This is a genomic window from Ensifer sp. (genome assembly GCF_035999135.1).
In the GTDB taxonomy this organism is placed as follows: domain Bacteria; phylum Pseudomonadota; class Alphaproteobacteria; order Rhizobiales; family Rhizobiaceae; genus Ensifer.
Genome location: NZ_DASYGZ010000173.1, coordinates 1 through 56,509 on the forward strand (window position 1 = coordinate 1; position 56,509 = coordinate 56,509).

Genomic DNA, 56,509 nt, shown 5'->3' on the forward strand with positions numbered 1-56,509 from the left:
GGGATGAGACACAGGAATTTACCTTATTATATACAAAAACTTGCAATCCGAGCTGGAATGCGCACATCTTCGCAACCATTGTTAACAAACCTTTAACGGATGGTCTCGCGTGCGCCAATTTCAGACTGTTTTCGACGGTCAAAGCCTCATTACTCCCAAGGCAATGGCCGATGAGTTCGTTTCGCCCAGGGGCGAACGGCATGACGAACAGCTCTCGACCGGCAAGGCCGAGCTTGCATTGATACTCAGGGTTGCTCAGGAACAATTTCTTCAAGGCACGGAGCCGGCAAAAATCATCGACCGCCTTGCCGGTTCACTTCATCAGGTTCGTGCCAAGTACCACCCCACCGTGTGGCAAGAGCTAATCCCTATTGCGCAGGATCATCCGGTTTCGGAGTATTTCCTGCAGGATCCGTTCACGCGCTGGTCGTTCGAAAAGCCGCGGGGCTATTCGGGTGATGCGCAATTGCTCGACTTCATCTACGGCCACCCAAGCGTCGCTGCGGAAATCGAGCGGTCGTCGACCGTCGGGCATGCGCTTTACGACTACACCAAGGACGCATCCTCTTCGGTGGCGGTGCGCGAGCGTCGCGATATCCTCACCCGGCACGTCGATGACATTGCCGCGAGCCGTGGGGGACAGGCGGAAATCCTGACGATTGCCGCCGGCCATCTGCGCGAAGCCAACCGCTCGGTGGCATTGAACGAGGGACGCATCAAGCGCTGGGTGGCGCTCGATCAGGACCCGCTCAGCGTCGGATCGATCAGCCGCGATTTCTCGGGCACCGCGATCGAGGCGGTGGACGGTTCCGTCCGCAGCCTGCTCGGCCGCGACCAGAAGCTCGGCACGTTCGATTTCGTCTACGCCGCCGGCCTCTACGATTACCTTGCCGACAAGGTGGCCATCAAGCTGACGCATCGCTGCCTGCAGATGCTGAAGCCGAACGGCGTCTTCCTGTTTGCCAACTTCGCTACCGATATCGGCGTCGATGGTTACATGGAAACGTTCATGAACTGGGCGCTGTTGCTTCGCTCCGAGGCCGACATGTGGAACATCATCCACAAGAGCGCCGGAAAATCTGCGATCGACGCCCGCGTCTTCTTCGGCGCCAACAAGAACATCGTCTACGGCGTCATCCAGAAGCGTGGCTGAGGTCGGCGGTTTCCAGGCTCTCTCAGGTCGTGCCGGGAGAGCCTGAAGGACGAGGCCAGCAACAGATTTGCGCAGCGCGCTTCATGTGCGCTGCGCAGTTTTAAGGTCATCGGCCTCAGGAACAGAGAAAGCGGGTCAGCAGACGCCGCATCATTGCGCCTTCGTCCTTCGGGCTGAAACCGGGATCGACAGCAATCCGGCTGAAAATGCCGTCGATGATCGCGGCGATCCAGCGGGCAGCGCCGGGCGCATCGATGGCCGAATCGACCTGGTTTCGACTGGCCGCACCGCTGATCAGGGCCGCAAGCGCTGCCTGCAGTTCGGCATCGTTCGTCGCGGCAAGCGCGCCGATACGTTCGTCGCGCATGGCCTCGGCGGCGATTTCAAGCGCCAGGCTGGAATAGGCCGGGTCCCCGGCAAGGTCGAGAACAGTGTCCATAAAGCCCAGCAAAGCGGCCAACAGGTCCTTCTCTTCACCCAGCTTTCGAAAAATCTCCGCCGTTTCTTGACGCTCCTCCTCCACGATCGCAGCGATGATGGTGTGCTTGGTCGGAAAGTAATGGAAAAGATTGCCTGGGCTCATGCGTGCCTCGGCGCAGATTTCGGCCGTCGACGTTCCGTGGAAACCCTTGCGCGAAAAGCAGGCGATTGCGGCATCGAGGATCAGCCGACGTCTGGCGGCGTGCTTTTCGGGGTCGATCTTGCGCATCCCTGCTTCTCCTTGCGCGGCCGCCTAATTATTAGACCGAGTACTCGAATTTCGTTCGACGGTCGAGCGCTATCCAGGTCGCAGGCCGCAGGGGGAATCGCCATCTTCCCGCAATGCTAGTGTGTGATCTGCCTTGCAATTGGCGCGTTTGCTAAGTCATTTGATTAGATCGACTAATCTAATAATTATTAAGCGCGCTTTGTACGACCTCGAGGTCCGGTCGCATCGAGACGTTGCGATCCACAGACCCGCCATGGAAAGCCAATGAAATGAGATGCACTAATGAGTTGAACGTCGTGCTTGCGGCATGGCTTGTGTTTGCCATCACCGGTGGTGCGGCGAGGGCATCCGGGGAGGCTGCGGCGTCCGTTCCCAAGGATCCCGCTCCGATCACCCGCATGGTGTCGACGCTTGTGGCCGACAGCCGCCCGCAGCAATGGACCAGATCCTTTGCCGGCATCTTCGTCGCCCGTGAGGAGATCGCGGTCGGAACCACGCTGACCGACCAGCGCATCGCCGACGTCAAGGTCGAGATCGGTGACCGGGTGGCGGCCGGGCAGGTCATTGCACGGCTTGAAACCGAAATGCTGGAAAACCTTTTGCGCGAGGCCGAAGGACGCGTTGCGCGCGCCGGCGCCACCATGGCGCGGGAGGAGGAAACGGTCACGCAGGAGCAACGCAAGCTGGCCCGCGCCCGTCAGCTCAGCCATCTCCAGGCCGCGACCACGCTCGAGGAGCGCGTTTCGGCGCTCGCCATTGCCGAACAGGCGGTCAAGGTCGCACGCGCCGATTACGAGCAGGCCCAGGCGCTCGAAGCCGAGGCGCGGCGCAAGCTCGAGCGTGCGGTGATCGTGGCGCCGGCCGCCGGCATCGTCTCCGAGCGGCTCGCCCGGGCCGGGGCCCTTGCGGGTTCCGATCCGCTGGTCAAGCTGATCCGCGACGGCGAGATCGAGTTTGCCGCAGAAGTGCCGGAGACCGAGCTGCCGCTGCTTGCCGTTGGCCAGACGGTCCGGGTCAAGCTTTCCGGCCGAAGCGACTGGATCGACGGCCGGGTGCGGGTGATCAATCCGAAGATCGACCGCGAAACCCGCCTTGGAACCGCTCAGATCACGCTCAACACCGAAAAGCAGCCCTTTGCCGGAACCTTCGGCCGCGCTCAGATCGTCATCTCCGAACGCAATGCGATCATGGTCGACGATTCCGCACTGCTTTACGACGCACCTGATGGAGCGGTCTCGCTGTTCGTGGTCGAAAGCGGCCATGTGGTGCGCAAGGTGGTCAAGCCCGGCATGCGCCAGGATGGCAAGGTCGAGATCGTCTCCGGTCTCACTGACGGCGAACGTGTCGTGCTCAAGGCCGGTGTCTCGCTTCGCAGCGGCGAGGCTGTGGTGGTCAAGGACGTTCAGCCGGCGCAGACGGACAAGAAGCCATGACCAGCAACATTTCCGCCTGGGCGATCCGAAAGCCCGTTCCGACGATCGTCCTGTTCGTGGTGCTGACGCTTGTCGGCCTCGCCTCCTTCTTCAGGCTGCCCGTCAATGCCGATCCGAGCGTCTCCTTTCCGATCGTTACCGTAACCGTCGGCCAACCGAGCGCTCAGCCGACCGAGATGGAGACCCAGGTGACACGCCGGGTCGAAGGGGTTGTTGCCGGCCTTGTCGGCGTCAGTCACATCCGCTCGACCATCGGCAACGGCCTTTCGACGACCACGGTCGAGTTCAAGATCGGCACCGATCCGGATCGCGCCGCCAACGATGTCCGCGAGGCGGTGGCGCAGATCCGCTCCGACCTTCCGCAATCGATCCAGGAGCCGACCGTCTCGCGCCTCGATGTCGATGGCCTGCCCATCATTTATTACGCCGTCCGCGCGCCTGCGATGTCGGAGGTCGAGTTGTCGTGGTTCGTCGACGACACGGTCAATAGCGAGCTGCTGACCTTGCCGGGCGTGCAGAAGGTGCAGCGGCTCGGCGGCGTCAATCGCGAAGTCCGCGTCTCGCTCAACGCCGAACGGCTGCTGGCGCTCGGTGTCACCGCCGATCAGGTGAACACGGCGCTGAGAGAGATCAACACCAACGTGCCGAGCGGCCGCGGCGAAATCGGCGGTCGCGAACAGTCGATCCGCACCGTCGGCAGCGCAGCGTCTATCGACGAACTGTCGCAGCTCTCGATCCCGCTTCCGGGTGGCCGGTGGGTCAAGCTCTCCGACATCGCGACGATCGAAGACACGTCCTCGGAGCCGCGCAATTTTGCCCGGGTCGACGGCGCACCCGTCGTCAGCTTTGCGGTCTCGCGCAGCAAGGGGGCGAGCGACACCGTTGTCGCCAACGCCGTCGTTCAGCGGCTGGACGAGATCCGCGCGCGCATGCCCGGCGTCGAGTTCAAGGAAGAAATCTCCTATGTCGAATACACGCAGGAAAGTTACGACGCGGCCGTGACCGCGCTGATCGAAGGCGCGCTTTTGACGATCGTCGTGGTCTTCGCGTTTCTGCGCAACTGGCGCGCCACCCTGATCTCGGCGGTGGCAATGCCGCTTTCCATCCTGCCGACATTCGCGGTGATGGATCTGCTCGGCTTCACGCTGAACAGCATCAGCCTTCTCGCGCTGACGCTCGTCATCGGCATTCTCGTCGATGACGCGATCGTTGAGATTGAAAACATCGAGCGCCACGTCGACATGGGCAAGCGACCGTTCATCGCGGCGATTGACGCTGCGGACGCGATCGGGCTGGCGATCGTCGCGACGACCCTGACCATCGTCGCGGTTTTTGCTCCGGTCAGTTTCATTGGCGGTGCGGTCGGACAGTATTTCAAGCAGTTTGGTCTGACCGTCGCGTTCGCCGTCCTGTTCTCGCTCCTTGTCGCACGCCTGCTGACGCCGCTGATGGCGGCCTATCTGCTGCGACCGAGGGCCGGGCACGGACATTCCGCCAAACCCTCGCGGCTTGCGGATGCCTATTGCCGGCTGCTCGGCTGGACGCTCGACCACCGCAAGACCGCCTTGTCCCTGGTCGCCCTGATCTTCGTCGGGTCGATCGCACTTTTGACCATGCTGCCGACCGGCTTCACGCCGGAGCGCGAAAGCAACGTCTCGCAGCTCAAGGTGACGCTTCCCCCCGGCACGCGGCTCGCGGAAACCGCCCGCGTCTCCGACGAACTCGCCGACAGGATCAAGCAAAGGCCGGAGGTCGAGAGCATCTTTGCGACCGCCGACAGTCTCAACGAGGTGTCGCTGCGCATCAAGCTCACGCCGCGCGAGCAGCGCGAACTCGACCGCAAGTCCTTCGAGCTGTCGCTGCGGCCGTTGCTTTCGGAAATCCCGGATATCCAGGCGACCTTCGCCTCGGCGGAGGGTTCAAAGGATCTCTCGATCTATCTGACGGGCGACGATCCGGAGGCGCTGACGGCGTCGGTGCGCCGGCTTGAAACGGAAATGCAGGCGCTTCCGGGACTGGTCGGCGTCCGGTCGACGGAACCGCTGCTGTCGCCGGAACTCCTGGTCAAGCCGCGCCTTGAAGAGGCTGCAAGGCTTGGTGTTTCCGTGACGTCGATCGGAACCGTCGCCCGCATCGCGACCATGGGCGACAGTGAAAGCAATTCGGCGCGCTTCAATCTTGGAAACCGGCAGGTGCCGATCCGGGTGATGCTCGATCAAGCGACGCGGGGCGACCTCGATATCCTGCGCAACCTGCGGGTCGGCACCAATGCCGGCGCGGTCGTGCCGTTGACCTCGGTCGCCGACATTTCGTTCGGCGCCGAGGGAAGCAGCGTGGAGCGGCTTGATCGCAAGCGGCTGATCGCGGTCGAAGCCAATCTTGACGGCATCACGCTTGGCACCGCGTTCGAACGGATCGAAGCCCTGCCGGCCATGTCCGAACTGCCGGCGGGGGTGTCGCAGGCCAACTACGGCAACGCCGAGTACATGGCGGAGATGTTCCGGAACTTCGCCATCGCGCTGCTTGCCGGCATCCTGATGGTGGCCGCTGTGCTGGTGCTGCTGTTCAAGGATTTCCTGCAGCCTCTCACCATCCTGGTGGCGCTGCCTCTGTCGATCGGCGGCGCGGCCTTGGCCCTGATCCTGTTTGGCGCCGCCCTCGACGTTTCGTCGATGATCGGCATCCTCATGCTGATGGGCATCGTCTGCAAGAACTCGATCCTGCTCGTCGACTACGCGATCGAATGCCGCAACGAAGGTGCGGACCGGCGGAGCGCCCTGCTTGAGGCGGGCGCCACCCGTGCCCGGCCGATCATCATGACCACCATCGCCATGGTGGCCGGCATGGTTCCGGCCGTCATCGGCGTCGGCGCCGGCGCCGCATTCCGCGCGCCGATGGCGGCTGCGGTGATCGGCGGCCTCATCACCTCGACGGCACTCAGCCTCGTCTTCGTGCCGGTGATGTTCACCGTCATGGACGACATCAACAGGAGAGCCGGGCGATGCCTGAAGCGGTTCTCGTCCGTGACCGACGAGGATCATGCTGCCGACGCCGCCCGGGTCGGGCGCGAGGCTCAGCGCGGCTGACCATCGCGACGGATCGCAAGGGGTGCCGTGAGGTAGCCGTTTCGGGCTTTATCAGATTGGCAGGGCGCGCCGCGTGAACTGGCGCGCCCTTCGTCGTTTCCGGCCTATTCGAAGTAGCTGACGAGGCGCGTCTGGCCGATGGCGTGCACACGGCAATCAACATCGAAAATCGTCTGCAGCCGGGCCGGCACGATCATGTCCTCGGGCCTTCCCTCGAACGCCAGCCGCCCGCCCTGCATCGCCACGATGCGGTCGGAATAGGCCGAGGCAAAGTTGATGTCGTGGAGGACGACCACCACGGTCTTGGCGAAATCGTCGGCGAGCCGGCGCAACAGCTTCATCGTCTCGACCGCATGCTTGATGTCGAGATTGTTCAGCGGTTCATCGAACAGCATGTAGTCGGTGTCCTGGCACAGCACCATGGCGATGAAGGCGCGCTGTCGCTGGCCGCCAGAGAGCTCGTCGAGAAATCGGCCGGCAAAGGGTTCAAGCCCGAGATAGGCGATCGAGCGATCGATGTGCTCGGCATCATCCGCCGTCAGCCGGCCCTTGGAATAGGGGTAGCGACCGAAGGCCACGAGGTCGCGCACGCTGAGCCGGGCGGTGATGTGGTTGTCCTGCCGCATGATAGAGAGCCGGCGCGCGAGCACGTCGCCAGGGGCGCGGCTGACATCGAGGCCATCGACCAGCACCTTGCCGTCGTCCATCGGCATCAATCGGCTGACGATCGACAGAAGCGTCGACTTGCCGGCGCCGTTGGGGCCGATGATCGAGGTCAGACCGCCGGCCGGCAGCGTGAGCGACACCCGGTCGACGACCCTGTTGCCGCCATAGGCTTTCGACACCTCTTGGATTTCGATCATCGCTGAGATCCTCGGACAAGCAGGAAGATGAAGACAAGGCCACCGAAGAATTCGATGACGATGCTGAGCGCCGTGTTGAAGGCAAACAACCGCTCGAGAACGACCTGGCCGCCGACCAGGGTGGTGATCGCGATCGCGACGGCAACCGGCAGCACGAAACGATGGCTGGCGGTCGGCGTCAGCTGCCAGGCTAGGCTCGCGACCAAAAGGCCGAAGAACGTCACCGGTCCGACGAGCGCGGTCGAAACCGATACGAGCACGGCGATCAGCACCAGAAGCAGCGTGACGACGCGCTGGTGATCGACGCCGAGGCCGATTGCCGCTTCGCGCCCGAGGGAAAGAACGTCGAACGTCGGAGACAGACGCCAGAGCGCGAAGGTCACGGCGAGGGTTGCAACCGTTGCGATCCCGAGAAGGTCGGCGTTGATGCTGTTGAAGCTCGCAAACAGCCGGTCCTGAAGCACGATGAAATCGTTGGGGTCGAGAATGCGCTGGAGAAAGGACGAGAGGCTGCGGAAAAGACCGCCAAGGATGATGCCGACCAGCATCAGCAAGTGCAGGCTGCGGCTGGCGCCGGAAAACAGCGCGCGAAACAGGAGCAGCGAGAAGCCGACCATGGTGGCCGTTTCTATCGTGAACTGCAGCCGCGCGTCAGCGGCCGTAGCACCGGCCGCCCCGAGGAAAAACACCATGATCGTCTGCAGCAGCGCATACATGGCGTCAAAGCCGATGATGGAGGGTGTCAGGATGCGATTGCCGGAGATCGTCTGGAAAAGCACGGTGGAGACGGCGATCGCATATGCGACTAGCACCAGGCCGAGAAGTTTCGTGCCGCGGAAGGAGAGGAGGAAGGACCAGCTGCCCTTCGCGCCGACGGTCATGAAGGCGATCATCGAGGCGAGCGCCAGTGCGGCCGACACGATGAGCACGACGGACGGTGAGATCCGGTTGGCGTCAGCCTGCATGCGCGCGCCTCGAAATCAGCAGGTAGAGGAAGACCAGGCTGCCGATCACGCCCATGACGGTGCCGACCGGAACCTCGTAGGGCGCGATCACCACCCGGCCGACGATGTCGCAGGCCAGCACCAGCCCCGCGCCGGTCAAGGCAATGGCCGGCAGCGTACGCCGCAAATTGTCGCCGGCGATGAGGCTGATGACATTGGGAACCACCAGCCCGAGAAACGGGATCATGCCGACCGTGGCGACGACCGTTGCCGTGACCATGGAGACGATGACGAGCCCGAGCGTGACGACCTTGTCGTAGTCGAGCCCGACGTTGCGGGCGATTGCCTCGCCCATGCCGATGACGGTAAAGCGTGCCGCGGTTGCGTAGGCAACGAGCGTGAGCGCGAAGCCGATCCACAGCAGTTCATAGCGCCCTCGAAGCACGCCAGAGAAGTCGCCCGACATCCAGGCGCCCATCGATTGCATCAGGTCGTAGCGATAGGCGACGAAGGTGGTAATGGCGTTGAAGACACCGCCGAGCATGATGCCGACGAGTGGCACCATCAACTGCGAGCGCAAGGGAACCCGTCGCAGAATCTGTAGGAACAGGGCGGTTCCCATCAGTGCCGTCAGCGCCGCAAACACCATCTTTCCGGCGACCGGCAGGCTCGGCGCGACCAGCATGGCGACGAGCATGCCGAGGGCGGCCGATTCCGCGGTGCCGGCGGTCGATGGCTCGACGAAGCGGTTGCGCGCCAGCATCTGCATGATCGTGCCGGAAACGGCGAGACCAGCGCCCGCAAGCATCAGCGCCAGCGTGCGCGGCACGCGGCTTTCCACCACCAGCAGCCAGCCACGCTCCCCGCCTGTGGCGGCAAGGCTGCCGACGCCGGTAAAGACGCTGGCTGCGGCAAGCAGCAGAACGAGAAGGATGGCGATGACGGTTGGCCTCATCGTAAAGCCGCGCTCCGCACGTTCTCTGCTTTGACCATCGCTCTTTTGTATCCCGTGCCTGAGTTTGACGATCGACAGCCGCAGCGCCCTCGTTGCCGTCGCGGGCAGGGTGCCCGATCCAAGGCTCGCCTTAGTCATATATATGATCGCTCTCGTCAAGTTTTGTGCGCGCAGAAGATGCACGGATTGCGCACATTGCCCTTCCGCCAAAATCGCGCTACGAGGATTGGGTAAACATGAGGAAAAAAGTCATGAATATATCTCCATTGTCTAATGCTCTGCGTGGTCTCGTTCTCGCGGCTGCGGTGGCCGTTGGCGGTGCTTCGGCAGCCACGGCCGAAACGCTGAAGATCGAACACAGCAGCGGCGTGACCGAGGTGGAGAAGAATCCGAAGACGGTGCTGGTCTACGACTTCGGTATGCTGGAGACGCTGGAAATGCTCGGGGTTCCGGTCGCCGGTGTCCCGGGTTCGGCCATTCCGCCGTCGCTCGAAAAGTACAAGGCCGACAGCTATCCGAAGATCGGAACGCTATTTGAGCCGGACTATGAAGCCATCAACGCGGCCGAGCCGAACCTTGTCATCGTCGGCGGCCGGTCGCAGTCCAAATATGCCGACGTCGCCAAGCTCGCGCCGACGATCGACCTGACCTCCGACGACAAGGACCAGATCGGCAGCGTCAAGAAGAACGCGGCCATCCTCGGCCAGATCTTCGGCAAGGATGCCGAAATCACGGCGAGCATCGCCAAGCTCGACGCGTCGATTGAAGCCTTGCGCGCTCTTTCGGCCGACAAGGGCACCGGTCTTATCCTTTTGACGACCGGCGGCAAGATCAGCGCCTACGGCAAGGGATCGCGCTTCGGCGAACTGCACGACCGCTTCGGCATCAAGCCGGCGGACCCGAACCTTGAGGTCGCGACGCACGGGCAGGCCGTGTCCTACGAGTACATTCTGGAGACCAACCCGGACTGGATCTTTGTCGTCGACCGCGATGCTGCGATCGGCCAGCAGGCACAGCCGGCCGCGGCCCTTCTCGACAACGAACTGGTTCGCCAGACGAAGGCGTGGAAGGAGGGACAGGTGGTCTATCTCGATTCCGCCAAGCTGTACCTGACGGCTTCCGGATTGAAATCGCAGCAGGACATCGTCGACCAGATCACCCAGGCGCTCAGCAAGAAATGATCGCAGTTTCTGCATGGATTCCCCGGTCATTGCCGACCAGGGAATCCATGCAGCGCGCATACGCGAGAGCACGCCTGTCAGCACAAGGAACAAGACATGGGAAAAGCCGAAAGCGGTTTCACCACGGAACGCGCGTCACGATATCTTCAGCAGATGTCGAAGCATTTCGCGCACAAGGTGACGGTCGAATATAGCGAAACGGATTCCGTCATCGTGTTTTCCGGCGGCATCACGGCGCGGATGGCGGCGCGTGGCGATCGGCTGTCCTTCGTCGTCGAGGCGGCCGATGCCGAAGGGCTCGAAGAGGGCAAGGGGATCGTCGAAAGCCACATCATCCGCTTTGCCTTTCGCGAGGAGCTGCAGTCGCTCGACTGCACGGCGAGCGCGGCCTGATACCATCGTTTTGGTGGGTATGTGTTGCGTGTTGGTTTGAAGGAGCGTGCGCGCCACATCGTGGGGCGTCCGAAAATGAACCGCCGGGAGCTTCGGCGAGCCGATTTATTGGCGCGCAAAAAAAAGAAGCCAACACCAAATACCTTTAATTTTAACGGTATCTACTGGCGTTGGCTTCGGTGTGAGCGATGTTCAATATTCTACTGTCTGATCTATCGCTTTCTTAAAATAGATTCTTCGCTTCTATATTTTGCAAAATGTGCACGCGCGGATTGTGTACCGCAGGAAATATATCCTTTTCTTACGCTTACTCAGGGTTACGCTGACGCAACACTTCCGAGTTGAGTGACGATTTTTTTGTCGGGGCCCTGCGCGAAGCCGGCCTTGTTGCCCTTCAACATGCGGAACGAACGTCCAATGTGACTCCAAAACTGGCGGGGCGGAAGATACCAATTCTGGTTAGTGGTTTGTAATTACTCACTCTTTCCCATCTACCCAACGATCGCAAGCCCTTGTTGCGGAAAGCGAATTCAACTCTTTGCTGTGAGCCGCCACGCCCTCGGGCGACAAGCGACGCCGTTCGTTTGCGCGAGATGGTGGTGTTTCGCCGTTCCGAAGGGCTGGCTGGTTAACCCGGAGGAAGTATTGCTGCGTATAACGAGGCTGAAGGCAGGGTTAAATCCGACGCTGAGGGCCCGCGCGACTAACCCATTTAGTCGCTTGGGAGGGCCCGCACGCGGGGAAAATGAACAAATGCCGGAGGTGGCGGGGACACTCTATACCGTTGTTTTCGGTGGCTTTCCGCACCGAGGTAAACAAAACCTTTGCGATATAACCCAAAGATGGTTCGATTTATAACGATTTAAAAGCCCATATGATGCATCTCTAATCCTTTTGGGCGCTTTCGTTGCGCAGATCTTTACGTTACATTAGCTATCGCGAATTTTCCCGCGCAGGAAGATCGCGACATTTAGTGGTTCCGAATAAATTTTCTGAAATTGCGGGTGCTCTGCGGGCAATTCCGAGTACCCATAAAAATAAATGGAAAAATCCTAGGAGGGCGTAATGTATCCTGGAAGCTCCAACGTGGGTGATTTTGAAGATAACAACAAGGCTTTGTCACAAAAGAAAAAGATCGTCATGCTCGCCAAGATCGACCTGTTTGCCGAGTGCCTGATGCAGGCAGTCGGTTCCAGGTTTCAAGGGCACGACATGGTCAGTTTTTCTGACCCCGACAACCTGCTGGACGGCAATCTCGTCGATGTGACGTTGATCATGCTGTATCGGATGCCTCCCAAGTCCTTTCCAGCAATTCTGAGAACCATTCACGAGTTTCACCCCCGCGCTTCGATCGGCCTGGTGGTGGACAATGCGGACGAGCTTGACCCGTCGATCGCGGGTTTCGTCGAAGAACGACTGATCCACGGCGTTCTGCCGCTGAACCTCAATCTCGACGTCTGCCTCGCCGCCATCGATTTGCTGATGAAGGGTGGCGAGCATTTTCCTGCCGCCTTGCTCAGGCGGCTATCGCCCGAGCCTTTTGCGGCGACCGGTCTCTACGGCCGGCGCGTGGACCTGTCCGGTCCGGGTGCCGTCTCGGGAACGGGCCGGCGCAAGCGTGATGCTGGCCCTGACGGCCTGACGACACGTGAGGTCCAGATCCTCGACCTCATCTGCAAGGGCACGCAGAACAAGATCATTGCTGACCGGCTCGGCCTGTCGGAAAACACCGTGAAGGTGCATGTCCGCAACATCTACAAGAAGATGAACGTCCGCAACCGAACGGAAGCGGCGTCCCGCTACTTCACTCACGATGCGGCGACAGACCGGAACGGTGATGTGCTTCTGTCACGCTGGAAGAACTGAGTTCTATCTCCGTTGAAATCAATCTTGCGCCCCGCGAACCTTCGCGGGGCGCAAGTGTTTTCAAGCAAGTGTTTTCAAGGAGGCCCCGACCCGTGCCCATCGGCGCGCCCCATCTTCCCCTATCCGCCGCTGAAGCTTGCCGACCGCTGCATGCCGTTGCGTCGCTATGTCGGCATGGTCACGACACGGTTCGTCTCAGGGTTGAGGTGGCCGTTCGAATTCTGGTGGGGGCACGAAAGATTACATTGGTAAACGAAGTGTTACATGCCGAGGTTGTTGTCGGCAAATTCAGTAATCCCATCGGAGTATGTAAAGCGCCAATTCTTGTAAAATCGGGCTAGATATTACTGTTAACCATCCTTTGCGTTTGACGCAATACCTGTTATTTGATAGTTATCTAATATTGAATTTGAAATAATGTAAACAATTATATCAGGTTGTATATTTCGTTTTACAGCGGGTTGTGCGTGACTGTGTAATAAAGAGAATTTTCCTTATTATATTTTTCATTCGCAGTCCGTCTCCAAAGCACCAGAAGAAATGGTGTGTAAAATAATTGGAGGTGCGCATGCGAAAGGTCGTTTCCGGGCCGTTGTCTGTCGTTGGTCAACGTGAGTTTCTTAAGAAGATTTCAGGAATACCGAGAAGAGTTCTTGTAACGGGTGGCAGTGGATTTCTCGGATCGCATCTTTGCGAAAGACTCCTTTCCCTTGGCCACACAGTTGTCTGCATCGACAACTTTTCGACTGGCCGGCGTGAAAATCTCGCGCATCTCACGCACAACCCTCATCTCCACATCATCGATCACGACGTCCGCAAGCCCTATCTGATCGATGCCGACGTCATCTTCAATTTTGCCTCGCCGGCGTCTCCGCCCGACTATCAGGCCGATCCGGTCGGAACGTTGATGACCAACGTGCTTGGCGCGCTGCATGCGCTGGAAAACGCACGCGCCACCGGCGCCACAGTCGTCCAGTCCTCGACATCGGAAGTCTACGGCGATCCGCTTTTGAGCCCGCAGCGCGAGAGCTATTTTGGCAACGTCAACACGATCGGCCCGCGGGCGTGCTACGACGAGGGCAAGAGATCGGCCGAAACCCTGTTCTTCGACTACCACCGCACCCACGGCGTGAAGATCAAGGTGGCGCGCATCTTCAATACCTACGGCCCACGGATGCGTCCGGATGACGGTCGGGTGATTTCCAATTTCGTGGTCCAGGCCCTGCTTGGCAAGGAGTTGACCATCTACGGCGACGGACAGCAGACGCGGTCGTTCTGCTATGCCGATGATCTGATCGACGGATTTCTGCGGCTTTCGGTTTCGCCCGAGACCTGCACGGGGCCGATCAATCTCGGCAACCCGGGCGAGTTCACGGTTCTGGAGCTTGCGCAGATGGTTCTAGCGCTCACCGGTTCGCGCTCGCGCATCGTGCACCAGGCGGCGGCCGTCGACGACCCTCGCCAGCGGCGGCCGGATATCGCCCAGGCCCATGCCGAGCTTGCATGGGAGCCGAAGATCAAGTTGAGCCAGGGCCTTGAACGCACCATCGCCTATTTCGACGAACGCCTGAGCGCGGACAGCCGCGTCATGGCGGGAGAGGCGGTATGACATGTCACGCACCGTACTCGTCACCGGCGGAGCCGGCTTCATAGGCAGCCATACCTGCAAGCGCCTGGCGCAGCAGGGCATCGTTCCCGTGGTCTACGATAACCTGTCGACCGGACACCGGGGAAACGTCAAGTGGGGACCGCTCGTTACGGGAGACATCGAGGATCAGGCGCGCCTGACAGATGCGATCCGGACCTTCACGCCCGAAGGCGTAATCCATTTCGCCGCCTCCGCCTATGTCGGGGAATCGGTCGAAGATCCCGCGAAATACTATCGCAACAACGTTGCGGGCAGCATCGCCCTACTGGAGGCCTGCCGTGAGGGTGGAATCGACCGTATCGTCTTTTCCAGTTCCTGCGCCACCTATGGCGTGCCGCCGGTCCTGCCGATCACAGAAGATACGGCGCAGCTCCCGATCAATCCCTACGGCCGTACGAAGCTGATGATCGAGCTGATGCTTGCCGACTATGCCCGGGCCTACGGGCTGCGCTCGGTTGCGCTGCGCTACTTCAACGCCGCAGGCGCCGATCCCGAAGGGCAGCTTGTCGAGCGCCATGATCCGGAAACCCATCTCATCCCGCGGGCACTGATGGCGGCGGCCGGCCGCATCGAAAGGCTCGACGTCTTCGGCGACGACTATGCGACGCCCGACGGCACCTGCATCCGCGACTACATTCACGTGACCGACCTTGCCGACGCCCACGTCGCGGCGGTGAACTATCTGCGGGACGGCGGCGAGGTTCTGCGCGCCAATCTGGGTTCGGGCGAGGGGACGTCGATCCGCCAGGTGCTCTCAGCCATCGACCGCATCACCGGCCTCAAGGTCCCGGTCAGGATGCTGCCACGCCGGCCCGGCGATCCGCCGGTGCTTTATGCCGACACCGCCCGCGCGCGGCAGACGCTGGGATTTCGTCCCGCGTACTCCACCATCGACACCATCATCGCGACGGCGGCGCCGAGTTTCGGCCTGGAGGTGCACTCATGACCGACGCGACCAACTCCGGCCGATCGCGGATCAGGGCTGATCGACGGCAGGGTGTGGCGCCCCTGAGCGCAGTCTTTTCCGGCCGCCTGCTGGTGCTCAATTGTTTGGGGACGGCGGCGTGGGTCGCAGCGCTTGTGTATTTCTGGATGTGGTGGATCGATCCGGCCCACGTGCTGGACTGGCCATCCTACATCCTGGCGACGGTTGTCGTCGGGTGGGTCACGCTGTTGCCGATCCATTTCATGATGATCTTCTACGGGGCGAAGGTGGCGACCGAAAAAACAGGTCCGGTGCCCGAAGGCCGCGTCGCCATGGTCGTGACCAAGGCTCCGTCCGAACCCTTCGCCGTGGTGCGCAAGACCCTGCTTGCGATGCTCGACCAGACCGGTTGCGACTATGATGTCTGGCTCGCCGACGAGGATCCGTCCGAAGATACGCTCGCCTGGTGTGCCGCGCACGGCGTCCAGATATCCACCCGCAGGGGCGTTGCCGAATATCATCGCACCGCCTGGCCGCGGCGGACGCGCTGCAAGGAGGGAAACCTTGCCTTCTTCTACGATCATTACGGCTACGAGCGCTATGATTTCGTGGCGCAGTTCGATGCCGACCATGTGCCGGAAACCACCTATCTCGTCGAAATCCTGCGCCCGTTCAACGATCCGACGGTCGGCTATGTGTCGGCGCCGAGCATCTGCGATGCCAATGCCGCCGGCAGTTGGGCGGCGCGCGGCCGGCTCAACACCGAAGCGTTCATGCACGGTTGCCTTCAGGTCGGGCACAACAACGGCTGGGCGCCGCTGTGCATCGGGTCACACTACGCGGTCCGCACAAAGGCGTTGAAAGAGATCGGCGGGCTTGGGCCGGAACTGGCCGAAGACCACTCGACCACCCTGATGATGAACGCCCATGGCTGGCGCGGCGTGCACGCCCTCAACGCTATTGCCCATGGTGACGGACCGGTCAATTTTGCCGACCTGGCCATCCAGGAGTTTCAATGGGCGCGCAGCCTCGTGATGATCCTGTTGAAGTACTCGCCGATCTACGGGCCACGTCTGTCGCCGCGGCTGCGCTTCCAGTTCGTCTTCTCGCAGCTCTGGTACCCGCTGTTTTCGGCCTTCATGGCGCTGATGTTCCTGATGCCGGTATTCGCGCTGCTGACGGGACGGCCCTTCGTCGCGGTCAGCTATCCGGAGTTTCTGCTGCATTTCGCTCCGCTCACCATCATCCTGACGGCGCTTGCGTATTTCTGGCGATCGACCGGGACGTTCAGGCCGCATGACGCGCGGATCATGAACTGGGAAAGCGTCGTGTTTCTCTTTGCCCGCTGGCCGTGGTCATTGCTCGGCTGCCTTGCGGCGGTGCGCGATCATCTCACCGGCTCCTTCGTCGATTTTCGCATCACGCCGAAAGGTCGCGGTGCGGCGTCGCCGCTGCCGCTGCGCGTGCTGATGCCATACCTGGCTCTGTCGCTCGCCTCAGCGCTCGTCATCTGGTTCGTGTCCGATGCGGGCTCGGCGAGCGGCTTCTACATCTTTGCCGGTATCAACGCGCTGATCTATGCGCTGATCGTCATCGTGATCCACACCTGCCACGCTCGAGAGAACGGGCTGGCGCTGGTGCCGCGCTCGACGATGACGGCCGTGACGGCCGGCGGCCTGGTCATGGTCTCGGTGCTTTCCGCCCAATCGGCGGTGCGCCACGGCGCCGAAGCGACCGAAGCGCTGTCACATGGCCTCGGCTTCGTGACGTTCACCGAAACGAAGTTCACCGTCGCCGGCGCCGGGCAGGGCACCAATCTGAAGATCGTCCGCTTCCGCCTGAAGTGGAATGGATTTTCACAACCATCCGACAGTGAAAGCCCGCGCGTGGAGGCGAATGCCGAAAGCGCCGGCCAGCCGGATATCAGGGACGTCATGACGACCAAGAAGGTTGGTCGCCTTCACGTGCCGTCGTGACGACGGCGAGCAGTCGAGTTCGTAGGTCTCAAAGCGAGGAGTAACGCTATGAAAGGGTCCTTGAAAGTCATTGTTCTTCCGCTGCTGCTGCCGCTTGCAGCTGCTGCGTTCTATCTCGGCGCCCAGCCGGTCAAGGCCAAGATCGAGATCAAGCCGACGCCGCTCAGCGCTTACGAGGTGTACTCGCTTTATCGCAACAAGACCTGGAACTGGCCAACCGGCGGCGCCCGCTTTACCGCGCACGACCGCAAGCTCGTCGCCTATGTCAACAAGGGCAAGGGTGACCGGTCCTACGCCGAAGGCAACTGGTACGTCAGCGATCTCGGCATGATGTGCATGCAGGCCCGCTGGACGAGCTCTCAAGGCAGCGGCCCCGCACGCACCTGCTTCGGCCACAGCCGGATCGGCGACACGATCTACCAGCGGCGGGTGCCGGATGGGAAGTGGTACGTCTTCAAGCATCCGAAGATGAAGAAGTACGACGAATACAAGAAGTTCGTTTCCAACGATGCGATCACGGCAAAAGCGTTGCGCCTCAAGGAAGAGTTCCTCGCCAAGAAGTAGCCACGCCGCCGCAGGAGGATGACATGAAACGCAAATTGGCACTCGCCCTATGCACTGTCCTGGCTCTGCAACTGGAGCTCGGCGGTAGCTTTGTATCGGTGTTGGCGCAGGACCAAGCCAATCCTGCGGTCACCGCCGGTCAGCCCCAGACGCTCGCCGACAAACGTCCCGTCAGTCACCCCGGCGGGACGAAATTCGGCGCCTACGACCCGCACGGCGATTTCGGCGCGCAGGGCGACCTCACGACGGAGGCGTTGTTCCTGCCCTGGGAAGACGTTGATCTCGCCTCCCTGCAGATTGCGGACGAATACGCGCTTCAGCGTGGCCGCAAACTTCTGATCACGATCGAGCCCTGGTCCTGGTCGCTCGGCTGGAAGCTGACGCCGGAGCAACTGCGCGACCGGATGCTGAGGGGGGAATATGACGCCAACATGCAGGCGATCGCCGACACGATCGCCCAGTTGAAGAGCCCGGTGATCGTGCGCTGGGGTCAGGAAATGGAGGATACCTCCGGCCGGTTTTCCTGGGCCGGATGGCAGCCCCAAGACTGGATCAGGGCCTACAGGCACGCCATGGACATCGTGCGCAAGACGGCACCGAAAACGCAGATCATGTGGTCGCCGAAGGGGCTGCCCAATCTCGAGGCCTATTATCCCGGCGACGACTACGTTGATCTCGTCGGGCTTTCGGTCTTCGGTTTCGAGGCTTACGACAAGATCGAGTATGGGGCGCCCCGGACCTTCACCGAAGCGCTGAAGCCTGGTTACGATCTGGTCGCGAAGTTCAACAAGCCGATCTGGGTCGCCGAACTTGGTTGGGAAGGTAGCCCCGCCTACATGCAGCCGTGGATGGAGACGGCGACGGCACCTGATCCGCAGTTTCCGAACCTTGCCGAAGTCGTCTACTTCAACGATCGCGACGTGATCGACTGGCCGCACAATCTCGGCCGGCCGAACTGGCGGGTCGTCAACGAGGCGACGAACTGAACAGGCCCCGATTGCTTGGCGCGCGCCCGCAAAGGCGTGCGCAAGTCCCTCCGCTGGTAAAAAAAAAGCCCCTCACCGGAAGGCGAGAGGCTAAAGGCTGAAATGGCTGGCCGTCTGTCGCGGGTGCGATGCCCGACCTATTCGGCCGCCTGCGGACCAAGTTCGCCGCGACGGATCTGGTCGGCTTCGATCGATTCGAACAAGGCGCGGAAGTTGCCTTCGCCGAAGCCCTCGTCGCCCTTGCGCTGAATAAACTCGAAGAAGATCGGGCCGATCACGGTTTTCGAGAAGATCTGCAACAGGATCTTCGTCATGCCGCCGTTTACCACGCCTTCGCCGTCGATCAGGATGCCGTGCTTCTTCATCCGCTCGATCGGTTCGTCATGGCCGTGCACCCGGTCGTGCGACATGGCGTAGTAGGTTTCCGGCGGGCCCGGCATGAACTTGAGGCCGTTGTCCGACAGCTTGTCGGTGGCATCATAAATGCCGTCGCTGCCGACGGCGATATGCTGGATGCCTTCGCCCTTGTACTTGCGCAGATACTCCTCGATCTGGCTCGTATCGTCCTTGGATTCGTTCAAGGGGATGCGGATCTTGCCGCAGGGCGAGGTAATTGCCCGGCTGACGAGGCCGGTGATGCGGCCGTCGATGTCGAAGAAGTGGATCTGGGTGAAGTTGAACAGTTCGCGGTAGAAGGCCCACCACTTGTCCATGTTGCCGCGATAGACGTTGTGGGTCAGGTGATCCAAGTAGTAGAAACCGACGCCTTCAGGCTTCGGGTTGCGCTCGCCCGTCCATTCGAACTCGGCCTCGTAAGCCGAGCCCTTGGCACCATAGGTTTCGACGAAGTAGAGCAGCGACCCGCCGATGCCGACGATGGCCGGAACATCGAGACACTTGTCCTTGCCTTCGTAGGGGATCGCGCCCTTGGAAACCGCATGGTTGAAGGCGTGCTTGGCATCGACGACGCGCCAGGCCATCGACGGGGCGCAGGGGCCGTGCTCATCGACGAAGCGCATGGCGTGCGAGCCGGGCTCGGCGTTCAGGATATAGTTGATGTCGCCCTGGCGCCAGACGGTGATGTTCTTGCTCTTGTGCCTGGCGACGGGGCTATAGCCCATGCGCGCAAAAAGCTCGGCAAGCTTTTCCGGTTCCGGATGGGCGAATTCGACGAACTCGAAGCCGTCGGTACCAGCAGGGTTTTCAGCGGTAATCGTCGCCGGCGGGGCGTCATGCGGGAAAGGGCCCATCGGAAGTCTCCTCTTGTTCTTCCAAACTTTGCTGGAGTATGACGCAAATCCTATGCATGATGCTTGTATTCTTGCGCGATTTGAGCAGGATGCCGCACGAAACGTGCGAAATACTTTATAAGGATGCATGAATGGAGCAACTCGACGGCTTCGACCTCAAGATCCTCAGCGAACTGCAGCGCGACGGGCATTTGACCAACAATGAACTGTCCGAACGCATCGCGCTTTCGCCGTCACAATGCTCACGCCGGCGCACGCGGCTCGAAGCGGAAGGCTACATCACCGGATACCAGGCCCAGATCGACCGGCAGAAGCTCGGGCTCGACCTGATGGTGGTGATCTCGGTGACGCTCGCCACCCACAACCGCGACAACGCCAAACGCTTCGGCAAGCTTGTCTCCAGCCTGCCGGAGGTTCTGGAGGCCTACGCGCTGACGGGCGAGATGGACTACCACCTGCGCGTCGTCACCCCGGATCTCGCCGGCCTCTCGCGCTTCGTCAACGACGTGCTCTTGCCGCATGACAGTGTGCAGCACGTCAAGACGTCGATCGTGCTCGAGACGCTCAAGAGTTTTGAAGGCGTGCCGATCCCGGAGCGGATGAAGGGCTAACGCCATTCCAGGAAAAGTGTGAAACGGTTTTCCGTCCGGAATTGCGTTCTTTCAAAGAGTTGGATCGTTTCACTGTTTCAGGGAAACAAGGAAACGATCTAACGCTCCGTGTCGCGTCTCTCCAGCTTGCCGATGGCGCGTTCCACCGCGTCGAGGCCGACCGCCAGCGCCTGCATGCCGGTCGGGCCGATCAGCGCATCCAGCTCGGCCTGGTAGCTGGCGGCAAGCGCGGTCAGTTCGCCATAGGCCCCGGCGCCGGCCTTCGTCAGCTGCAGATGCTCAAGACGGCGATCGCCCTCGTTTTCGCTGCGGGTCAGCCAGCGCCGCTCTTCAAGTGCCGCGACGGCGCGGCTCACCTTGGTCTTGTGCATGGCCGAGTGCGCGCCGACCTCGGTCGCCGACATTGGACGACCGGTGCTGCCAAGCGCTGCGAGCGTGCGCCATTCCGGGCGGGTGAGCTGGTAGCGCGCCTTGTACTGCGCGGCAAAACGCAGCGCGACGAACTCGGCCGCACGGTTGAGGCGATAGGGCAGGAAGGCACTGAGCTCGAAGTTGCCGGAAGCCATCGGTGTTTCCTTGATAGTTACAAAATCGATAGTTACGATTGTAACTAATATGCCGAAAGCGACGATTTCGTCCAGCACGAGTGAGGCGTTGCGGCGGTTGTTGGATTGGCATTGGCCCGGCCGCAAGAGGCCAAGCCAGATGCTCATGGGAGGAGGATCGAGGATGCTGGACAAGGCAGAAAAAGAGGCCGATGCGCAAGCAAAGAGGGCCGACGCGCTCAATTACATGCCCGGCTTCGGCAACGACTTCGAAACCGAGAGCCTGCCCGGCGCGCTGCCGCAGGGCCAGAACAGCCCGCAGAAATGCGCCTACGGGCTTTATGCCGAACAGCTGTCCGGCTCGCCCTTCACCGCGCCGCGCGGCACCAACGAGCGCTCCTGGCTCTACCGTATCCGCCCGAGCGTTCGCCACACCGGCCGCTTCAGCAAGACAGACTATCCGCACTGGAAAACCGCGCCGCATGTGGCCGAACATTCGCTGGCGCTCGGGCAGTTGCGCTGGAACCCGCTGCCGGCGCCGACGGAAAAGCTGAACTTCCTTCAGGGCATCCGCACGATGACGACCGCCGGCGACGCGCCGACGCATTCGGGCATGGCGGCGCATGCCTATGCCTTCAATGACGACATGGTCGACGACTATTTCTTCAATGCCGACGGCGAGCTTCTGATCGTGCCGGAGATGGGCGCGATCCAGGTGTTCACCGAGCTCGGCAGGATGGACGTCGAGCCCTCGGAGATCTGCCTGGTGCCGCGCGGCACCATGTTCAAGGTGACGCGGCTCGGCGATGAAAAGGTCTGGCGCGGTTACGTCTGCGAGAACTATGGCGCCAAGTTCACGCTGCCCGACCGCGGCCCGATCGGCGCCAATTGCTTGGCCAATCCGCGCGACTTCAAGACGCCTGTCGCCGCGTTCGAGGAAAAGGAAACGCCCTGCCGCGTGCATGTGAAGTGGTGCGGCGGCTTCCACGTGACCGAGATTGGCCATTCGCCGCTCGACGTCGTCGCTTGGCACGGCAACTACGCGCCCTACAAATACGACCTGAAGACCTATTCGCCTGTTGGCGCGATCCTCTTCGACCATCCGGATCCGTCGATCTTCACGGTGCTGACCGCGCCTTCGGGCGAAGAGGGCACGGCGAACATCGATTTCGTCATCTTCCCGCCGCGCTGGATGGTGGCCGAGCACACCTTCCGCCCGCCCTGGTATCACCGCAACATCATGAGCGAGTTCATGGGGCTGATCTACGGCCGCTACGACGCCAAGGAAGAGGGCTTTGTGCCCGGTGGCATGAGCCTGCACAACATGATGCTGGCGCATGGGCCCGATGCATCGGGCTACGACAAAGCGACGAACAGTGAGTTGAAACCGGTGAAGCTCGACCATACGATGGCCTTCATGTTCGAGACCCGCTTCCCGCAGCAGCTGACCCGCTACGCCGCCGAACTGGAGACGTTGCAGGACAACTACATCGACTGCTGGAGCGATCTCAAGAAGCGGTTCAACGGGACGCCGGAAGGCGATTGGTCTTGAGTTCACGCCTCGTTTTGCTCGGCAGCAAGGGCGGTCCGGCGATCCGGCCGGGCGGCCCGTGGCCGACCTCGTCGCTGCTTGAAATCGGTGGACGGACTGTTGTCGTCGATTGCGGCCTCGGCGTCACCCGCGGGGTGACAGACGCCGGCGTGCCGCTGAAGGCGCTCGATCTCATCATCATCACCCACCTGCATTCGGACCACGTTCTTGAACTCGGGCCGCTGATCCACACGGCCTGGACGGCAGGGCTTGCCCATCCCGTGCGCGTCTTCGGCCCCACCGGTACCGGCGCCTATTGGCGGGGATTCCTTGAGGCGATGGCCTTCGACATCGACATCCGTATCGTCGACGAGGGCCGGCCCGATCTGCGCGCGCTGGTCGAGGTGATCGAGTTTTCGGAAGGAAAGGTCTTTTCGGAGAACGGTCTGACATTGTCGGCGCTGCGGGTCGATCATCCGCCGGTCACCGACTGTTTCGCGCTCCGTTTCGATCATGCCGAGGGCTCTGTCGTGTTCTCCGCCGACACGGCCTACTTCCCGCCGCTTGCTGGTTTCGCGGGGGGTGCGGACATCCTCGTTCACGAGGCGATGCTGGCAGAAGGCGTCGACCGGCTGGTGGCGCGCACCGGCAATGGTGCGCGGCTGAAGGAGCACCTGCTCGCCAGCCACACGTTTGCCGAACAGGCGGGTGCAATTGCGGCGGCAGCTGATGTCGGGCGACTGGTTTTGCATCATCTCATCCCGGCCGATGACTCAGAGATATCGGAAGCCCACTGGATTGCGGCGACCCGCAAAAGCTGGGCGGGCGCCTTGACGATCGCGGCCGACGGCCGTGTTGTGAAGATCGCGGACGATTCGTCCGCGTAAGACAATTCCGCGAAGGTCGCGAAGCGGTCTTCGGTCTGGATCAATGAGAAGATTGAGAGGGAGGACTGCATGAAACTGGCGACGCTCAAGGACAGTACACGCGACGGAAAACTCGTGGTCGTCTCTCGCGATCTCACCCGCTGCTCCGAGGTTGGGCACATTGCTCGCACCCTGCAGGCAGCGCTCGACGACTGGGCGCATGCGGGCCCGCGGCTTGCGCGCGTGGCCGAGGGGATCGAGACTGGCTCGCAGCCGACGATCCGGTTCCATGAACACGACGCGCTGTCGCCGTTGCCGCGCGCTTACCAATGGGCCGACGGCTCGGCTTACGTCAATCACGTCGAGCTGGTCCGCAAGGCCCGAAACGCCGAGATGCCCTCAAGCTTCTGGACCGATCCGCTGATGTACCAGGGTGGTTCCGACAGCTTCATCGCGCCGCGCGATCCGATCCCGCTTGCCGGCGAAAGCTTCGGCGTCGACATGGAAGGCGAGGTTGCCGTCATCGTCGACGACGTGCCGATGGGTGCCACGATCGACGAGGCGCGGGCGGCGATCCAGCTCGTCATGCTGGTCAACGACGTGTCGCTGCGCGGGTTGATCCCGGCCGAGCTTGCCAAGGGTTTCGGCTTCTTCCAGTCGAAGCCGTCGTCGGCCTTCTCCCCGGTTGCCGTTTCTCCGGACGAACTGGGCGATGCCTGGGACGGCGGCAAGCTGCACCTGCCGCTTCATGTCGATCTCAACGGCAAGCCCTTCGGCCGCGCCAATGCCGGCATCGACATGACCTTCGATTTCGCGCAGCTGGTCGCGCATGCCGCCAAGACCCGGCCGCTTTCCACCGGCACGATCATCGGTTCGGGCACCGTTTCCAACAAGCTCGACGGCGGCCCCGGCAAGCCGGTCGCAGAGGGTGGCGCCGGCTATTCCTGCATCGCCGAACTCCGGATGATCGAGACGATCATCGGCGGCGCCCCGAAGACGCATTTTCTCAGGGCCGGCGACGTCGTGCGCATCGAGATGAAGGACAAGACCGGTCACTCCATCTTCGGCGCGATCGAGCAGACCGTCGAAGCCTACGACCGGGCCTGAACCGACCGAAGACAGATGCGGGTGAAAGCATGAGCGAGACCGTCCTTTACGACTACTGGCGATCGTCGGCGAGCTATCGGGTGCGCATCGCGCTCAATTGCCTTGGCGAAACCTATCGTTCGGTGCCGGTCGATCTGCTCGCCAAGGCGCACAAGGCTCCGGAGCACCTGGCGCTGAACCCGCAAGGGCTCGTGCCCGTTCTTGAGATCGATGGCGAGCGGTTTACCCAATCGCTCGCCATCATCGAGTATCTCGCCGAAACGCGCGCCGGTACCGGCTTCCTGCCAGCGGATGCGATTGGTCGTCAGCGCGTGCGCGCACTCTCCTACGCGATTGCCATGGACATCCATCCGACCTGCAATCTCGGCGTCGTGTCCTACCTCATGGCCAATGCCGAGGACGGCGAGGCGGCGCGGCGCAACTGGATGCGCAAGTTCATCGGCGAGGGGCTTCTGGCGTTTGAAAGCCTGCTCGATCATCCCGCCACCGGCCGTTTCTGCCATGGCGATCAGCCAAGCATGGCGGATATCTGCCTCGTGCCGCAGGTCTACAACGCCCGGCGCTGGGAGGTTGATCTCTCGGCCTGTCCGCGGCTCGTCGCGATCGATCAGCGTTGCGCCGAGATCGAGGTCTTTGCCCGCGTCCATCCGGACCGCACGCCCCGTTGACCGAGCCCCGCCTCGCTCGCTGCCTGCTCAGCTATCCGCTCTGCTGGTCGATGCCGGTCACCTCTGGCCGGTTCCGTCAAACGGATGTCGCGAATGGATCGACAGCGGCCGGAAGGCCGCGCTAGTTTTTGTGCGACTGGCCGTATAAGGGGGGCCGGAAAAACCTCTGGAGCGAGAGACCTACCGATGAAAAGCTATGTGCTGAACGTCAGCTGCAAGACCACCCGTGGCATCGTCGCCGCGATCACCGGCTATCTCGCCGAAAAGGGCTGTTACATCTCCGACAGTTCGCAGTTCGACGATCTCGAAACCGGGCTGTTCTTCATGCGGCTCACCTTCATCAGCCAGGAGGGTGCCCCGCTCGACGAGCTGAAGGCCGGCTTCGAAGCGGTCGTCAAGCGTTTCGACATGAACGCCGAGATCCGCGACAGCGAAGAGCGCATGAAGGTGCTGCTCATGGTGTCGCGTTTCGGCCATTGCCTCAACGACCTGCTCTACCGCTGGAAGATCGGCGCGCTGCCGATCGATATCGTCGGCGTCGTCTCCAACCACTTCGATTACCAGAAGGTGGTCGTCAACCACGACATCCCCTTCTACTGCATCAAGGTGACCAAGGAGAACAAGCCGAAGGCGGAAGCCCAGCTGTTGGAACTGGTCGACCAGACCGGCGCGGAGCTGATCGTGCTTGCACGCTACATGCAGGTGCTGTCCGACGCACTCTGCAAGAAGATGTCCGGCCGCATCATCAATATCCACCACTCCTTCCTGCCGTCGTTCAAGGGCGCCAACCCCTACAAGCAGGCCTATGAGCGTGGCGTGAAGCTGATCGGCGCGACCGCACACTACGTCACCGCCGACCTCGACGAAGGTCCGATCATCGAGCAGGACATCGCCCGCATCACCCACGCCCAGAGTGCGGAAGATTACGTTTCGATCGGCCGTGACGTGGAAAGCCAGGTGCTGGCGCGCGCCGTGCACGCCCATATCCACAACCGCTGCTTCATCAACGGCAACCGCGTCGTGGTCTTCCCGCCGAGCCCGGGCTCCTACGCCTCCGAGCGCATGGGCTGAGGAACGAGGGCCTATCGCCCGCCGAAGATGTAAACGCCGCCGGGGTCCTCCGGCGGCGTTTTTCGTCAGTGCGAGCAGTATGCGGACAGAAAACCGTGCGCAGGTTCCCTCATCCAAATGTGAGCTACTGCAACAACTCCAGCCCGACCGCCGTCGCTTCGCCGCCGCCGATGCAGAGCGAGGCGATGCCGCGCTTGACGCCCTTGGCGCGCATGGCGTGCAGCAGCGTCACGATAATGCGGGCGCCGGATGCGCCGATCGGGTGGCCGAGCGCGCAGGCGCCGCCGTTGATGTTGACGATATCGTCCGACAGGCCGAGATCGCGGATCGCGGCCATCGCCACCACGGCGAAGGCTTCGTTGATCTCATAGAGGCCGACGCTGCTCTTTTCCCAGGCAAGTCTTGCCAGCAGCTTGTCGATCGCTCCGATCGGCGCGGTCGTGAACCAGGCCGGCTCCTGCGCATGGCCGGCATGACCGGCGACGATCGCAAGCGGTGTCAGCCCGCGTTTTTCCGCTTCGCTGGCGCGCATCAGGATCAGCGCCGCTGCCCCGTCCGATATCGACGATGAATTGGCGGCCGTCACGCTGCCGCCGTCGCGGAAGGCGGGTTTCAGCTTCGGGATCTTTGACGGATCGGATTTGGTCGGCTGTTCGTCGCGGTCGAGAGTGGCGGTCTGGCGTTTGCCGGCCCCAGCGACTGCCACGACTTCCTCGGCAAAGGAGCCATCCTCGGCCGCGCGGGTTGCGCGCTCCAGCGAGCGCAGCGCAAAGGCATCCTGGTCCGTGCGCGAGAACTGGTAGTGCTCGGCTGTGTCCTCCGCATAGGTGCCCATCAACCGGCCGGAATAAGCGTCTTCGAGGCCGTCGAGGAACATGTGGTCCTTCACCTCGCCATGGCCCAGACGGAAGCCGCCGCGCGCCTTCGGCAGCAGATAGGGGGCGTTGGTCATCGACTCCATGCCACCGACAGCAAGCACCGAGGCGCTGCCCGAAAGGATCGCGTCGTGGCCGAGCATCAGCGCCTTCATGCCGGAACCGCAGACCTTGGAGACGGTCGTCGACGGGGTTTCCTTGCCAAGGCCTGCGCCAAGGGCTGCCTGGCGTGCCGGGTTCTGGCCGATGCCGGCCGGCAGCACATTGCCCATCAACACTTCATCCACCGCATCAAGACCGGCGCGTTCGAGCGCGGCCTTGAGCGCGATGGCGCCGATTTCCGGGGCGGCCAGATCCTTGAGGCTGCCCTGAAAAGCACCCATCGGGGTGCGTGCCGCCGAAACGATGACGATCGGATCCGTTCTGCTCATGTCATTCTCCCAAACGGCAAGAGGCAATGTTGCGCGGGCAGGTGCCGCGTGTGTCCTTCTCCCCGCGTGCGGGGAGAAGGTGGTCGGCAGGTCGGATGAAGGGCGGTTCCGCGCGCAACCGTCCCTCAGCCTCAAATATGCAGCGCGTGTCTCAGCGCCTTCAGCGCCGACTCCTGGAAGGCCTCGGACTGCGTCGGATGCGCATGGATCGTGCCGGCGATATCTTCCAGCCGCGCGCCCATTTCGATCGCAAGGCTGAAGCTTGCCGACAGTTCCGACACGCCGTGGCCGACCGCCTGGATGCCGAGCACCAGGTGGTTGTCGGCACGCGCAACGATGCGCACGAAACCGTCTTCGGCAAGCGTCGTCATCGCCCGGCCGTTCGCCTGGAAGGGGAACTGGCCGATCTTGATCTCGATGCCGCTCCCGCGCGCCTCGTCGGGCGACAAGCCCGCGGTGACGATTTCCGGGTCGGTGAAGCAGACCGCTGGAATGCAGCGTTTGTCCCAACTGCGCTTATGGCCGGCGACGATCTCCGCCACCATCTCCCCTTGTGCCATGGCGCGGTGCGCCAGCATCGGTTCGCCGGTGACGTCGCCGATCGCATAGATACCGCGCATCGATGTGCGGCACTGGTCGTCGACGCGGATGAAACGGCCGGTACGGTCGAGGTCGATCTCTTCGAGGCCGAAGCCTTCGGTGACCGGCTTGCGACCGACGGTGACCAGCACCTTTTCGGCTGCGACGTCGATGGCGCGGCCATTGTGCTCGGCCTGAAGACTGCCTGTTTCCGCCGAATAGCTCTTGGCCACGGTCTGAGTGAAGACCTCGATGCCGAGCTCGCCGAGGCGCTTGGCGATCGGTTTCGTCAGGTCGGCGTCATAGAGCGGCAGGATGCGCTGCTGCGCTTCGAGCACCGTCACATGGCTGCCGAGCTTGGCAAACGCGGTGCCGAGTTCGAGACCGATATAGCCGCCGCCGATGACGGCGAGGCTCTTCGGCACGCTCTTCAGCGACAGGGCCTCGGTCGACGAGATGATCGGCCCGCCGAAGGGCAAGTCCGGCAGCTCGACCGGTGCGGAGCCGGTGGCAATGACGATCGCTTCGGCGCGGATGCGCTGCAGCCCGGTTTCGGTCTCGACATCGACAGTCTTGCCGTCGACGAAGCGGGCTGTGCCGACCACCGCCTTGACGCCGGCCTTCTTCAAAAGCCCGATCACGCCGCCGTTCAGCCGGCCGACGATGCCGTCCTTCCAGGCGATGGTGCGGGCAAGGTCGATGGTCGGGTTGGCGAGCGACAGGCCGAGCGGGCTGCGACCCGAGGCGGCGCTGCGCAGTTTGTGGAACTCTTCGGCCGCGTGGATCAGCGCCTTCGAAGGTATGCAGCCGACATTGAGGCAGGTGCCGCCGGCCTTGGCCTTTTCGACGATCACCGTGTCGACACCGAGTTGGCCGGCACGGATCGCTGCGATGTAGCCGCCGGGGCCGGCGCCGATGACGAGCAGCTTGCAGGAAATTTCCTTCATGATCGCCTCAGGCCTCCACGAAAATCAGCGCCGGCGTTTCGAGCAGGGTCTTCAGCCGCTGTACGAACACCGCCGCGTCCCAGCCGTCGATGACGCGATGATCGAAGCTCGAGGACAGATTCATGATCTTGCGCGGCACGAACTGCGTGCCGTCCCAGACCGGCCGGACCGCGAGCTTGTTGACGCCGACGATCGCCACTTCCGGGTGGTTGATCACGGGCGTCGAAACGATGCCGCCGAGTGCTCCGAGCGACGAGATCGTGATCGTCGACCCCGTGAGTTCGTCTCGGGTGGCCGTACCGGTGCGGGCGGCTTCCGCCAGGCGGTTGAGTTCGGTGGCGCAATCCCAGATCCCGCGCGCTTCGGCGTGGCGCACGACCGGAACGGTAAGGCCCGCCGGCGTCTGGGTGGCGATGCCGATATGGACCGCGTGATGACGGCTGATGATGCCGGGGCCATCGTCGAACGTGGCATTGACGGCCGGCTGGTCGGCAATGGTACGCACCAGTGCGCGCATCAGATAGGGCAGGATCGTCAGCTTCGGCTGATCGGGCTTGCGGTCGCGGTTCATGGTCGTCCGCAGGTCCTCAAGCGCGGTCATGTCGACCTCTTCCACATAGGTGATGTGGGGAATGCGCGAGGTCGAAAGCGACATCTTCTCGGCGATGCGGCGGCGAAGACCGGTGACCTTGATCTCATCGACCGCCGTTTTTCGCTGTAGCCCTGCCGGCGCCAGCACCGGTTGGGCGCCACGGGCGATGAACTGGTCTAGATCATCATGGGTGATGCGGCCGGCAGGACCGGTGCCGGTCACCTGGCGAAGATCGACACCGCTCTCCTTGGCGCGCAGGCGCACGGCGGGTGACGCCAGCGCCTTTTCAAGCCGTTCGGCCGGCTGGTGCGCGCCGTTGGCGTGGGCGCCGTTTACGACCGGGGCCTTGGCCTCGACCTTGACCGGTTGAGCCGGTTTGGCGACGGGCGCAGGCGCCTCGACCTTGGCGGCTGGCTTTTCTTCCGCCTTGGCGGCCGGCTCGTCGGCGGCGGGGGCCGTTGTTGCGCCTTCACCTGAAATTTCGATCCGCACCAGCGGTGCCTTCACCGCCACCGTGTCGCCCACTTCGGCGCCGAGCCAGAGCACGGTGCCGGTGACGGGCGAAGGGATTTCGACGGTCGCCTTGTCGGTCATGACGGCGGCGAGCACCATGTCCTCGCGCACGGGATCGCCCGGCTTCACATGCCATTCGACGAGTTCGGCCTCGGCTACGCCTTCGCCGACATCGGGCATCTTGATTACGAATTCGCCCATCTCAGGCCTCCATCACTTCGACGAGCGCACGTCCGACGCGCGCGGGGCCGGGGAAATAGTCCCATTCCTGGGCGTGCGGGTAGGGTGTGTCCCAGCCGGCGACGCGCACGACGGGCGCTTCGAGATGGTAGAAGCAGTGCTCCTGCACGAGCGAGGCGATTTCGCCACCGAAACCCGACGTCAAAGTTGCCTCATGCACGACGACGCAGCGGCCGGTCTTTTCGACCGACTTGACGATGGTGTCGAGATCGAGCGGCAGGAGGCTGCGCAGATCGATCACCTCGGCGTCGATGCCGGTTTCCTCGGCTGCGGCCAGCGCCACATGCACCATGGTGCCATAGGCGACGACGGTGACGGCGGAACCCTGGCGGCGGACTTCCGCCTTGCCGATCGGAACCGTGTAGTGGCCCTCCGGCACTTCGCCGAGATCGTGTTTCGACCAGGGGATGACCGGCCGGTCGTGATGGCCGTCGAAGGGACCGTTGTAGAGCCGCTTCGGTTCCAGGAACATCACCGGGTCGGGATCCTCTATCGAGGCGATCAACAGGCCCTTGGCGTCATAGGGGTTGGAGGGCACGACGACCTTCAGGCCGCAGACATGGGTGAAGAGCGCTTCCGGGCTCTGGCTGTGGGTCTGGCCGCCGAAGATGCCGCCGCCGGTCGGCATGCGCAGCACGATCGGGCAGGTAAAGTCGCCGTTCGAGCGGTAGCGGATGCGGGCGGCTTCCTGGGTGATCTGGTCGTAGGCGGGGTACATGTAGTCGGCGAACTGGATCTCGACGCAGGGTTTCAGCCCGTAGGCCGCCATGCCGATCGCCGTGCCGACGATGCCGCTCTCGCTGATCGGCGCGTCGAAACAGCGGGTCTTACCGTACTTCGCCTGGAGGCCTTGCGTGCAGCGGAAGACGCCGCCGAAATAGCCGACGTCCTCGCCGAAGACGACGACATTGTCGTCGCGCTCCATGGACACGTCCATGGCGCTGCGCACGGCTTCGATCATTGTCATTCTGGCCATATCAGTATCCTGCCTTCTGCCGCTGGCGGCGAATGTGCGGCGGCATCTCGGCATAGACGCCCTCGAAGATGTCGCGCACCGACGGCTTGCCGCCGGCATGGAGCGTGCCATGACCCTCGGCCTGTTTCTGGGCCTGGATGACCTCGTCCGTGATCTCGGCTTCCGCCTGCGCATGGCGCTCTTCCGACCAGGCGCCGCGCAGGATCAGGTGCTTCTTCAATCTGAGGACCGGATCGCCAAGCGGCCAGGCCTCGGATTCCGTCTTCGGGCGGTAGGCGCTCGGATCGTCGGAGGTCGAATGGGCGCCGACGCGGTAGGTGACGTATTCGATCAGCGTCGGGCCGAGGTTGCGGCGCGCACGCTCGGCTGCCCATTTGGCGACCGCATAGACGGCGAGATAGTCGTTGCCGTCGACGCGCAGCGCCGGGATGCCGAAGCCGAGGCCGCGGGCGGCAAAGGTGCCGGAACCGCCCCGGGCAATGCCCTGGAAGGTCGAGATCGCCCACTGATTGTTGACGATGTTGAGGATGACCGGCGCCTTGTAGGTGGAGGCGAAGACCAGCGCCGAATGGAAGTCCGATTCCGCCGTCGAGCCGTCGCCGATCCAGGCGGCCGCGATCTTGGTGTCGTTCTTGATGGCTGAGGCCATCGCCCAGCCGACCGCCTGCACATATTGGGTGGCGAGGTTGCCGGAGATGGTGAAGAAGCCGTGCTCCTTGGAGGAGTACATGATCGGCAGCTGGCGTCCGCGCAACGGATCGCTCTCGTTCGAGAAGATCTGGTTCATCATCTCGACCATCGGGTATTCGTCGGCGATGAGCAGACCGGCCTGCCGATAGGTCGGGAAGTTCATGTCGCCCTTCGTCAGCGCCTTGCGGAAGGCGCAGCTGACGGCTTCCTCGCCCAGGTGCTGCATGTAGAACGAGGTCTTGCCCTGGCGCTGGGCCATGACCATGCGGGCGTCGAAGGCGCGCAGCGTCATCATGTGCTTGAGGCCGGCGAGCAATTCGTCGTCCGAAAGAAGCCCGGCCCAAGGGCCGACCGCCTCGCCGTCGCGGTTCAAGACGCGGATGATCGAATAGGCGAGGTCGCGAATGTCTTCGGACGCGACATCCACCTCCGGCCGCGGCACCGAGCCGGCCTTCGGGATCTTGACGGTGGAGAAATCCGGCTGACCACCGGGCCGAACGGCAGGTTCGGGGACATGCAGGCTAAGTCGATCGAGATCGCTCATGCGGTTTCCGGCCTCCTCCGGAGTGCGCAGTGCACCAAATCGTGAAGCGGGAGAACCTGGACCGATCTATGCCAAGGCGTGCAATGAGACCCTCATGGCTCCTCTGCCAAGGTCTGCGCACACTCCTCCAAAGCCCCGCTCTCCCGACGGGATGCCAACAGACTGCCACGAGTTCCGGGGCTTATGAAGGTCTTTCGGCGTCCGGGAGCCGGTGCGCGTGAAGAAAGATAGAATCCTGCCGGGAGTGCGCCCAAGCGTTGTGTTGCACGCCTTCCCGCCGGTCGTTGCCGGTAATTTTCTTGCGCGACGGTTTCTCGGGCGAGGCGGTCAGACCGGTGGTGCGATGGTGATCGGCGTGCCGTCGAGGAAGCGGGAGAGGCGGAACGGAGCAGGATCGACGATCGGGCTTACGCCGGTGACGAGGTCGGCGACGAGGTGTCCGGCACCCGGTCCGATGCCGAAGCCATGGCCGGAAAACCCGGTGGCGATGATCAGGCCCGGGACGTTCTCGACCGCCGAAATCACCGGCACGGCGTCCGGTGTCACGTCGATCAGGCCGGCCCAGATCTGCTGCACTTTGGTCTCGCGCAGAAACGGCAAGGCCTTTGCCGCGGCGTCAAGCGCGTGCAGGGCGCGGCGCGAGTCCGGGTTGGGATCGAGCACCCGGTGGCGCTCGAAGGCGCCGGGACGGTCGAGCGGGACGGACCCGATCTCGAACAGTTCGTTCCAGCTCTGGGCGCTGAAGCCGACCTGCACAGCCTCGCCCTCGGCCTTTCGTGCCGGCTGGAAATCGCGGAAAAAGGCGAAGCTGTCGGGCACGACTGCATGCAGGTTGGCGGCGCCGTCGGCAATCGTGTAGCCGCCGTCGAGCCGCTTGCGATAGGCGTAGGTCGCGGTCGCGCCTGCGCCTTCAGGGCCGCCGGACACCGGCCCGGTCCTGAGCACCGTGTTGCGGACTTTCAGTTGCGGCAGCCTTACGCCGAGACCTTTCAGGAAAAGCCTGGACCAGGCACCGCCGGCCACGACCACGGCCGACGTTTCGATGCGGCCTTTCTCCGTAATAACGGCGGAAACCCGCCCGCCCGAACGCTCAACGCCGCGCACGGCACAACCGGTCAGAATGCGGGCGCCGGCGCGACGGGCACCGGCGACGATCGCAGGAACGGCCTTCTGCGGCTCGGCCCGGCCGTCGCTCGGCGTGAAGAGCGCGCCTTCATAACGAAGGGCCGCACCCGGCATTGCCTCCGCCGTTTTGTCCGGGCCAAGCTGCCGGCTGTCGACGCCATAGGGCCTGGCCATGGCGAGCCAGGCGTCGCGGTTGACGATGTCGCGTTCGTTCTCGGAAATGTAGAGGATGCCGCTGCGGCGAAAGCCGGTCTCGCCACTGACGCGGGCGTCGAGCGTGTCCCAGATCTTCAGCGCTTCGATTGCCAGCGGGATCTCGCGCTCGTCGCGTCCCATGACCCGCACCCAGCCCCAGTTGCGGCTCGACTGCTCGGCACCCGGCAGGCCCTTTTCGCAGAGCACGACATCGATGCCGCGCTCGGCGAGGAAGAGGGCCGTGCTGACGCCGATGATGCCGCCACCGACGATGACGACGTCGGCTTTGGCAGGCAGCGTGGTGTCGGGTGTTATGGGATCGAGTGTCGGGCCGGGCATGGGAAGGGCTTTCAGAAGGCGTGTCGCGCCATCGGTGCATGGCAGGGCCACGAGATCAAGACCCTCAATCTGGCCGCCACTCATCGAGCGCCCACCGTGCACAATTGTCGGCTGCCTTCCCCGAGCGAAACTTGGTCTTGTTCCATGCGACGCACTTCCCGTTTTGGACGCAAGCTTTTATGGTCGCCGCATGAGTGAAAGCCGTCCCGATCTTCGCCCCGTTCTTCGCATCGATTTCCCGCCCGCCGACCGGCTCGGCCGCGGCAAGATCATGCTTTTGGAGCTGATCCGCGAGACCGGATCGATTTCGGCTGCCGGCCGGGCGATGGACATGTCCTATCGACGTGCCTGGCTGCTGGTCGATGCCCTGAACCGGATGTTCACCGAGCCCTCGGTCGAGTCGCAGCGCGGCGGCAAGCAGGGTGGCGGCGCGGCGCTGACACCGTTTGGCGAGACGCTGATCCGTCGCTACCGGGAGATGGAGGAAAGGGTGCTGACCGCGATCGCCGAGGACCTCGCCTGGCTCGAAACCGTTCGCGGCAGCGACGCGGCGTCGGTTACGGACGAAGCCGGTTCACACGACGATTAAAGCAATTCCAGGAATGGTGTGAAACGGCTTTCCGTCCGGAACTGCGCGCCTTCAATGATCTAGTGATCGATCGCCACCGACTTGATGATGGCGTAGACGGTCTTGCCAGGCATAAGGGCAAGCGCGTCGCGTGAAAAGCGGGTGATGCGGGCGGCTATCGTCGCGCCGCCGCAGTCGATGCGCACATCGACACTGCCATCGTCTTCGTTGGTGAGCGAGAGGATGTTTCCTTCAAGCACGTTGAGGGCGCTGATGCCCTGCGGCCGGCTGGTCGCGAGCATCACGTCGCGTGCGGCGATGTGCAGTCGGAGCGTTCGACCCGATGGCGCTTCGACATTGGCGATGCGCAGCGTCTCGCCACCGATCCGGACGGTCGTCAGGTCGTGATCCGCGTCCGTTGCCTGAACAATGCCTTCGAGCACCACGCCTGCCTCCCGCCGGCCGGTGGCAATCGAGGCGGCCGGTGCGCTCAGCACCTCGGCCGCGGCGCCCGATGCGGTCACCTGCCCATTTTCAAGAACCACAACGCGTTTTGCCAGCCGCGCCACTTCGCCGACGGAGTGGCTGACATAGACGATCGGGATGCCGGCATCGTCGCGCAGCCGTTCGAGATAGGGTAGGATCTCGGCCTTGCGTGCCTCGTCGAGTGCCGCGAGCGGCTCGTCCATCAGAAGCAGGCGGGGCGCTGCCAGGAGCGCACGGCCGATGGCGACACGCTGCTTTTCGCCGCCGGAAAGGGCCGAAGGGCTGCGCTCCAGCAGATGGCCGATACCAAGCATGTCGACGATGCGGGCAAAGTCGCCGCCCGAACCGCTCTTGCCGGCAAACCAGCGGCCATAGGCAAGGTTGCGGTGCACACTCAAGTGCGGAAAGAGCCGCGCCTCCTGGAACACATAGCCGAAGCGGCGGCGATGCACGGGCGTGAAGATCTTTCGCTCGCTGTCGGCGATGACGTCGCCGTCGAGCAGGACGCGGCCGCTTTGCGGCTTCATCAGGCCGGCGATGATGTTGATCAACGAGGTCTTGCCGGAGCCGGATCGTCCGAAAAGCGCCGTCACGCCGCCGTCCGAGGTGAAGGCGGCATCGAGCGAGAAATCGCCGAGCTGGTGGCGGGCTTCGACGGTGAGGCTCATTGGGCCGCCACCCGGCGTGCGGCAAAGGTCGCGAGCAGTTCGGAAAAGATCAGCGCGGCCATGGAAATGACGACCGAAATGATCGTCAGCCGCATGGCGCCGGCGTCCCCGCCCGGTACCTGGGTGAAGGTGTAGATGGCGGCCGAAAGTGTCTGTGTCTCGCCGGGGATGTTGGAGACGAAGGTGATGGTCGCGCCGAATTCGCCCATGGCCTTGGCGAAGGCAATGATCATGCCGGCAATGATACCGGGAATGATCAGCGGCAGGGTGACGGTGGCGAACACCCAGAGCGGACTGGCGCCAAGCGTGGTCGCTGCATCCTCGAGCTTGCGGTCGACCGCCTCGATCGACAGGCGGATGCTGCGCACCATCAGCGGGAAGGCCATGACGGCGCAGGCAAGGGCGGCACCCGTCCAGCGGAAGGAAAAGACCAGGCCGAAATAGTCGGCAAAGAAGGCGCCGAGCGGACCGCGGCGGCCGAAGAGCAAGAGCAGCAGGAAGCCGGTGACGACGGGCGGCAGGATCAGCGGCAGGTGCACGAGGCCATTGAGTAGCGTCTTGCCCCAGAAGCGCCCGCGGGCGAGCAGCATGGCGACGGCAAGGGCAAAGGGCAGGCTGCAGATCATCGCGACGGTTGCAACGCGCAGGCTCAGAAGGATCGCCGTCCATTCCGCGTCGCTCACTGCAAGCCAGTCCAACAGATGGTGCTCCCTCGATGCGAGGCCGGCCCGAGGGCTGCCTCCGCCAAATATTCGCGTCGCCCGTGTTTGGGCACGGGCGACGCGTCACGATAGATGCTTCGCCTGTCTCTGGACAGCCGAGATCCGACGTGATTTCAGGCCATTTACTTCAGGACTGTGAAGCCCTGCTTTTCGAAAACGGCAGCGGCCTTCGCCGACTTGACAAACTCGACATAGGCGGCGGCATCCGGGCTCTTGCTCTCGGCCGTGATCGCGATCGGGTAGATGATCGGCGGGTGGCTGTCTTCCGGGAAGGTACCGACAACCTTCACACCCGGATCGGCGGCCGCGTCGGTCTGGTAGACGATGCCATAGGGTGCTTCGCCGCGCGATACGAGGAGGAGGGCGGCGCGCACGCTTTCAGCGCCCGCGACCTTGGGCTCCACAGCCTTCCAGGCGCCGAGCTTTTCAAGCGCCGCCTTGCCGTATTTGCCGGCCGGAACGGAATCGACAGCGCCCATCGCGAGACGACCGTCACCGAGAACGGTAGCGAGATCGAAGCCCTGCTTGATCTCGACCGGGGCGGCGTCCTGCTTGCCGGAGACGAGCACGATGCGGTTGCCGAGCAGGTTCGCGCGGGTGTCGTCCTTGATCAGCTTCTTTTCAGCGAGATAATCCATCCAGGCAAGGTCAGCGGAGATGAAGACGTCGGCCGGCGCGCCCTGCTCGACCTGCTTGGCGAGAGCCGAGCTGGCCGCATAGGAAACGGTCGTTTCCTTGCCGCTTTCCTTCTGCCACTCGGCGTTGATCGCATCGAGCGCGTTCTTGAGGCTCGCGGCCGCAAACACGGTTACCTTCTCTTCGGCCTGCGCGGACGCCGGCAGAACGGTGCTGCCGGCCCATGCGAGGCCGAGCGCCAGCACCAGGCCCTTCAGCCAGTCTCTTCTCTTGATCATCGATTTCCCTCCAACGAAGCGTGATATCTCTTAGGATACAACGTTATCGCCTCCTGATTACCGCTGTATTCGTTGAAATACAATGCTCTTGCCGATGGCTATTGCCGGCGCGCGGCAGGCGCGTCGATACGCTCCGTGAAAAGCAGTGCACCAGACGGGAGCTGGCGCCGATAGGGCTTGTGATAACGATCGGTCGGCCTAAATTGCGGGCCTTGAAGAATAGTGACCGACCGGAGGGATGATGGACACGGCGATCAAGCTCGAAGAGAGCTGGAAGGCAGCGCTCGCGCTGGAATTTGCGAGCGCCTACATGGCCGATCTCAAGCAGTTCCTCGTTGCCCAGAAAAACGAAGGCCGGCAGATCTTTCCGCGGGGCACTGAGTATTTCCGTGCGCTCGACCTGACACCGCTTGATGGGGTGCGCGTCGTCATCCTCGGGCAGGACCCCTATCACGGCGACGGCCAGGCGCATGGGCTCTGCTTCAGCGTGCGCCCGGGCGTGCGCACGCCACCGTCGCTCGTCAACATCTACAAGGAACTGAACAGTGATCTCGGCATTCCGCCGGCCAGGCACGGCTTCCTCGAGAGCTGGGCGAAGCAGGGCGTGTTGCTGCTCAACAGCGTGCTGACGGTCGAGCGCGGCAACGCCGCTTCGCATCAGGGGCGCGGCTGGGAGAAGTTCACCGATGCGATCATCCGCGCCGTGAACGAGGCGGATCATCCCGTTGTCTTCATGCTCTGGGGTTCCTATGCGCAGAAGAAGGCCGCCTTCGTCGACCGGGCGCGCCATCTGGTGTTGCGCGCTCCGCACCCGTCGCCGCTGTCGGCTCACGCCGGTTTTCTCGGTTGCCGGCATTTTTCCCAGGCCAATGCCTTCCTCGAAGGCAAGGGCTTTGACCCGATCGACTGGCGTCTGCCTGAAAATCCGGCTCTGACGGAGACCGACTGAGGTCTGCTTGACGCTCGTGGCGGAGCCGCTGTCGCGCGAAGAGCTTGCGCGCTCGACAGCGAAGCGCCTAAGACGCCAGACCAACGAAGGCGGAGGCGAGGGCATGCGCAAAATTCTGATCATCGGCATCGGTTCGGGCAATCCTGAACATATGACCGTGCAGGCGATCAATGCGCTCAACCGCGCCGACGTTCTGTTCATTCCGACCAAGGGTGCGAACAAGACCGAGCTTGCCGAGGTGCGCCGCGAGATCTGCGCTCGCTATGTCACGCGAAGCGACAGCCGCACCGTCGAATTTGCCGTGCCGGTGCGCCGCACGGAGGGCGTCAGCTATGACGGCAGCGTTGACGACTGGCACGCCCGGATCGCCACAATCTACGAAGGGCTTCTGTCGGAGGAACTGGGCGAGGAAGGGGTCGGCGCGTTTCTCGTCTGGGGCGATCCGATGCTCTATGACAGCACCATCCGCATCATCGAGCGCGTCAGGGCGCGCGGTCAGGTCGCCTTCGAGTATGATGTCCTGCCCGGCATCACCAGCCTGCAGACGCTCTGCGCCAGCCATCGCATTCCCTTGAACCTGGTCGGCAAGCCGGTCGAGATCACCACCGGACGCCGGCTGCACGAGAGTTTTCCCGAAAAGAGCCAGACGTCCGTCGTCATGCTCGACGGCGAGCAGGCGTTCCAGCGCATCGACGACCCGGATGCCTGGATCTACTGGGGTGCCTATCTCGGCACGCCGGATGAAATCGTCATTTCCGGCCGTCTTGCCGATGTCAAGGACCGCATCCTTGAAACCCGGGCGGCAGCGCGCGAACGGATGGGCTGGATCATGGACATCTACCTGCTGCGCAAGGGCGTTGATTTCGACGAATAGGACGGTGGCGACCCGCGTCGTGTTTGATCTCACTCAAGGTTTGCCACTGTGTTATAGCCTTTGCTGAGGCGTCTTCCCTGAAGAGAGCCGAAGCGATGACGGATCTGATGACCAACTGCGCCCTTCCATCGACCGGGGAACCCGGTACCAGCGCCGCGATGCGGCGCGGCGCCTGTCCGTCGCTCGCTGCGCCCATGCAGACCGGCGACGGGTTGCTGGTGCGGCTCAGGCCCGACGACGACAGCCTGACCATTCCCAAGGTCATTGCGCTGGCGGCTGCCGCCGAAACTTTCGGCAACGGCATTATCGAGATCACCGCACGCGGAAACCTGCAGCTTCGCGGCTTGACTGTCGCAACGGTGCCCGGACTGGCGCAGGCGATCGGCGATGCCGACATCATCATTGCCGAGGGCCTTGCCATCGAAGTGCCGCCTCTTGCCGGGATCGATCCGTCGGAGATCGCCGATCCACGACCGATCGCGACAGCCCTTGGCGAGGCTTTGCGGGCGCAACGGCCCGCGTTGAAACTAGCACCCAAGCTATCGGTCGTGATCGACGGCGGCGGCCGCTTCGGCCTTGGCGGTGTTGTCGCCGACATTCGCCTTCAGGCACTAACGACCTCGGCGGGCGGCGAATGGCTGCTGTCGCTCGGCGGAACGGCGTCGAGGGCAGTCATCGTAGGGAAGCTCGCGGCTGACGCGCTGGTGCCGGCACTGATGGTGGTTCTCCAGAAGCTCTCGACGCTCGGACCGGCGGCGCGCGGACGCGATCTGGACCCCGTTGAAATCCGTGAACTTTGTCGCTGCGTTGCCGCGATCGAGCCCCAGTTGGCCCGTCGTGTTCCAGAAGTATCGATCCCGGGCATTCACACCTTGGGCGATGGGGGCGTCGTTCTCGGCCTCGGCCTTGCCTTCGCCCAGGTGGAAGCCTCCGCGCTTGCGCCCTTTCTCCATCAAATTGAGGAGCTTGGCGCCACGTCGATCCGGCTTGCGCCGGGGCACGCCTTGTTTGTGCTCGGCCTCGCCCACGAAGCGGCGGCCATCGCCCAGAGTCTGGCGGCAGCCCACGGCTTTCGCATCGCTGAAGACGACCCGCGCAATGCGATCGCCACCTGCGCCGGCAGCAAGGGTTGTGCTTCCGCCGGAATGGAGACCAAGGGCATGGCTGAGCGCCTTGTCGAACTGGCGCCCGAACTGCTCGATGGGTCGCTGACCGTGCATCTCTCGGGCTGCGCCAAGGGCTGCGCCCGGCCGAAGCCGTCGGAACTGACGCTGATTGGTGCGCCATCAGGATACGGGCTTGTCGTAAATGGGGCTGCCAACGACTTGCCAAGCGCCTACACCGATGACAATGGAATGATAACTGCGCTGGCCCGGCTCGGTCGGCTGGTGCGGCAAAACAAAGACGCTGGCGAATCGGCGCAGTCCTGTCTTACACGGCTCGGAGCTGCGCGCGTCTCGGCAGCGTTCGAACAGGGATAGACATGCCTGAGTATGATTACATTCGCGATGGCAACGCCATCTACGAGCGTTCCTTCGCCATCATCCGCGCCGAGGCCGATCTCTCGGGTTTTTCCGAAGAGGAAGCGGATCTCGCCGTGCGCATGGTGCATGCCTGCGGCTCGGTCGAGGCAACCAGGCAGTTCGTCTTTTCTCCCGATTTCGTGAGCTCGGCCCGCGCAGCGCTCAAGGCCGGCGCGCCGATCCTCTGTGATGCCGAAATGGTCGTGCACGGGGTTACCCGCGCCCGCCTTCCTGCCGGCAACGAGGTGATCTGCACGTTGCGCGACCCGCGCACGCCCGGGCTTGCCGCCGAGATCGGCAACACCCGGTCGGCGGCGGCACTGAAGCTCTGGAGCGAGCGTCTGGCCGGATCGGTGGTCGCCATCGGCAACGCGCCGACGGCGCTGTTCTTCCTGCTGGAGATGCTGCGCGACGGCGCGCCGAAACCTGCGGCGATCATCGGCATGCCCGTCGGTTTCGTCGGTGCGGCGGAATCGAAGGATGCGCTCGCCGAAAATTCCTATGGCGTTCCCTTCGCCATCGTCCGCGGCCGCCTCGGCGGCAGCGCCATGACTGCGGCAGCGCTCAATTCGCTCGCGAGGCCAGGCCTGTGAGCGGCGCTGGTGTCGGACGCCTGATCGGCGTTGGAACCGGCCCGGGCGATCCGGAGCTTTTGACCGTCAAGGCGGTGAAGGCGCTTGGGCAAGCCGACGTGCTTGCCTATTTCGCCAAGGCCGGGCGCAGCGGCAATGGCCGCGCCGTGGTCGAGGGGCTCTTGAAGCCGGATATGGTCGAGCTGCCGCTCTATTATCCGGTGACGACCGAGATCGACAAGGACGACGGCGCCTACAAGAGCCAGATCACCGACTTCTACAACGCGTCGGCGGAAGCCGTGGCGGCGCATCTGCTCGCCGGCCGTACCGTGGCTGTGCTCAGCGAAGGCGACCCGCTGTTTTATGGCTCCTACATGCACCTGCATGTGCGGCTCGCCAACCGTTTCCCAGTCGAAGTGATCCCCGGCATCACCGCCATGTCCGGGTGCTGGTCGCTCGCCGGCCTGCCGCTGGTGCAGGGCGATGACGTGCTGTCCGTGCTTCCGGGCACGATGGCCGAGGCCGAGCTTGGCCGCCGCCTTCAGGACACCGAAGCCGCCGTCATCATGAAGGTCGGCCGCAACCTGCCGAAGATCCGCCGGGCGCTTGCCGCGTCCGGCCGCCTCGATCAGGCCGTCTATGTCGAGCGCGGGACGATGAAGAACGGAGCGATGACCGCGCTTGCCGAGAAGGCCGACGACGACGCGCCCTATTTCTCGCTTGTGCTCGTACCCGGGTGGAAGGACAGGCCATGACCGGCACGCTCTATGTCGTCGGCACCGGCCCGGGCAGCGCCAAGCAGATGACGCCGGAAACGGCGGAAGCCGTCGCGGCGGCGCAAGAGTTCTACGGCTATTTTCCCTATCTCGACCGGCTGAACCTCAGACCCGACCAGGTGCGCATCGCCTCGGACAACCGCGAGGAGCTCGACCGGGCGCAAGTGGCGCTGACGCGCGCAGCTGCCGGGGTGAAGGTCTGCATGGTCTCGGGCGGCGATCCCGGCGTCTTTGCCATGGCGGCGGCCGTCTGCGAGGCGATCGACAAGGGCCCTGAGGAATGGAAGTCGGTGGAGCTTGTCATCACGCCTGGCGTTACGGCCATGCTCGCCGTTGCCGCCCGTATCGGCGCGCCGCTCGGCCATGATTTCTGCGCGATCTCGCTGTCCGACAACCTGAAGCCCTGGGAGGTCATCACCCGGCGGCTGAGGCTGGCGGCGGAAGCGGGACTGGTGATTGCGCTTTACAATCCGATCAGCAAGGCGCGGCCCTGGCAACTCGGCGAGGCCTTCGAGGTGCTGCGCGGCGTTTTGCCGGCGACGGTGCCGGTGATCTTCGGCAGGGCCGCCGGACGGCCAGACGAACGCATGACGGTGATGCCGCTTGGCGAGGCCGATGCCAATCGCGCCGATATGGCGACCTGCGTCATCATCGGCTCGGCCGAAACGCGCATCATTGGGCGTGATGGTCAGCCTGATCTCGTCTACACGCCGCGCTTTTATGCCGGGGCAAGCCAGTGAGCGATCCGGTCGAGCGCCTCGTCGCAAGTGTCGACTGCAGGCACGTTGGCGGGTTTGCGCCGCTCGACCATGATCACCTCGATGCCAAGCCGACGGGCGGCCTCGATCTTGCCGTAAGTGGCGCTGCCGCCGCTGTTCTTGGCGACGATGACGTCGATTTTTTGCGCCTCGAGCAGCGCGGCTTCATCGGCCTCCGCAAAGGGGCCGGTTGCCAGGATCGCCTGCTGGTCGGGAAGATTGAGCGGCGGCGTCACCGGATCGACGCTGCGGATGATGTAGCTGTGCTGGGGGGCCGCCTCGAAGTGGAATGCCTCCTGCCGGCCGATGGCGAGAAACACGCGGCGCGGGGCCGTGCCCAGCGCATGGACGGCCTCGGCAACGCTCTCGACAGACGTCCAGCGATCGCCGGGTTCCGGTTGCCATTCCGGGCGGCGAAGCGCGAGCAGCCTGGTGCCGGTTCGCTGCGCCGCCTCAGTAGCATTGTGGGATATGCGCGCGGCGAAGGGATGGGTCGCATCGACCAGCAGCGCGATCTCTTCGTCGCTGAGGAAGTGCGCCAGACCCTCGGCGCCGCCGAAGCCGCCGATGCGGGTCTTGGCCGGCTGCGGCTTCGGATCGGCGGTGCGACCGGCGAGCGAAATTACGGTGTCAAATCGGCTGTCTTCGGCCAGGCGACGCGCCAGTTCGCGCGCTTCGGTGGTACCGCCCAATATCAGAATGCGAGGTTTTTCCATGGCTGACGTGTCGAACAGCGAATCCGCCATCGTTTCCCCTTGGCTGACCGTTATCGGTATCGGTGAGGACGGTGTAGCGGGTCTGGGCGACGAGGCCAAGCGTCTGATTGCCGAGGCGCCGGTGGTCTATGGCGGCCATCGCCATCTGGAGCTGGCTGCCCCCCTCATCACGGGGGAGGCCCACAATTGGCAGAGCCCGCTCGAGCGCTCGGTGGTGGAAATCGTCGACCGCCGCGGCAGCCCCGTGGTGGTGCTGGCCTCGGGCGATCCGTTCTTCTTCGGCGTCGGCGTTACGCTCGCACGGCGCATCGCGTCCGCCGAAATCCGCACACTTCCAGCCCCGTCCTCGATCAGCCTTGCGGCCTCACGGCTCGGCTGGGCGCTGCAGGAGGCGACACTGGTCTCGGTGCACGGCCGCCCGCTCGATCTGGTCCGGCCGCACTTGCATCCAGGGGCGCGCGTGCTGACTCTGACGTCCGATGGCGCGGGTCCGAGGGATCTCGCCGAGCTCTTGGTTTCAAGCGGCTTCGGCCAGTCGCGGCTGACGGTGCTCGAAGCGCTTGGCGGCGCCGGCGAACGGGTGACGACGCAGATCGCCTCGCGCTTCATGCTCGGCCTCGTCCACCCCTTGAACGTCTGCGCCATCGAGGTGACGGCCGACGAGGGTGCGCGCATCCTGCCACTTGCGGCCGGCCGCGACGATGCGCTGTTCGAGCATGACGGGCAGATCACCAAGCGCGAAGTGCGGGCGCTGACGCTGTCAGCACTTGCGCCGCGCAAGGGCGAGCTGCTCTGGGATATCGGCGGCGGCTCGGGCTCGATCGGCATTGAGTGGATGCTCGCCGATCCGACGATGCAGGCGATCACCATTGAGGTCGAGCCGGAGCGTGCGGCGCGCATCGGACGCAACGCCACGATGTTCGGCGTGCCGGGGCTGACGGTGGTGGAGGGCGAGGCGCCGGCGGCGCTCGCCGGCCTGCCTGAGCCGGACGCAATCTTCATCGGCGGCGGGGGCAGCGAAGCAGGCGTGATGGGCGCGGCAGTCGCAGCGCTGAAGCCCGGCGGCCGACTGGTCGCCAATGCGGTGACGACGGACATGGAAGCGGTGCTGCTCGATCATCATGCGCGGCTCGGCGGTTCGCTGATCCGCATCGATATCGCGAGAGCCGGACCGGTCGGCGCGATGACCGGCTGGCGACCGGCCATGCCGGTGACGCAGTGGTCGTGGACGAAGAGCTGAAGCAATACCAGCAAAAGTGCGAAGCGGTTTTGCGTTCGGGATTGCGTCGGAACGAGAGAGCGATACCGGCAAAAGTGTGAAGCGGTTTTGGGTCCGGCATTGCCTAGGGGGCAAGAGAGCAGGACCAGCAGAAGACTGAAGAAATTTGCGTCGGCAACGGTGCCAAAGCGAAAAGTGAGAGTGGCAAATGACGGTACATTTCATCGGCGCGGGCCCGGGGGCCGCAGATCTGATCACGGTGCGAGGACGCGACCTGATCGGGCGCTGCCCGGTCTGCCTCTATGCCGGCTCGATCGTTTCGCCGGAACTCCTGCAATATTGCCCGCCCGGCGCCCGCATCGTCGACACCGCGCCGATGTCGCTTGACGAGATCGAGGCTGAATATCTCAAGGCAGAGGCCGACGGCTTGGATGTGGCGCGCCTTCATTCCGGCGATCTGTCGGTCTGGAGCGCCGTTGCCGAGCAGATCCGAAGGCTCGAGAAGCACGGCATTTCCTATACGATGACACCGGGCGTGCCGTCCTTTGCCGCGGCCGCCTCGGCGCTTGGCCGCGAACTGACCATTCCGGCGGTCGCCCAGAGCCTGGTGCTGACCCGCGTTTCGGGTCGTGCCTCGCCGATGCCGAACGCGGAAACGCTCGCAGCCTTTGGCGCGACCGGATCGACGCTGGCGATCCATCTCGCCATCCATGCGCTTAAGCAGGTGGTCGAGGAACTGACGCCACTCTATGGCGCGGATTGTCCGGTCGCGATCGTCGTCAAGGCGTCCTGGCCGGATGAGCGCGTGGTGCGCGGAACGCTTTCCGACATCGCCGCGAAGGTGGCGGAAGAGCCGATCGAGCGAACGGCGCTGATCTTTGTCGGCCCCGGTCTCGCGGCCACGGATTTCCGGGAAAGCTCGCTCTACGATCCGGCCTATCAAAGGCGGTTCCGCGGACGCGGCGAGTAAGGCGTCGGCGCTGCCAGTGGCTTATTCTTGCTCGGCCGGGTCTTCGCGCGGCGGGCGCTGCTTGAGCGGGACGCCGCGCTGTTCTTCGACGCGGTCGCGATAAAGGGCGGCCTGCCCGAGCAGCATCAGCGTCACCGGCGTCGTGACGACGACGAAAACGATGATCAGGATCTCGTGGAACACCCAGCGGCTCTGGAGCACGGCGAAACAGATGATCGAGGCGATGCTGATCAAAAGCACGCCGCCACTGGTTGCCAGCGTCGGCGCGTGCAGGCGTTCGTAGAAGTTGGAAAGACGGAGCAGGCCTGTCGCGCCGATGAGCGCGATGGCGGCTCCGACAAGCGTCAGACCGCAGACGAGTACGCCCGCCCAGACGGGAAGGTCGGTGAGGTGGCTCATTCGATGATCTCCCCGCGCATCAGGAACTTGCCAAAGGCGATCGACGAGACGAAGCCGATGAGCGCGACGATCAACGCCGACTCGAAATAGAGCGAATTGGCGGTACGGATACCAAAGGTCAGAAGCATCAGCATGGCGTTGATGTAGAGCGTGTCGAGGCCGAGGATGCGGTCCTGGGCGCGCGGCCCCCTGACCATGCGGTAGAAGGCCAAGGCCATCGCCAGGCCGATCATGATCTGGGCGATCAGCAGCGACCAGATGATCGAGAGTTCCATCATCCGAAAATCTCCTTCAGGGCGGCTTCGTAGCGCTTGACCGTCTGGATCCAGACGTCCTCGTTCTCCATGTCGAGCACGTGGAAAAGCAGGGATTTTCGCAGACGGTCGTATTCGAGCCAGGCGGTTCCGGGTGTCGCCGTCATGACGCAGGCAAGCAGCGCCAAGGCATTTTCGTCCTCTAGGTCGAGGTCGACGGTCAGGAAGCCGGAACTCGGCGGCCGGCGCCGCGCGCGCAGGATGACGCCGGCAACCGCGAGGTTGGACCGGATGACATCAAGCGCCACCGTGAAGCCGAAGCGCACGGCAAAGAGGATCCGGCGCGGATGCGAGCGCAAGGGGCTGAGCTTCAGCGTCACCCAGCCAAGGCCGGTCGCAAGCAGCGTACCCATGACGACGGTGCCGGGGGCGATGGATTGATTGAGCAGCAGCCAGACGAAGAGCAGGGCGACGGTCAGGAGCGGATAGGGGAACCAGGTGCGCATCGGCGATCAGCCTCCCGCCCTGGGTGCGTTGAGCACGCGTTCGGCATAGCCTGCCGGGTTCATCAGTGAATCCGCGGTCGCCTGCATGTAGCCCATGATCGGCCCGGCCTGGAGGCTCAGGAAGATGCAGGCGGCCAGCAGCACCGCCACCGGTGTTATTTCGATGACGACGACGCGCGGAACCGTGTTTTCGATCGACGCCCAGAAGGTGCGGATGCCGACGCGGTTCATGGCGATCATCGCGGCGAGACCGGAGACGATCAGCAGCGTCACATAGGTCCAGTCGGCGGCAGAAATTGCCGGAGCGGCATCTCCGCCCGACAGGCCGAAGAGCCCGCCAAGGATCGCAAACTTGGCGACGAAGCCCGAGAGCGGCGGCAGGCCGGCAAGGAGCAGCGCGCACAGGCAGAAGCAAAGCCCAAGGATGGCCATGGTGCCGGGGATGGCGGAGCCCGCCTCTTCTTCCTCTTCGTCCTCGTCGGCATCGCCATAGGCTTCCATCGTCACCGCGAGAACGTCGGCGCCGGCGTCACGGCCACGCTCGACCAGCTCGATCAGGAGGAAGAAGGCCGAGATCGTCAGCGTCGAGCTGACCAGATAAAACAGCGCACCGGCGATCATGCTCGCGTGGCCGAGGCCGATGGCGGCAAGCAGGGTGCCTGACGAGACGAGCACCGAATAGGCAGCAAGACGGCCCATCGCCTGGGAGGCGAGCACGCCGATCGCGCCGAAGGCGATGGTGAGCAATCCGCCGGCAAGAAGCACCGGCTGCCCGAAGCCCGCCGAGGCTCCGGCACCTGCGCCGAACACCAGCAGCGACAGCCGCAGGATGACGTAGATGCCGACCTTGGTCAGGATCGCAAAGACCGCGGCGACGGGCGGCGTTGCCGCCGAATAGGCGGTCGGCAGCCAGAAACTCAAGGGCCACATGCCGGCCTTCACCAGGAAGGCGACGCCGAGTACCCCGGCGCCGACTTCGACCATCTGGCGGTCGTTTGGCGAAAGCGTCGCCAGTTTCACCGAGAGGTCGGCCATGTTGAGCGTGCCGGTCGCGCCGTAGATCAGGCTGACGCCGATCAGGAACAGCGACGATGCCGCAAGGTTGATCGCCACGTAGTGCAGCCCCGCCTTGACGCGGAGCGGTCCGGAGCCGTGCAGCAACAGGCCATAGGACGCGGCCAGCATCATCTCGAAGAAGACGAAGAGATTGAAGAGGTCGCCGGTCAGGAACGAACCGTTAAGGCCGGCGATCAGCAGCTGGAACAGCGAATGGAAGTGATGGCCGGCTGTGTGCCAGCGGGCGATCGAGTAGGTCTGGGCCGCCAGCGCCAGACCGCTGGTCAGGCACAGCATCAGAGCCGACAGGCGATCGAGCACCAGCACGATGCCGAAGGGGGCCGGCCAGTTGCCGAGCTGATAGACGTTGGACGCTTCGCCCGACGAGGCCATGCGCATCAGCACGATTGAGAGGATGAAGAGCGCAAGCGTCGAGACGAAGCCCATGATGCCCTTGAGCGAGCGGTTGCGCTCGTCGATCGGGATCATCGCCGCGCCGACGACCAGCGGCAAAAGGATCGGCAGGATCAAGAGGTGGTGCGTCCATTCAGTCATGGCGCTGCTCCCGGCCGTCGACGTGGTCCGTGCCGGTGAAGCCGCGCGAGGCGAGCAGCACGACGAGGAAGAGCGCCGTCATGGCAAAGCCGATGACGATGGCGGTGAGGACGAGAGCCTGCGGCACCGGATCGGTGTAGCGGCTGAGGTCGCCGACACCGCCGGGTTCCAGAACCGGAGGCGCGTTGACGCGAAGACGACCCATGCCGAAGATGAAGAGGTTCACCGCATAGGAGAGCAGCGAGAGCCCGATGATCACCTGATAGGTGCGCGGGCGAAGCAGCAGGTAGACGCCGGAGGCGGTCAGTACGCCGATCGCAACGGACAAGATGAGCTCCATCAGCGTGCCTCCTTGCCGGCGCGCATGGCCCGTTGATGCGCACGCGGTGCGCGGATCGATTGGTGGGCAAGCGCGATCAAGATCAGCACGGTGGCGCCGAGCACCAGCGAGAAGACGCCGAGATCGAAGAACAGGGCGCTCGCCAGCGGGAACTTGCCGACGATCGGCAACGTGACGTACTGCGCGTGCGAGGTCAGGAACGGGTAGCCGAACAGCCACGAGCCGACCCCGGTCGCGGTGGCGACCAGGAGCCCGATGCTCATCCAGCGCAGCGGATGGATGCGCAGCCGCTCCTCGACCCAGCGCGTTCCGCCGGACATGTATTGCAGGATGAAGCCGATCGACATCGCGATCCCCGCGGCAAAGCCGCCGCCGGGCAGGTCATGGCCGCGCAGGAACAGATAGGCGGCGAGCATGCCGATGACCGGGAACATCCAGCGCATGATGACAGAGGGAACGAAGAGGTATTCGGCGACGCTGTCGCCCTTGCTGCGATCCGGGTGGTCGTCGTCGAAGGCGTTCTGGACGCGCTGCTGTTCTGGCGCTTCCAGGCTGTCGGCCTGGGGGCGGAACCGCAGGAGCAGGGCGAAGACCGTGAGTGCTACGATCGCCAGCACCGCGATTTCTCCAAGGGTGTCGAAGCCGCGGAAGTCGACGAGGATGACGTTGACGACGTTGGTGCCGCCGCCTTCCTTGTAGGCGCGCTCGAGGAAATAGCTGGAGATGGTCTCGGGCAGGGGACGGGTCATCATCGTATAGGCGATCAGCGCCACGCCGCCACCGGCGGTGACGGCGAGCAGGAAGTCGCGCAGGCGGCGGAAGCGAACTCTCAGAGACAGGAGTTCGTTCTCCTGCGTGTCCTCGATGCGTTTCGGCAGCCAGCGCAGGCCGAGCAGGATGAGCACCGTGGTGACGATCTCGACGAGCAGCTGCGTCACCGCAAGGTCCGGGGCCGAGAGCCAGACGAAGGTGAGGCAGGTCGAAAGACCGGCGCCGCCAAGCAGCACGAGTGCGGCCAGCCGATGGAACTTTGCAAGGATTGCCGCGCCGATGGCGCAGGCGGTGCCGACGGCCCAGATGAGCGCGAAAGCCGGGTCGATGCTGCGCACGAGAAGCGGCGGCAGCTCGAAATGGGTGATAAGCAAGGGCAACGCGCCGGCGGCAACGGCGATGAAGACGAGGAAGCGCATCTGCGGCTGCAGCCGTCGGGTGCCGAGATTCTGCTCGAGCGCGCGCGCCCACTTCCATGACAGCGTCACCAGAACGCGCTCGAAGATGCGCTGGCCGTGCAAAAGCCGGAAGATCGGCGGCCCCTCGACGCTGGTGGCGAGATAGTTGCGCATCAGGAAATAGAGGCCGATGCCGCCGGCGAGCGCCACGAAGCTCATGATCAGCGGCAGGTTCCAGCCATGCCAGACGGACAGGCTGTAATAGGGCGCGCTGGCGCCGAGGATCGACACGATTGCCGTGTGCAGGAAGGGGCCGATGGTGATCGCCGGAATGATCCCGACCACGAGGCAGGCGAGCACCAGGAACTCGATCGGCGCGCGCATCCAGCGCGGCGGCTCGTGCGGTATCTTCGGCATGTCCTCAGGCGTCTTGCCGAAGAAGACGCTGTGGATGAAGCGCAGCGAATAGGTCACCGCAAACATGCCGGCGAGCGTCGCGACATAAGGCGTCATCGTGTCGAGAATGTTGGCCTGATGGGTCTCGATTGCTTCGGCGAAGAACATTTCCTTGGAGATGAAACCGTTCAAGAGCGGCACGCCGGCCATGGCGGCGCTTGCGACCATGGCGAGAACGGCGGTTCCGGGCATGTAGCGGATCAGCCCGCCGAGCTTGCGCATGTCGCGCGTCCCGGTCTCGTGGTCGATGATGCCGGCCGCCATGAACAGCGATGCCTTGAAGGTGGCGTGGTTGACGATGTGGAACACGGCGGCGACGGCGGCAAGCGGGCTGCCGAGGCTCAAGAGCACGGTGATCAGGCCGAGATGGCTGATGGTGGAATAGGCAAGCAGGCCTTTGAGGTCCTGCTGGAAGATCGCGAAATAGGCTCCGAGCAGCAGCGTCGACAGGCCGGCGAGACCGACGATCCAGAACCAGGCCTCGGTGCCGGCCAGGACCGGCCACAGGCGCACAAGCAGGAAGACGCCGGCCTTCACCATGGTCGCCGAATGCAGATAGGCCGAGACCGGCGTCGGCGCGGCCATGGCGTGTGGCAGCCAGAAATGGAACGGAAACTGCGCGCTCTTCGTCAGCGCCCCGAGCAGGACCAGGATCAGAACCGGGATATAGAGCGGCGAGTTGCGGATCGCGTCGCCCGAGGCCAGAACGACGTCGAGATCATAGCTGCCGATGATGCGGCCGATGATCAGAAAACCGACGAGCATGCAAAGGCCGCCGGTGCCGGTGACGGTCAGCGCCATGCGGGCGCCGTCGCGGGCGTGCGCATTGTGGTGCCAGTAGCCGATCAGCAGGAACGAGACGATGCTCGTCAGTTCCCAGAAGACGGCGAGCAGGATCAGATTGCCCGAAAGCACCACGCCGAGCATCGAGCCCATGAAGGCGAGAAACAGCGACAGGAAGCGCGGCACCGGATCCTCGGCGGCCATGTAGTAGCGCGCATAGAGCACCACGAGCACGCCGATCGCGGTGACGAGCACCGTGAAGAGCCAGGCGAACCCGTCCATGCGGAGCGTGAAGTTGAGGCCGAACTCGGGCAACCAGGCGATATCGTAGCGCAGCACGCCACCAGAGGTGACGAAGGGATAGAGACCGGCCGCGACGAGGAAACACAGGAGCGCGATCGCGCCGGCGAACCAGGCTGTCGCGCCGCGCTGTTCGGGCGGAAAGAAGATTGCAAGGAGGCTTCCCGCAAATGGGGCGAGGATGAAGACAGAAAGCAATTTTCCCGCGTATTCGATCGTACCGTTCCCTTCGTTCGGTTCTCATGGAGGGCGGGCACCAGGGCGCTGCGCGTTCAGACAAACGCGCGAAGGATACCCTAGGATTTTGATTCTAGAGCATCTTGTCCGCTTTCGGTGATGTCACTTGAAGCGGGACGCCCTAGAGGCCCTGGAGGACGGTCGCGCCAGCGACTGTCGCAAATGATGCCGCCAGGTCCGCTTTTGCGGAGGCAGGCAATTGTTTTTATGGCGATTCGCGGCGGGACTGCCAAGCCTTGAGTGTGCGAAAAATGCACGCACCCGTGCTTTTTAGCTCAAGGGGAAAGCGCGCCTCAGGCTGCGAGCCAGCGGCGCTCGAAGGCGAAGGTTGCAAGATCGTTGGCGTTCATCGGGCGGGCGAAGGCGTAGCCCTGCAGCCCGTAGCATCCAAGCTCCTTCAACATGTGGGCGTGTTCCAAGGTCTCGACGCCTTCGGCGATCACGTCAATGCCGAGGGAGATGCCAATATCGATGATCGATTCGACCAGGCGTTTTTCGGCCGGGGACTTGAGGATCGGCAGGACCAGCTGACGGTCGATCTTCAACCGCCGCGGCGTCAGCTTCAACAGGCTGACGATCGAGGCGTAGCCGGTGCCGAAGTCGTCGATCTCGATGTCGATGCCCAGTTCCTTGATCCGGCGAATGTTCGACAGCACCGTCATGTCGCTTTCGTCGAAGGAGATCGATTCCAGCAGTTCGAACGAGAGGCGCCCGGCCGGGATCTGCAGCTGTTCGAGACGATCGATCAGGTTTTCGTCGTGCAGCCGCGCATAGGAAAGATTGACCGAGACCTTCGGGATATGGATGCCCGCGGCCTCCCATCGGTAGATCTGGAACAGCGCCTGTTCCAGGATCGCCTGGTCGATCGCGGCGACGACATTGATGTCTTCGGCGGTCTTGAGGAAGGTATGGGGCCCAAGCAGTCCCTTCGTCGGGTGATCCCAGCGCGCCAGCGCCTCGACGCCGATGATATCGAGCGAACGCGGGCAGAACTGCGGCTGGAAATGGGCGATGAACTCGTTGTGTTCGAGCCCGCGAAGAATTTCGTCGGCGGTCTGCTTGGTCTTGAAGACTGCGGTCTTCAATTCGCCGGTGAACGTCTCGTGCCGGTTGCGGCCGCGGCGCTTGGCTTCGTAGAGCGCGATATCGGCGTTGACCAGCACCTGCGACAGATCATCGGCTGCATGGTTCTGGGCGGCGATGCCGATGCTGACACCGATGCGGCACTCCTGATCCTTGTAGCGCACCGGCACGCTCATCGCTTCGATGATGCGGGCGGCCAGCCGCGCGTCCGGTTCCGCCCCGCCGTTCTGCCTGACGATGACGAATTCGTCGCCGCCGATCCGGGCCACGAAATCCGTCTCGTTGGCATTGCCGCTGAGGAGAGCTGCGGCATGGCGCAGGATTTCGTCGCCTGCGGCATGGCCGAGCGTGTCGTTGATCTGCTTGAACCGGTCGAGGTCCATGTGAAAGATGCTGAGCCGGGCGTCCGGATCGAAATGCTTGCTGCGATCGGCCAGAACCTGATCGAGGAACCGGCGGTTGGGCAGCCCCGTCAGCGGATCGTGCAGCGCATTGAATTCCATGCGGTGGCGTGCCGCTTCGAGCTCGGCGCTGTGCGCTTCGGCAAGCCGCTTGGCTTCGAAAAGCGTTTCGCGCGTCTCGATGTCGTTGGTCACGTCCCAGTTGACCCCGACGATCTTTCGTCGCCCATCGGCGCCGACATAGCTTGAGCCGATCGCGCGGACGTGACGGGCACTGCCGTCGGGAAGCCGGATGCGGAAATCGGAGTTGTAGGACAGACCGCTTTCGAGAGCCTCGTCAAACTCCCGTTCGGCGCGACCAAGGTCGTCCGGATGCAGGGTCTCCTTCCAGTCGTCATAGGCCTGACGCATCGATCCCTTGCGGCCATAGAGTTCCTTCGTCCGCTCGTCCCAGAGCAGCTTGCCGCTGGCGATGTCGAGTTCCCAGATGCCGATCTGCGAGGAGTCGAGCGCGATCTTCAGGCGGTGGGAGAGTTCCTGCAGCTGCCCTTTGCTGTGCCTGAGCGCGCGTATGTTGCTCTGGCGCTCGCTCATCAGCCGCCCGGTCAAGACCATCGGCAGGATGATCATCAGGCCGCCGAGAATGATCAGGCCGCGGATGAACCAGGCGTTGCCCGCGGTTGTCGGCCAGCCACCTCGCGGAACGGCGGCGATGTGCCATGAACCGCCGGGCAGGAGCACCGTCATTTCGACCGGCGCATGTTGGAAAATTTCAGGCGCGCCGAAGAACACCGCGCCCTTCGCACCGGTTCCGTCACGTCCCGCGATGGCGACGTCGATGCCCAATCCGTCGGCCAAGAGGCCGCTGTCGGCGTAAAGGCGGTCGAGGTCGATGATGGCCGAAACGATGCCCCAGAAATGATTGCTGCCGCCGCCGGCGTCGATCGAGACGGGAAAGCGCCCGATAAGCCCGCGCCCGCCCTGGACGAGGTCAACCGGGCCGGCAAGCACCATCTGGCCGGTGTCCCTGACGCGCATCACGGCGGTGCGCTGTGCTTCGTTCCTGCGGTAGTCAAGGCCGAGTGCCTTCTGGTTTCCTTCGACCGGATAGACCATCGAGACGATGAGATCGGGGGCGGCCGCAATGCTGCGCAGTTGCGAGCGCTCGGTGAAGATGCCGCGGGAAAGCGCTGCAAATCGCTGCTGGTCCATGCCCGGCTCGGTGGCGAGCGTGCCGATCAGCCCGCGCACCAGCTGGATGTTGCCGTTGACGTTGGCTTCGAGCTTGGAGCGGATCGGGTTCAACTCGTCGGCAACCCGGGCGCGGATGCGCGCCTCCGAGACGACCTGGTTCTGATTGTCTGCGAGAATACCTGCGACACAAACGACGAAAGCCGCGATCAGCGCCGGAATGTAACTCGGGGTCAGAACTCTGGAGAGCCTTTTCATTCCGAGGTTGAAAGCATGTCTGGCAGGCACAAAACACCCCGGCGGCACGCGAATGGCTAAGTCTTGAGCCGGATAATCCCAAAAGGGTCTTAATAAACCTTGTTTTAGCCGCCGCTTTTGTTCCGCTCAGCCTTTGTCAGTTTTGTGCTCAGGCAGGTTCTTGTGCTTGGTTTCGGCAAGATCTTCGAGTTCGCCCTCGGTCATGGATTTTTCCATCTCGCGCGAAGCACCCTTCAGGCTCGATTTCTTGACCTCGCCGCGCTTGGCGGCCAGCGCCGCTCCGGCGGCGCGCTGCTGGGCTTTCGACTTGGCTGGCATGGGACACCGCCTTTCGGTTGGTTGCTCTGGCCAACGCGAAAGCGGCGAGGGATGTTCCCGAATTTAGGTGCTTTCGCGCGTTTCGATCATGGCCAATAGCGTCTCCAGCCGGTCGGCATCGCGTGGCAGCTTGTCCTGTCTCAGGCGGGCAATACGCGGAAAACGCATGGCCACACCGGATTTGTGCCGGGTCGAGCGGTTGATACCCTCGAAAGCGACCTCGACGACGAATCCGAAGTCCGGCTCGGCGCGCAACGCCCGCACCGGCCCGAACCGTTCGGTGGTGTTGTCCCGGACGAAGCGGTCAAGGATTTCGAGCTCAGCGTCGGTGAAGCCGAAATAGGCCTTGCCGACCGGCACCAGCGTCTCCTTGCCGTCGACGACGGTCCAGGCGCCGAAGGTGAAGTCGGAATAGTAGCTCGAACGCTTGCCGTGGCCGCGTTGGGCGTAGAGGAGCACCGCGTCGATGTTGTAGGGCGCCCGTTTCCACTTGAACCACGGCCCCTTGATGCGGCCCGGTGTATAGGGGGAATCGAGCCGCTTCAGCATGATGCCCTCGATCACCGGATCGGGCGGGTCGGCGCGCAGCCGGTCGAGTTCGTCCCAGGACGAAAACGGCACCAGCGGCGACAGGTCGAAATGCTGCGGCGACGCTTGCTCGACCAGATCCGTAAGCAGGGCCCGTCGTTCAACGAAACTTTCCGGGCGAACGTCCCTTTCTCCGGCAAAGAGGACGTCATAGGCCCGGATGAAGGCGGGATGGCTATCGATCAGCTTCTGGCCGACCGTCTTGCGGTTGAGCCGTTGCTGAAGGTCGGAAAAGCTTCTTGTTTGCCGGTTGGTGCGCGCGGTGCCACCGACGAGCAGTTCGCCGTCGATGACGCCGGTGAAATCGGCTGCCTCCAGTACGTCGGGAAAGGCGCTCGAAATCTCGTCGCCGCTGCGCGAATAGAGCCGCCTTGTGCCACCGATATTGGCGAGCTGCACGCGGATGCCGTCCCACTTCCATTCGGCAGCGAAATCGTTCGGGTCAAGCCCGTCGAGATCACCTTCGCCGACGGGATTGGCGAGCATGACCGAATGGAAGACGGCGGGCGTCGAAAGCGCCGGC

The 56,509-nt window shown here is 63.4% G+C and carries 51 protein-coding genes (1 of these 51 cut by a window edge); 26 read left to right on the forward strand and 25 right to left on the reverse strand.

Annotated features, from left to right (window positions below; translation table 11 throughout):
* Window positions 1-109: 109 nt before the first annotated feature.
* Entirely contained in the window at window positions 110-1,153 is a 1,044-nt protein-coding gene (locus VGO12_RS22705) for a class I SAM-dependent methyltransferase (protein WP_327515001.1), read from the forward strand.
* 115 nt (window positions 1,154-1,268) lie between these two features.
* On the opposite strand, the gene VGO12_RS22710 is transcribed toward VGO12_RS22705, so the two are convergent.
* Window positions 1,269-1,862 carry a TetR/AcrR family transcriptional regulator gene (locus VGO12_RS22710; RefSeq protein ID WP_327515002.1) on the reverse strand — a complete coding sequence of 198 codons (594 nt, stop codon included), beginning with the start codon at window positions 1,860-1,862 and terminating at the stop codon, window positions 1,269-1,271.
* A 269-nt stretch (window positions 1,863-2,131) separates the two neighbouring features.
* Here VGO12_RS22710 and VGO12_RS22715 point away from each other — a divergent pair, with 269 nt between their 5' ends.
* Together VGO12_RS22715 and VGO12_RS22720 are read left to right on the forward strand one after the other, a co-directional pair.
* Window positions 2,132-3,295 (forward strand): efflux RND transporter periplasmic adaptor subunit, encoded by a 1,164-nt coding sequence (locus VGO12_RS22715; RefSeq protein WP_327515003.1) that lies wholly within the window; start codon window positions 2,132-2,134, stop codon window positions 3,293-3,295.
* Complete coding sequence (locus tag VGO12_RS22720; RefSeq protein ID WP_327515004.1) at window positions 3,292-6,381, forward strand: efflux RND transporter permease subunit; 3,090 nt, start codon at window positions 3,292-3,294, stop codon at window positions 6,379-6,381. Before VGO12_RS22715 ends, VGO12_RS22720 begins: the two co-directional genes overlap by 4 nt.
* A 104-nt stretch (window positions 6,382-6,485) precedes the next feature.
* Here VGO12_RS22720 and VGO12_RS22725 read toward each other — a convergent pair whose 3' ends face one another.
* Genes VGO12_RS22725 through VGO12_RS22735 form a run of 3 tightly spaced genes read right to left on the reverse strand, consistent with a single transcriptional unit; the run spans window position 6,486 to window position 9,143 of the window.
* Window positions 6,486-7,244 (reverse strand): ABC transporter ATP-binding protein, encoded by a 759-nt coding sequence (locus tag VGO12_RS22725; RefSeq protein ID WP_327515005.1) that lies wholly within the window; start codon window positions 7,242-7,244, stop codon window positions 6,486-6,488.
* Window positions 7,241-8,209 (reverse strand): iron chelate uptake ABC transporter family permease subunit, encoded by a 969-nt coding sequence (locus VGO12_RS22730; RefSeq protein ID WP_327515006.1) that lies wholly within the window; start codon window positions 8,207-8,209, stop codon window positions 7,241-7,243. Before VGO12_RS22730 ends, VGO12_RS22725 begins: the two co-directional genes overlap by 4 nt.
* Window positions 8,199-9,143: an ABC transporter permease gene (locus VGO12_RS22735; protein WP_327515007.1), complete on the reverse strand. Its 945-nt coding sequence runs from the start codon at window positions 9,141-9,143 to the stop codon at window positions 8,199-8,201. Before VGO12_RS22735 ends, VGO12_RS22730 begins: the two co-directional genes overlap by 11 nt.
* Before the next feature lie 251 nt (window positions 9,144-9,394).
* Between VGO12_RS22735 and VGO12_RS22740 the strand changes: the two genes are divergently transcribed.
* The 8 genes from VGO12_RS22740 (at window position 9,395) to VGO12_RS22775 (ending at window position 18,682) form a co-directional block, all read left to right on the forward strand.
* On the forward strand, window positions 9,395-10,324 hold the full coding sequence (locus tag VGO12_RS22740) for a siderophore ABC transporter substrate-binding protein (protein ID WP_327515008.1): 930 nt from the start codon (window positions 9,395-9,397) through the stop codon (window positions 10,322-10,324).
* A 96-nt stretch (window positions 10,325-10,420) separates the two neighbouring features.
* Entirely contained in the window at window positions 10,421-10,717 is a 297-nt protein-coding gene (locus VGO12_RS22745) for a DUF2218 domain-containing protein (protein WP_327515009.1), read from the forward strand.
* Between the two features lie 1,065 nt (window positions 10,718-11,782).
* Window positions 11,783-12,583, forward strand: coding sequence for a response regulator transcription factor (locus VGO12_RS22750; protein ID WP_327515010.1), 801 nt, complete (start codon window positions 11,783-11,785; stop codon window positions 12,581-12,583).
* Window positions 12,584-13,151: 568 nt separating this feature from the next.
* Entirely contained in the window at window positions 13,152-14,192 is a 1,041-nt protein-coding gene (locus VGO12_RS22755) for a UDP-glucuronic acid decarboxylase family protein (protein ID WP_327515011.1), read from the forward strand.
* A 1-nt stretch (window position 14,193) separates the two neighbouring features.
* The gene (gene galE / locus VGO12_RS22760) at window positions 14,194-15,177 is read left to right on the forward strand and encodes a UDP-glucose 4-epimerase GalE (protein ID WP_327515012.1); all 984 of its coding nucleotides are present in this window, start codon (window positions 14,194-14,196) and stop codon (window positions 15,175-15,177) included.
* Entirely contained in the window at window positions 15,174-17,132 is a 1,959-nt protein-coding gene (locus tag VGO12_RS22765; protein WP_327515013.1) for a glycosyltransferase family 2 protein, read from the forward strand. Before galE ends, VGO12_RS22765 begins: the two co-directional genes overlap by 4 nt.
* Before the next feature lie 60 nt (window positions 17,133-17,192).
* The gene (locus VGO12_RS22770) at window positions 17,193-17,696 is read left to right on the forward strand and encodes a DUF995 domain-containing protein (protein ID WP_327515014.1); all 504 of its coding nucleotides are present in this window, start codon (window positions 17,193-17,195) and stop codon (window positions 17,694-17,696) included.
* A gap of 23 nt (window positions 17,697-17,719) precedes the next feature.
* Complete coding sequence (locus tag VGO12_RS22775; protein WP_327515015.1) at window positions 17,720-18,682, forward strand: glycoside hydrolase family 26 protein; 963 nt, start codon at window positions 17,720-17,722, stop codon at window positions 18,680-18,682.
* A 137-nt stretch (window positions 18,683-18,819) separates the two neighbouring features.
* Here the strand turns inward: VGO12_RS22775 and hppD are convergent, their stop codons facing one another.
* The gene (gene hppD, locus VGO12_RS22780; protein ID WP_327515016.1) at window positions 18,820-19,932 is read right to left on the reverse strand and encodes a 4-hydroxyphenylpyruvate dioxygenase; all 1,113 of its coding nucleotides are present in this window, start codon (window positions 19,930-19,932) and stop codon (window positions 18,820-18,822) included.
* A gap of 131 nt (window positions 19,933-20,063) precedes the next feature.
* Here hppD and VGO12_RS22785 point away from each other — a divergent pair, with 131 nt between their 5' ends.
* Window positions 20,064-20,543, forward strand: coding sequence for an Lrp/AsnC family transcriptional regulator (locus VGO12_RS22785; RefSeq protein WP_065375464.1), 480 nt, complete (start codon window positions 20,064-20,066; stop codon window positions 20,541-20,543).
* A 98-nt stretch (window positions 20,544-20,641) separates the two neighbouring features.
* Here VGO12_RS22785 and VGO12_RS22790 read toward each other — a convergent pair whose 3' ends face one another.
* Window positions 20,642-21,109 carry a MarR family winged helix-turn-helix transcriptional regulator gene (locus tag VGO12_RS22790; RefSeq protein ID WP_327515017.1) on the reverse strand — a complete coding sequence of 156 codons (468 nt, stop codon included), beginning with the start codon at window positions 21,107-21,109 and terminating at the stop codon, window positions 20,642-20,644.
* A 163-nt stretch (window positions 21,110-21,272) separates the two neighbouring features.
* On the opposite strand from VGO12_RS22790, the gene hmgA reads away from it, so the two are divergent.
* The 5 genes from hmgA (at window position 21,273) to purU (ending at window position 26,331) form a co-directional block, all read left to right on the forward strand.
* Window positions 21,273-22,640, forward strand: a complete 1,368-nt coding sequence (hmgA, locus tag VGO12_RS22795; RefSeq protein WP_327515018.1) for a homogentisate 1,2-dioxygenase — start codon at window positions 21,273-21,275, stop codon at window positions 22,638-22,640.
* Entirely contained in the window at window positions 22,637-23,506 is an 870-nt protein-coding gene (locus VGO12_RS22800) for an MBL fold metallo-hydrolase (protein WP_327515019.1), read from the forward strand. The genes hmgA and VGO12_RS22800 overlap by 4 nt, the downstream gene beginning before the upstream one ends.
* 69 nt (window positions 23,507-23,575) lie before the next feature.
* On the forward strand, window positions 23,576-24,592 hold the full coding sequence (locus tag VGO12_RS22805; protein WP_327515020.1) for a fumarylacetoacetate hydrolase family protein: 1,017 nt from the start codon (window positions 23,576-23,578) through the stop codon (window positions 24,590-24,592).
* A gap of 29 nt (window positions 24,593-24,621) precedes the next feature.
* A complete protein-coding gene (gene maiA / locus VGO12_RS22810; RefSeq protein ID WP_327515021.1) occupies window positions 24,622-25,260 on the forward strand; it encodes a maleylacetoacetate isomerase in 639 nt (212 codons plus the stop codon).
* A gap of 186 nt (window positions 25,261-25,446) precedes the next feature.
* Entirely contained in the window at window positions 25,447-26,331 is an 885-nt protein-coding gene (purU, locus tag VGO12_RS22815; RefSeq protein ID WP_327515022.1) for a formyltetrahydrofolate deformylase, read from the forward strand.
* A gap of 124 nt (window positions 26,332-26,455) precedes the next feature.
* On the opposite strand, the gene VGO12_RS22820 is transcribed toward purU, so the two are convergent.
* From VGO12_RS22820 to VGO12_RS22845, 6 genes are all read right to left on the reverse strand, one after another.
* Complete coding sequence (locus VGO12_RS22820; RefSeq protein WP_327515023.1) at window positions 26,456-27,637, reverse strand: acetyl-CoA C-acyltransferase; 1,182 nt, start codon at window positions 27,635-27,637, stop codon at window positions 26,456-26,458.
* A 131-nt stretch (window positions 27,638-27,768) separates the two neighbouring features.
* Window positions 27,769-29,163, reverse strand: coding sequence for a dihydrolipoyl dehydrogenase (gene lpdA / locus VGO12_RS22825; RefSeq protein WP_327515024.1), 1,395 nt, complete (start codon window positions 29,161-29,163; stop codon window positions 27,769-27,771).
* A 7-nt stretch (window positions 29,164-29,170) separates the two neighbouring features.
* The gene (locus tag VGO12_RS22830) at window positions 29,171-30,469 is read right to left on the reverse strand and encodes a dihydrolipoamide acetyltransferase family protein (protein WP_327515025.1); all 1,299 of its coding nucleotides are present in this window, start codon (window positions 30,467-30,469) and stop codon (window positions 29,171-29,173) included.
* A 1-nt stretch (window position 30,470) separates the two neighbouring features.
* Window positions 30,471-31,484, reverse strand: coding sequence for an alpha-ketoacid dehydrogenase subunit beta (locus VGO12_RS22835; protein ID WP_327515026.1), 1,014 nt, complete (start codon window positions 31,482-31,484; stop codon window positions 30,471-30,473).
* 1 nt (window position 31,485) lies between these two features.
* Window positions 31,486-32,718 carry a 3-methyl-2-oxobutanoate dehydrogenase (2-methylpropanoyl-transferring) subunit alpha gene (locus VGO12_RS22840; RefSeq protein WP_327515027.1) on the reverse strand — a complete coding sequence of 411 codons (1,233 nt, stop codon included), beginning with the start codon at window positions 32,716-32,718 and terminating at the stop codon, window positions 31,486-31,488.
* A gap of 327 nt (window positions 32,719-33,045) precedes the next feature.
* Window positions 33,046-34,377, reverse strand: a complete 1,332-nt coding sequence (locus VGO12_RS22845; protein ID WP_327515048.1) for an FAD-binding oxidoreductase — start codon at window positions 34,375-34,377, stop codon at window positions 33,046-33,048.
* Window positions 34,378-34,567: 190 nt separating this feature from the next.
* Here VGO12_RS22845 and VGO12_RS22850 point away from each other — a divergent pair, with 190 nt between their 5' ends.
* Window positions 34,568-34,966, forward strand: a complete 399-nt coding sequence (locus tag VGO12_RS22850) for a winged helix-turn-helix domain-containing protein (RefSeq protein WP_327515028.1) — start codon at window positions 34,568-34,570, stop codon at window positions 34,964-34,966.
* A 59-nt stretch (window positions 34,967-35,025) separates the two neighbouring features.
* Here the strand turns inward: VGO12_RS22850 and modC are convergent, their stop codons facing one another.
* The 3 genes from modC to modA form a co-directional block, all read right to left on the reverse strand.
* Window positions 35,026-36,099 carry a molybdenum ABC transporter ATP-binding protein gene (gene modC / locus VGO12_RS22855; RefSeq protein ID WP_327515029.1) on the reverse strand — a complete coding sequence of 358 codons (1,074 nt, stop codon included), beginning with the start codon at window positions 36,097-36,099 and terminating at the stop codon, window positions 35,026-35,028.
* Window positions 36,096-36,797: a molybdate ABC transporter permease subunit gene (gene modB / locus VGO12_RS22860; protein ID WP_275021577.1), complete on the reverse strand. Its 702-nt coding sequence runs from the start codon at window positions 36,795-36,797 to the stop codon at window positions 36,096-36,098. Before modB ends, modC begins: the two co-directional genes overlap by 4 nt.
* Before the next feature lie 146 nt (window positions 36,798-36,943).
* The gene (gene modA, locus VGO12_RS22865) at window positions 36,944-37,735 is read right to left on the reverse strand and encodes a molybdate ABC transporter substrate-binding protein (RefSeq protein WP_327515030.1); all 792 of its coding nucleotides are present in this window, start codon (window positions 37,733-37,735) and stop codon (window positions 36,944-36,946) included.
* A gap of 241 nt (window positions 37,736-37,976) precedes the next feature.
* Between modA and ung the strand changes: the two genes are divergently transcribed.
* From ung to VGO12_RS22895, 6 genes are all read left to right on the forward strand, one after another.
* A complete protein-coding gene (gene ung / locus VGO12_RS22870) occupies window positions 37,977-38,684 on the forward strand; it encodes a uracil-DNA glycosylase (protein WP_327515031.1) in 708 nt (235 codons plus the stop codon).
* A 103-nt stretch (window positions 38,685-38,787) separates the two neighbouring features.
* Window positions 38,788-39,558, forward strand: coding sequence for a precorrin-6A synthase (deacetylating) (gene cobF, locus VGO12_RS22875; RefSeq protein ID WP_327515032.1), 771 nt, complete (start codon window positions 38,788-38,790; stop codon window positions 39,556-39,558).
* 107 nt (window positions 39,559-39,665) lie between these two features.
* Entirely contained in the window at window positions 39,666-41,039 is a 1,374-nt protein-coding gene (cobG, locus tag VGO12_RS22880; protein ID WP_327515049.1) for a precorrin-3B synthase, read from the forward strand.
* Between the two features lie 2 nt (window positions 41,040-41,041).
* A complete protein-coding gene (locus tag VGO12_RS22885) occupies window positions 41,042-41,674 on the forward strand; it encodes a precorrin-8X methylmutase (protein ID WP_327515033.1) in 633 nt (210 codons plus the stop codon).
* Window positions 41,671-42,408: a precorrin-2 C(20)-methyltransferase gene (locus VGO12_RS22890; protein ID WP_327515034.1), complete on the forward strand. Its 738-nt coding sequence runs from the start codon at window positions 41,671-41,673 to the stop codon at window positions 42,406-42,408. The genes VGO12_RS22885 and VGO12_RS22890 overlap by 4 nt, the downstream gene beginning before the upstream one ends.
* Window positions 42,405-43,169: a precorrin-3B C(17)-methyltransferase gene (locus VGO12_RS22895; protein WP_327515035.1), complete on the forward strand. Its 765-nt coding sequence runs from the start codon at window positions 42,405-42,407 to the stop codon at window positions 43,167-43,169. Before VGO12_RS22890 ends, VGO12_RS22895 begins: the two co-directional genes overlap by 4 nt.
* On the opposite strand, the gene VGO12_RS22900 is transcribed toward VGO12_RS22895, so the two are convergent.
* Complete coding sequence (locus VGO12_RS22900) at window positions 43,148-43,933, reverse strand: cobalt-precorrin-6A reductase (protein ID WP_327515036.1); 786 nt, start codon at window positions 43,931-43,933, stop codon at window positions 43,148-43,150. The genes VGO12_RS22895 and VGO12_RS22900 overlap by 22 nt on opposite strands.
* On the opposite strand from VGO12_RS22900, the gene cbiE reads away from it, so the two are divergent.
* Complete coding sequence (cbiE, locus tag VGO12_RS22905; RefSeq protein WP_327515037.1) at window positions 43,902-45,143, forward strand: precorrin-6y C5,15-methyltransferase (decarboxylating) subunit CbiE; 1,242 nt, start codon at window positions 43,902-43,904, stop codon at window positions 45,141-45,143. The genes VGO12_RS22900 and cbiE overlap by 32 nt on opposite strands.
* A 187-nt stretch (window positions 45,144-45,330) precedes the next feature.
* The gene (gene cobM, locus VGO12_RS22910; protein WP_327515038.1) at window positions 45,331-46,092 is read left to right on the forward strand and encodes a precorrin-4 C(11)-methyltransferase; all 762 of its coding nucleotides are present in this window, start codon (window positions 45,331-45,333) and stop codon (window positions 46,090-46,092) included.
* A 21-nt stretch (window positions 46,093-46,113) separates the two neighbouring features.
* On the opposite strand, the gene mnhG is transcribed toward cobM, so the two are convergent.
* The 9 genes from mnhG to VGO12_RS22955 form a co-directional block, all read right to left on the reverse strand.
* Window positions 46,114-46,491 (reverse strand): monovalent cation/H(+) antiporter subunit G, encoded by a 378-nt coding sequence (gene mnhG, locus VGO12_RS22915; protein WP_327515039.1) that lies wholly within the window; start codon window positions 46,489-46,491, stop codon window positions 46,114-46,116.
* Window positions 46,488-46,769 (reverse strand): K+/H+ antiporter subunit F, encoded by a 282-nt coding sequence (locus VGO12_RS22920; protein ID WP_327515040.1) that lies wholly within the window; start codon window positions 46,767-46,769, stop codon window positions 46,488-46,490. Before VGO12_RS22920 ends, mnhG begins: the two co-directional genes overlap by 4 nt.
* Window positions 46,766-47,251 (reverse strand): Na+/H+ antiporter subunit E, encoded by a 486-nt coding sequence (locus VGO12_RS22925; protein WP_327515041.1) that lies wholly within the window; start codon window positions 47,249-47,251, stop codon window positions 46,766-46,768. The genes VGO12_RS22920 and VGO12_RS22925 overlap by 4 nt, the downstream gene beginning before the upstream one ends.
* A 6-nt stretch (window positions 47,252-47,257) precedes the next feature.
* The gene (locus tag VGO12_RS22930; protein WP_327515042.1) at window positions 47,258-48,862 is read right to left on the reverse strand and encodes a monovalent cation/H+ antiporter subunit D; all 1,605 of its coding nucleotides are present in this window, start codon (window positions 48,860-48,862) and stop codon (window positions 47,258-47,260) included.
* The gene (locus tag VGO12_RS22935) at window positions 48,855-49,202 is read right to left on the reverse strand and encodes a Na+/H+ antiporter subunit C (RefSeq protein WP_327494725.1); all 348 of its coding nucleotides are present in this window, start codon (window positions 49,200-49,202) and stop codon (window positions 48,855-48,857) included. The genes VGO12_RS22930 and VGO12_RS22935 overlap by 8 nt, the downstream gene beginning before the upstream one ends.
* A complete protein-coding gene (locus VGO12_RS22940; RefSeq protein ID WP_414650768.1) occupies window positions 49,202-52,108 on the reverse strand; it encodes a monovalent cation/H+ antiporter subunit A in 2,907 nt (968 codons plus the stop codon). Before VGO12_RS22940 ends, VGO12_RS22935 begins: the two co-directional genes overlap by 1 nt.
* A 332-nt stretch (window positions 52,109-52,440) precedes the next feature.
* Entirely contained in the window at window positions 52,441-55,080 is a 2,640-nt protein-coding gene (locus VGO12_RS22945; RefSeq protein ID WP_327515043.1) for a bifunctional diguanylate cyclase/phosphodiesterase, read from the reverse strand.
* Between the two features lie 126 nt (window positions 55,081-55,206).
* Window positions 55,207-55,398 (reverse strand): DUF3008 family protein, encoded by a 192-nt coding sequence (locus tag VGO12_RS22950; protein ID WP_327515044.1) that lies wholly within the window; start codon window positions 55,396-55,398, stop codon window positions 55,207-55,209.
* Window positions 55,399-55,461: 63 nt separating this feature from the next.
* A protein-coding gene (locus tag VGO12_RS22955) for a cisplatin damage response ATP-dependent DNA ligase (protein WP_327515045.1) crosses the window boundary here: on the reverse strand, window positions 55,462-56,509 show its 3' portion. It continues 572 nt past the right edge of the window; the window shows 1,048 of its 1,620 coding nt (coding positions 573-1,620); its start codon lies off the right edge, out of view; its stop codon occupies window positions 55,462-55,464.

Bases quoted from the DNA above. Each gene is read 5' to 3' on its own strand.
- VGO12_RS22805 (WP_327515020.1), top strand. From the start codon at position 23,576: ATGAAACTGGCGACGCTCAAGGACAGTACACGCGACGGAAAACTCGTG.
- VGO12_RS22790 (WP_327515017.1), bottom strand. From the start codon at position 21,109: ATGGCTTCCGGCAACTTCGAGCTCAGTGCCTTCCTGCCCTATCGCCTC.
- VGO12_RS22845 (WP_327515048.1), bottom strand. From the start codon at position 34,377: ATGCCCGGCCCGACACTCGATCCCATAACACCCGACACCACGCTGCCT.
- cobM (WP_327515038.1), top strand. From the start codon at position 45,331: ATGACGGTACATTTCATCGGCGCGGGCCCGGGGGCCGCAGATCTGATC.
- ung (WP_327515031.1), top strand. From the start codon at position 37,977: ATGGACACGGCGATCAAGCTCGAAGAGAGCTGGAAGGCAGCGCTCGCG.
- modA (WP_327515030.1), bottom strand. From the start codon at position 37,735: ATGATCAAGAGAAGAGACTGGCTGAAGGGCCTGGTGCTGGCGCTCGGC.
- lpdA (WP_327515024.1), bottom strand. From the start codon at position 29,163: ATGAAGGAAATTTCCTGCAAGCTGCTCGTCATCGGCGCCGGCCCCGGC.
- VGO12_RS22775 (WP_327515015.1), top strand. From the start codon at position 17,720: ATGAAACGCAAATTGGCACTCGCCCTATGCACTGTCCTGGCTCTGCAA.
- VGO12_RS22735 (WP_327515007.1), bottom strand. From the start codon at position 9,143: ATGAGGCCAACCGTCATCGCCATCCTTCTCGTTCTGCTGCTTGCCGCA.
- VGO12_RS22950 (WP_327515044.1), bottom strand. From the start codon at position 55,398: ATGCCAGCCAAGTCGAAAGCCCAGCAGCGCGCCGCCGGAGCGGCGCTG.
- mnhG (WP_327515039.1), bottom strand. From the start codon at position 46,491: ATGAGCCACCTCACCGACCTTCCCGTCTGGGCGGGCGTACTCGTCTGC.
- cobG (WP_327515049.1), top strand. From the start codon at position 39,666: ATGACCAACTGCGCCCTTCCATCGACCGGGGAACCCGGTACCAGCGCC.
- VGO12_RS22920 (WP_327515040.1), bottom strand. From the start codon at position 46,769: ATGATGGAACTCTCGATCATCTGGTCGCTGCTGATCGCCCAGATCATG.
- modC (WP_327515029.1), bottom strand. From the start codon at position 36,099: ATGAGCCTCACCGTCGAAGCCCGCCACCAGCTCGGCGATTTCTCGCTC.
- VGO12_RS22835 (WP_327515026.1), bottom strand. From the start codon at position 31,484: ATGGCCAGAATGACAATGATCGAAGCCGTGCGCAGCGCCATGGACGTG.
- VGO12_RS22710 (WP_327515002.1), bottom strand. From the start codon at position 1,862: ATGCGCAAGATCGACCCCGAAAAGCACGCCGCCAGACGTCGGCTGATC.
- cobF (WP_327515032.1), top strand. From the start codon at position 38,788: ATGCGCAAAATTCTGATCATCGGCATCGGTTCGGGCAATCCTGAACAT.
- VGO12_RS22820 (WP_327515023.1), bottom strand. From the start codon at position 27,637: ATGAGCAGAACGGATCCGATCGTCATCGTTTCGGCGGCACGCACCCCG.
- VGO12_RS22785 (WP_065375464.1), top strand. From the start codon at position 20,064: ATGGAGCAACTCGACGGCTTCGACCTCAAGATCCTCAGCGAACTGCAG.
- VGO12_RS22750 (WP_327515010.1), top strand. From the start codon at position 11,783: ATGTATCCTGGAAGCTCCAACGTGGGTGATTTTGAAGATAACAACAAG.
- hmgA (WP_327515018.1), top strand. From the start codon at position 21,273: ATGCTGGACAAGGCAGAAAAAGAGGCCGATGCGCAAGCAAAGAGGGCC.
- VGO12_RS22840 (WP_327515027.1), bottom strand. From the start codon at position 32,718: ATGAGCGATCTCGATCGACTTAGCCTGCATGTCCCCGAACCTGCCGTT.
- VGO12_RS22765 (WP_327515013.1), top strand. From the start codon at position 15,174: ATGACCGACGCGACCAACTCCGGCCGATCGCGGATCAGGGCTGATCGA.
- VGO12_RS22730 (WP_327515006.1), bottom strand. From the start codon at position 8,209: ATGCAGGCTGACGCCAACCGGATCTCACCGTCCGTCGTGCTCATCGTG.
- VGO12_RS22715 (WP_327515003.1), top strand. From the start codon at position 2,132: ATGAGATGCACTAATGAGTTGAACGTCGTGCTTGCGGCATGGCTTGTG.
- VGO12_RS22725 (WP_327515005.1), bottom strand. From the start codon at position 7,244: ATGATCGAAATCCAAGAGGTGTCGAAAGCCTATGGCGGCAACAGGGTC.
- VGO12_RS22895 (WP_327515035.1), top strand. From the start codon at position 42,405: ATGACCGGCACGCTCTATGTCGTCGGCACCGGCCCGGGCAGCGCCAAG.
- VGO12_RS22720 (WP_327515004.1), top strand. From the start codon at position 3,292: ATGACCAGCAACATTTCCGCCTGGGCGATCCGAAAGCCCGTTCCGACG.
- VGO12_RS22885 (WP_327515033.1), top strand. From the start codon at position 41,042: ATGCCTGAGTATGATTACATTCGCGATGGCAACGCCATCTACGAGCGT.
- purU (WP_327515022.1), top strand. From the start codon at position 25,447: ATGAAAAGCTATGTGCTGAACGTCAGCTGCAAGACCACCCGTGGCATC.
- VGO12_RS22900 (WP_327515036.1), bottom strand. From the start codon at position 43,933: ATGGCGGATTCGCTGTTCGACACGTCAGCCATGGAAAAACCTCGCATT.
- VGO12_RS22925 (WP_327515041.1), bottom strand. From the start codon at position 47,251: ATGCGCACCTGGTTCCCCTATCCGCTCCTGACCGTCGCCCTGCTCTTC.
- VGO12_RS22755 (WP_327515011.1), top strand. From the start codon at position 13,152: ATGCGAAAGGTCGTTTCCGGGCCGTTGTCTGTCGTTGGTCAACGTGAG.
- VGO12_RS22935 (WP_327494725.1), bottom strand. From the start codon at position 49,202: ATGGAGCTCATCTTGTCCGTTGCGATCGGCGTACTGACCGCCTCCGGC.
- maiA (WP_327515021.1), top strand. From the start codon at position 24,622: ATGAGCGAGACCGTCCTTTACGACTACTGGCGATCGTCGGCGAGCTAT.
- cbiE (WP_327515037.1), top strand. From the start codon at position 43,902: ATGGCTGACGTGTCGAACAGCGAATCCGCCATCGTTTCCCCTTGGCTG.
- hppD (WP_327515016.1), bottom strand. From the start codon at position 19,932: ATGGGCCCTTTCCCGCATGACGCCCCGCCGGCGACGATTACCGCTGAA.
- VGO12_RS22945 (WP_327515043.1), bottom strand. From the start codon at position 55,080: ATGAAAAGGCTCTCCAGAGTTCTGACCCCGAGTTACATTCCGGCGCTG.
- VGO12_RS22745 (WP_327515009.1), top strand. From the start codon at position 10,421: ATGGGAAAAGCCGAAAGCGGTTTCACCACGGAACGCGCGTCACGATAT.
- VGO12_RS22930 (WP_327515042.1), bottom strand. From the start codon at position 48,862: ATGACTGAATGGACGCACCACCTCTTGATCCTGCCGATCCTTTTGCCG.
- galE (WP_327515012.1), top strand. From the start codon at position 14,194: ATGTCACGCACCGTACTCGTCACCGGCGGAGCCGGCTTCATAGGCAGC.
- VGO12_RS22830 (WP_327515025.1), bottom strand. From the start codon at position 30,469: ATGGGCGAATTCGTAATCAAGATGCCCGATGTCGGCGAAGGCGTAGCC.
- VGO12_RS22850 (WP_327515028.1), top strand. From the start codon at position 34,568: ATGAGTGAAAGCCGTCCCGATCTTCGCCCCGTTCTTCGCATCGATTTC.
- VGO12_RS22740 (WP_327515008.1), top strand. From the start codon at position 9,395: ATGAATATATCTCCATTGTCTAATGCTCTGCGTGGTCTCGTTCTCGCG.